This is a genomic window from Paenibacillus sp. DMB5 (genome assembly GCF_001517085.1).
In the GTDB taxonomy this organism is placed as follows: domain Bacteria; phylum Bacillota; class Bacilli; order Paenibacillales; family Paenibacillaceae; genus Paenibacillus_AQ.
Genome location: NZ_LRAC01000135.1, coordinates 1 through 57,671, shown reverse-complemented (window position 1 = coordinate 57,671; position 57,671 = coordinate 1). Strand labels below are relative to the sequence as shown.

Annotated in this window: 46 protein-coding genes and 3 pseudogenes (1 of these 49 running past the window's edge); 38 read left to right on the top strand and 11 right to left on the bottom strand. The window is 51.5% G+C overall.

Going from position 1 to position 57,671, the window contains the following annotated elements; genetic code table 11:
* Positions 1-88 carry the start of a VCBS repeat-containing protein gene (locus tag AWJ19_RS21055; RefSeq protein WP_068726763.1) on the bottom strand. It extends 1,388 nt beyond the left edge of the window, so 88 of the gene's 1,476 nt are visible here — the first part of the coding sequence; it begins with the start codon at positions 86-88; the stop codon falls past the left edge of the window.
* A 161-nt stretch (positions 89-249) separates the two neighbouring features.
* On the opposite strand from AWJ19_RS21055, the gene AWJ19_RS21050 reads away from it, so the two are divergent.
* Entirely contained in the window at positions 250-951 is a 702-nt protein-coding gene (locus tag AWJ19_RS21050) for a metallophosphoesterase family protein (protein WP_068726761.1), read from the top strand.
* 14 nt (positions 952-965) lie between these two features.
* Here AWJ19_RS21050 and AWJ19_RS21045 read toward each other — a convergent pair whose 3' ends face one another.
* On the bottom strand, positions 966-2,006 hold the full coding sequence (locus tag AWJ19_RS21045; protein ID WP_068726759.1) for a LacI family DNA-binding transcriptional regulator: 1,041 nt from the start codon (positions 2,004-2,006) through the stop codon (positions 966-968).
* Between the two features lie 513 nt (positions 2,007-2,519).
* Here AWJ19_RS21045 and AWJ19_RS21040 point away from each other — a divergent pair.
* The 7 genes and pseudogenes from AWJ19_RS21040 (at position 2,520) to AWJ19_RS37655 (ending at position 12,367) form a co-directional block, all read left to right on the top strand.
* Entirely contained in the window at positions 2,520-3,377 is an 858-nt protein-coding gene (locus AWJ19_RS21040; RefSeq protein ID WP_082708028.1) for an ABC transporter permease subunit, read from the top strand.
* Positions 3,378-3,394: 17 nt separating this feature from the next.
* Positions 3,395-4,276 carry a carbohydrate ABC transporter permease gene (locus tag AWJ19_RS21035; protein ID WP_068726758.1) on the top strand — a complete coding sequence of 294 codons (882 nt, stop codon included), beginning with the start codon at positions 3,395-3,397 and terminating at the stop codon, positions 4,274-4,276.
* Between the two features lie 64 nt (positions 4,277-4,340).
* Positions 4,341-5,957, top strand: coding sequence for an ABC transporter substrate-binding protein (locus AWJ19_RS21030; protein ID WP_068726756.1), 1,617 nt, complete (start codon positions 4,341-4,343; stop codon positions 5,955-5,957).
* A gap of 111 nt (positions 5,958-6,068) precedes the next feature.
* Positions 6,069-7,552: pseudogene (locus AWJ19_RS21025) on the top strand (glycoside hydrolase family 32 protein).
* 18 nt (positions 7,553-7,570) lie between these two features.
* Complete coding sequence (locus AWJ19_RS21020) at positions 7,571-8,455, top strand: ROK family protein (protein ID WP_068726754.1); 885 nt, start codon at positions 7,571-7,573, stop codon at positions 8,453-8,455.
* A gap of 109 nt (positions 8,456-8,564) precedes the next feature.
* Positions 8,565-10,271: a family 16 glycoside hydrolase gene (locus AWJ19_RS37660; RefSeq protein WP_347231135.1), complete on the top strand. Its 1,707-nt coding sequence runs from the start codon at positions 8,565-8,567 to the stop codon at positions 10,269-10,271.
* Positions 10,199-12,367, top strand: coding sequence for a GH32 C-terminal domain-containing protein (locus tag AWJ19_RS37655; RefSeq protein WP_347231137.1), 2,169 nt, complete (start codon positions 10,199-10,201; stop codon positions 12,365-12,367). The genes AWJ19_RS37660 and AWJ19_RS37655 overlap by 73 nt, the downstream gene beginning before the upstream one ends.
* 125 nt (positions 12,368-12,492) lie before the next feature.
* On the opposite strand, the gene AWJ19_RS21010 is transcribed toward AWJ19_RS37655, so the two are convergent.
* Together AWJ19_RS21010 and AWJ19_RS21005 are read right to left on the bottom strand one after the other, a co-directional pair.
* Positions 12,493-12,861: a hypothetical protein gene (locus AWJ19_RS21010; RefSeq protein WP_068726753.1), complete on the bottom strand. Its 369-nt coding sequence runs from the start codon at positions 12,859-12,861 to the stop codon at positions 12,493-12,495.
* Positions 12,862-12,929: 68 nt separating this feature from the next.
* A complete protein-coding gene (locus tag AWJ19_RS21005) occupies positions 12,930-13,403 on the bottom strand; it encodes a DUF2798 domain-containing protein (RefSeq protein WP_068726751.1) in 474 nt (157 codons plus the stop codon).
* Between the two features lie 137 nt (positions 13,404-13,540).
* Between AWJ19_RS21005 and AWJ19_RS21000 the strand changes: the two genes are divergently transcribed.
* Together AWJ19_RS21000 and AWJ19_RS20995 are read left to right on the top strand one after the other, a co-directional pair.
* Positions 13,541-13,957, top strand: a complete 417-nt coding sequence (locus AWJ19_RS21000) for a MarR family transcriptional regulator (protein WP_068726749.1) — start codon at positions 13,541-13,543, stop codon at positions 13,955-13,957.
* Positions 13,958-14,691: 734 nt separating this feature from the next.
* Positions 14,692-15,408 (top strand): sensor domain-containing protein, encoded by a 717-nt coding sequence (locus tag AWJ19_RS20995; protein WP_068726748.1) that lies wholly within the window; start codon positions 14,692-14,694, stop codon positions 15,406-15,408.
* Between the two features lie 320 nt (positions 15,409-15,728).
* On the opposite strand, the gene AWJ19_RS20990 is transcribed toward AWJ19_RS20995, so the two are convergent.
* The gene (locus tag AWJ19_RS20990) at positions 15,729-16,580 is read right to left on the bottom strand and encodes an aldo/keto reductase (RefSeq protein WP_068726746.1); all 852 of its coding nucleotides are present in this window, start codon (positions 16,578-16,580) and stop codon (positions 15,729-15,731) included.
* Positions 16,581-16,745: 165 nt separating this feature from the next.
* Between AWJ19_RS20990 and AWJ19_RS20985 the strand changes: the two genes are divergently transcribed.
* Positions 16,746-17,207 carry a MerR family transcriptional regulator gene (locus tag AWJ19_RS20985; RefSeq protein ID WP_068726744.1) on the top strand — a complete coding sequence of 154 codons (462 nt, stop codon included), beginning with the start codon at positions 16,746-16,748 and terminating at the stop codon, positions 17,205-17,207.
* 18 nt (positions 17,208-17,225) lie between these two features.
* Positions 17,226-17,693 (top strand): nucleoside deaminase, encoded by a 468-nt coding sequence (locus AWJ19_RS20980; protein ID WP_068726742.1) that lies wholly within the window; start codon positions 17,226-17,228, stop codon positions 17,691-17,693.
* A gap of 170 nt (positions 17,694-17,863) precedes the next feature.
* Here the strand turns inward: AWJ19_RS20980 and AWJ19_RS20975 are convergent, their stop codons facing one another.
* Genes AWJ19_RS20975 through AWJ19_RS20965 form a run of 3 tightly spaced genes read right to left on the bottom strand, consistent with a single transcriptional unit; the run spans position 17,864 to position 19,693 of the window.
* Positions 17,864-18,358, bottom strand: coding sequence for an arsinothricin resistance N-acetyltransferase ArsN1 family A (locus AWJ19_RS20975; protein ID WP_068726740.1), 495 nt, complete (start codon positions 18,356-18,358; stop codon positions 17,864-17,866).
* Between the two features lie 21 nt (positions 18,359-18,379).
* The gene (locus AWJ19_RS20970) at positions 18,380-19,186 is read right to left on the bottom strand and encodes an arsenite methyltransferase (RefSeq protein WP_068726738.1); all 807 of its coding nucleotides are present in this window, start codon (positions 19,184-19,186) and stop codon (positions 18,380-18,382) included.
* Between the two features lie 57 nt (positions 19,187-19,243).
* Positions 19,244-19,693, bottom strand: a complete 450-nt coding sequence (locus AWJ19_RS20965; protein WP_068726737.1) for a MarR family winged helix-turn-helix transcriptional regulator — start codon at positions 19,691-19,693, stop codon at positions 19,244-19,246.
* 134 nt (positions 19,694-19,827) lie between these two features.
* On the opposite strand from AWJ19_RS20965, the gene AWJ19_RS20960 reads away from it, so the two are divergent.
* The 6 genes from AWJ19_RS20960 to AWJ19_RS20935 all read left to right on the top strand — a co-directional run bounded on the left by AWJ19_RS20960 (position 19,828) and on the right by AWJ19_RS20935 (position 25,333).
* On the top strand, positions 19,828-20,154 hold the full coding sequence (locus tag AWJ19_RS20960) for a metalloregulator ArsR/SmtB family transcription factor (protein WP_068726735.1): 327 nt from the start codon (positions 19,828-19,830) through the stop codon (positions 20,152-20,154).
* Positions 20,155-20,271: 117 nt separating this feature from the next.
* Positions 20,272-21,561: an arsenic transporter gene (locus AWJ19_RS20955; protein WP_068726733.1), complete on the top strand. Its 1,290-nt coding sequence runs from the start codon at positions 20,272-20,274 to the stop codon at positions 21,559-21,561.
* Positions 21,562-21,582: 21 nt separating this feature from the next.
* Complete coding sequence (gene arsC, locus AWJ19_RS20950) at positions 21,583-22,002, top strand: arsenate reductase (thioredoxin) (RefSeq protein WP_068726731.1); 420 nt, start codon at positions 21,583-21,585, stop codon at positions 22,000-22,002.
* A gap of 27 nt (positions 22,003-22,029) precedes the next feature.
* Positions 22,030-22,461, top strand: a complete 432-nt coding sequence (locus tag AWJ19_RS20945) for a dual specificity protein phosphatase family protein (protein WP_068726730.1) — start codon at positions 22,030-22,032, stop codon at positions 22,459-22,461.
* A 176-nt stretch (positions 22,462-22,637) separates the two neighbouring features.
* A complete protein-coding gene (locus AWJ19_RS20940; protein ID WP_068726728.1) occupies positions 22,638-24,464 on the top strand; it encodes an APC family permease in 1,827 nt (608 codons plus the stop codon).
* Between the two features lie 116 nt (positions 24,465-24,580).
* Positions 24,581-25,333 (top strand): hypothetical protein, encoded by a 753-nt coding sequence (locus tag AWJ19_RS20935; RefSeq protein ID WP_068726726.1) that lies wholly within the window; start codon positions 24,581-24,583, stop codon positions 25,331-25,333.
* A gap of 80 nt (positions 25,334-25,413) precedes the next feature.
* Here the strand turns inward: AWJ19_RS20935 and AWJ19_RS20930 are convergent, their stop codons facing one another.
* Positions 25,414-27,753 (bottom strand): helix-turn-helix domain-containing protein, encoded by a 2,340-nt coding sequence (locus tag AWJ19_RS20930; RefSeq protein WP_068726725.1) that lies wholly within the window; start codon positions 27,751-27,753, stop codon positions 25,414-25,416.
* A 312-nt stretch (positions 27,754-28,065) separates the two neighbouring features.
* Here AWJ19_RS20930 and AWJ19_RS20925 point away from each other — a divergent pair, with 312 nt between their 5' ends.
* The 9 genes and pseudogenes from AWJ19_RS20925 to AWJ19_RS20885 all read left to right on the top strand — a co-directional run bounded on the left by AWJ19_RS20925 (position 28,066) and on the right by AWJ19_RS20885 (position 39,057).
* The gene (locus AWJ19_RS20925) at positions 28,066-29,592 is read left to right on the top strand and encodes an extracellular solute-binding protein (RefSeq protein WP_068726723.1); all 1,527 of its coding nucleotides are present in this window, start codon (positions 28,066-28,068) and stop codon (positions 29,590-29,592) included.
* Between the two features lie 103 nt (positions 29,593-29,695).
* The gene (locus AWJ19_RS20920; RefSeq protein ID WP_068726721.1) at positions 29,696-30,247 is read left to right on the top strand and encodes a CueP family metal-binding protein; all 552 of its coding nucleotides are present in this window, start codon (positions 29,696-29,698) and stop codon (positions 30,245-30,247) included.
* 370 nt (positions 30,248-30,617) lie between these two features.
* Positions 30,618-31,073, top strand: coding sequence for a DUF2975 domain-containing protein (locus tag AWJ19_RS20915; protein WP_068726720.1), 456 nt, complete (start codon positions 30,618-30,620; stop codon positions 31,071-31,073).
* 399 nt (positions 31,074-31,472) lie between these two features.
* Positions 31,473-33,041, top strand: coding sequence for an extracellular solute-binding protein (locus tag AWJ19_RS20910; protein ID WP_068726718.1), 1,569 nt, complete (start codon positions 31,473-31,475; stop codon positions 33,039-33,041).
* 119 nt (positions 33,042-33,160) lie between these two features.
* Positions 33,161-34,129 (top strand): sugar ABC transporter permease, encoded by a 969-nt coding sequence (locus AWJ19_RS20905; protein ID WP_068726717.1) that lies wholly within the window; start codon positions 33,161-33,163, stop codon positions 34,127-34,129.
* Positions 34,130-34,160: 31 nt separating this feature from the next.
* Positions 34,161-35,036, top strand: a complete 876-nt coding sequence (locus AWJ19_RS20900; RefSeq protein ID WP_068726715.1) for a carbohydrate ABC transporter permease — start codon at positions 34,161-34,163, stop codon at positions 35,034-35,036.
* Positions 35,037-35,086: 50 nt separating this feature from the next.
* A complete protein-coding gene (locus AWJ19_RS20895) occupies positions 35,087-36,217 on the top strand; it encodes a glycoside hydrolase family 88 protein (protein WP_068726714.1) in 1,131 nt (376 codons plus the stop codon).
* 46 nt (positions 36,218-36,263) lie between these two features.
* Positions 36,264-37,606, top strand: a pseudogene (locus AWJ19_RS20890) (glycoside hydrolase family 28 protein).
* 441 nt (positions 37,607-38,047) lie between these two features.
* Positions 38,048-39,057: pseudogene (locus AWJ19_RS20885) on the top strand (ketoacyl-ACP synthase III).
* A 984-nt stretch (positions 39,058-40,041) separates the two neighbouring features.
* On the opposite strand, the gene AWJ19_RS20880 reads toward AWJ19_RS20885, so the two are convergent.
* Complete coding sequence (locus AWJ19_RS20880) at positions 40,042-41,064, bottom strand: LacI family DNA-binding transcriptional regulator (protein WP_241781827.1); 1,023 nt, start codon at positions 41,062-41,064, stop codon at positions 40,042-40,044.
* Positions 41,065-41,289: 225 nt separating this feature from the next.
* Here AWJ19_RS20880 and AWJ19_RS20875 point away from each other — a divergent pair, with 225 nt between their 5' ends.
* Positions 41,290-46,260, top strand: a complete 4,971-nt coding sequence (locus tag AWJ19_RS20875; RefSeq protein ID WP_068726712.1) for a carbohydrate binding domain-containing protein — start codon at positions 41,290-41,292, stop codon at positions 46,258-46,260.
* 119 nt (positions 46,261-46,379) lie between these two features.
* Here AWJ19_RS20875 and AWJ19_RS20870 read toward each other — a convergent pair whose 3' ends face one another.
* Entirely contained in the window at positions 46,380-46,937 is a 558-nt protein-coding gene (locus AWJ19_RS20870) for a transcriptional regulator (RefSeq protein WP_068726710.1), read from the bottom strand.
* A gap of 256 nt (positions 46,938-47,193) precedes the next feature.
* Here AWJ19_RS20870 and AWJ19_RS20865 point away from each other — a divergent pair, with 256 nt between their 5' ends.
* The 10 genes from AWJ19_RS20865 to AWJ19_RS20820 form a co-directional block, all read left to right on the top strand.
* On the top strand, positions 47,194-48,393 hold the full coding sequence (locus AWJ19_RS20865; RefSeq protein WP_068726709.1) for a glycine betaine/L-proline ABC transporter ATP-binding protein: 1,200 nt from the start codon (positions 47,194-47,196) through the stop codon (positions 48,391-48,393).
* The gene (locus tag AWJ19_RS20860; protein WP_068726707.1) at positions 48,390-49,226 is read left to right on the top strand and encodes a proline/glycine betaine ABC transporter permease; all 837 of its coding nucleotides are present in this window, start codon (positions 48,390-48,392) and stop codon (positions 49,224-49,226) included. Before AWJ19_RS20865 ends, AWJ19_RS20860 begins: the two co-directional genes overlap by 4 nt.
* 26 nt (positions 49,227-49,252) lie before the next feature.
* Positions 49,253-50,131 carry a glycine betaine ABC transporter substrate-binding protein gene (locus AWJ19_RS20855; protein WP_068726705.1) on the top strand — a complete coding sequence of 293 codons (879 nt, stop codon included), beginning with the start codon at positions 49,253-49,255 and terminating at the stop codon, positions 50,129-50,131.
* A gap of 236 nt (positions 50,132-50,367) precedes the next feature.
* Positions 50,368-50,979: a VTT domain-containing protein gene (locus tag AWJ19_RS20850; RefSeq protein ID WP_068726703.1), complete on the top strand. Its 612-nt coding sequence runs from the start codon at positions 50,368-50,370 to the stop codon at positions 50,977-50,979.
* 158 nt (positions 50,980-51,137) lie between these two features.
* Positions 51,138-52,427: a sporulation protein YunB gene (gene yunB, locus AWJ19_RS20845; RefSeq protein WP_347231134.1), complete on the top strand. Its 1,290-nt coding sequence runs from the start codon at positions 51,138-51,140 to the stop codon at positions 52,425-52,427.
* A gap of 448 nt (positions 52,428-52,875) precedes the next feature.
* Complete coding sequence (locus AWJ19_RS20840) at positions 52,876-53,301, top strand: hypothetical protein (protein WP_068726701.1); 426 nt, start codon at positions 52,876-52,878, stop codon at positions 53,299-53,301.
* Positions 53,282-54,397: a hypothetical protein gene (locus AWJ19_RS20835; RefSeq protein WP_068726699.1), complete on the top strand. Its 1,116-nt coding sequence runs from the start codon at positions 53,282-53,284 to the stop codon at positions 54,395-54,397. Before AWJ19_RS20840 ends, AWJ19_RS20835 begins: the two co-directional genes overlap by 20 nt.
* Entirely contained in the window at positions 54,394-55,674 is a 1,281-nt protein-coding gene (locus AWJ19_RS20830; protein WP_068726697.1) for a hypothetical protein, read from the top strand. Before AWJ19_RS20835 ends, AWJ19_RS20830 begins: the two co-directional genes overlap by 4 nt.
* Positions 55,661-56,398: a glycosyltransferase gene (locus tag AWJ19_RS20825; RefSeq protein ID WP_128083660.1), complete on the top strand. Its 738-nt coding sequence runs from the start codon at positions 55,661-55,663 to the stop codon at positions 56,396-56,398. Before AWJ19_RS20830 ends, AWJ19_RS20825 begins: the two co-directional genes overlap by 14 nt.
* Before the next feature lie 840 nt (positions 56,399-57,238).
* A partial coding sequence (locus AWJ19_RS20820; RefSeq protein WP_198536611.1) for a hypothetical protein occupies positions 57,239-57,671 on the top strand: 433 nt, incomplete at its 3' end.

Below are 57,671 nucleotides of genomic sequence, written 5' to 3'. Positions count from 1 at the left end.
GATCACTGGGTGTCTTGGGCGCACCGCAGCCTGATGTTATGAAAGTTAATAATAAAATGGACCCAAGGCCTAAAGCTGATTTATTCATAAGGGTATAATCTCCTTTGCGGTATCTGAGGCTAGTATATCCCAACCATCAGGCAAAGTAGTTGCAAAATGGTAAAGGTTGCGCTGTCTGCCAGGCAACCGGCTTGGTATGATTAAGTAATATAGCGGGTATGCGGATTAATAAGGACGGGGGAGAATGGGATGCGAAAATTTTTTGTGACAGATATTCATGGGGACCTGGAGGGACTGAAGCTGCTTCTCAAAAAGGCGGAGGTTGCGCCAGAAAAGGATCAGCTGGTGTTCGGGGGGGATATGATTAACCGGGGAGCGGATTCCGCCGGTGTTGTTAAGCTGATTAAACATCTGATGGGGCAGTACCCGGACAATGTTCATGCCGTGATTGGCAATCACGAAGAAATGATGGGCGATTATATGGTGCGCGGGGACAAGCTGTGGCTGAGTCACGGGGGGCGTGAGACGCTCAAAGGCTTCGCTGCCGAATTCCCCGATGAAGAGGTCCGGCAGGAGCATATGATATGGGCCTGTTCTTTGCCTTTGTATTATGACGACGACGAATATGTGTATACCCATGCCGGACTGAATCCCGGTCAGCCGCTGGATCAGCAGGAACGGGATATTCTGTGGATGAATGAGCATGATTTCTATCATCAGCCGCGGGCGGAGCTGCTTGCCTTAACAGGCGGAAAGCCCGTGATACACGGGCATACTCCGGTAGAGCGGATTTATTCGGACGGAGTCAGAATGAATTGCGATCTCGGCTCGAATACATACTCCGTGCTGGATGAACGGGCGCTTGGGCTGGTAAATCTGACGGAGATGACGTATCTCGTGTATAAGCAGGCTAAGCAGATCCTTGAGGAGCGGCGAATCGGACGGTATTAGGATGATTGACGAATTTAAAAAAATTCCGGCGTCGATTCTCTAATAACCGGCCTCGTGCTGATATGGCTGACCTGATAGGGCTGCTGCGGGCTTTCGATCCGGGAGAGCAGCATTTCGGCGGCCTTGATCCCCATTTCACTGCTGTAAATATGGACGGTGGTCAGATGAGGCTCGATGATGCACGCCTCGGGACCGTCATCGAACCCGCAGACGGCGACATCGCCCGGGATGGAATAGTTCGACTGCTTCAGGGCCTTCATCATATTAACGGCGATGTAGTCATTGGCACAAATAAACGCCGAGGGGAGCTTTGGCATAGCCTGTAATTTCCCGGCTGCCCATTCAGGTGTTGCGAAGAACAGACGGTCATCATCCAGGATACACTGCTCCTCTTGAAGAGGAATTCCTGCCGCCGTAAGGGCACGGTTGAAGCCTGCCCACCGTTCATTAAAGCTCATGCAATGATTGTAGTCCCCGATAAATCCGAGGGTTGTGTAACCGCCATCAATAAGCTTTTTGGTAAGATGATAAGTGCTGTGCTCGTTCTCCATCAGCAGAATATCCGCCTGGAATACCGGGTAGCATACATGTGCGGAGCAGTCGATAAAGATCGTCGGAACGCCGAGGTCCGTGATCAGCCTGCTGTATTCCAGATTGAACAGCTCGATACAAATGATACCGTCTACATTATCCACGTCAAAATTATTAGGGAGCGTCAGAGATTTCTGCTCGATTTCCCGTATGATGTGAATGGACAAATTGTAGCCCTCCGCACTGATGTGCTTCTCAAGGCCGCTGATCAGAGTTGAACCGAAGTGGGAGGTATTAGGCAGATTCTCCGTTAACAGCGCAATGTTCCGGGAGCTTTTCGGCAGGACATTCTCCGGCTCTATCAATGAAAACTGCTTATACTTTAACTCAATCGCCTTCTTGATGACCTTGTTTCTGGTTTCCTCAGGCAGGCCTTCTGTGCCGTTCAATGCTTTGGAGGCCGTATTTCTGGAGATGCCCAGCGCATCGGCGATATCCTGGATCGTTACTTTTCCCCGTGCCATATATGTAAGTTCACCTCTATATTAATGTTTCTCTTCGTCTACTCCATTAAATGTATAATAGTTTTCGCCAAATAGCAAATTAAATTTTACAAATGCACAAATTAGTTTACAAAATGAACGGAGTGTCTTAAGCGGAATTTTAATTTAGTCTGTCTTAATACTGTTTTTCGGCTTGAGAAGCGGAGTTTTTATAAAAATAATTAGCTTTTCTTGATTTTTGTCAAAAGAAATAAGGCAATATAGAACAAAATAGTAGTCAAATGAACAAATTATTTTTACAAAATGTATTGACTGATGGGTTTTCATTTGATAAATTGTAAAGGAACCAGAGGGCATTTGCACTGAAAAATGTAAGCCTTTCAACAGTGTCCCGGAGCTTTGAACTATAAATTATGTACATGAACGGAGGTAAAGGCATTGCAAAATTCAATAGAAGCGGATTCCCGGCGCGTGACGGCGGTGAGGAAGAGCTCCTTGCCGGAATATTTGAAGAAGCATTATTTCCTGTATCTCATGCTGGCACCGGCGCTGCTCCTGACCCTGATCTTTAAATACGGTCCTATGTATGGTGCGGTTATCGCCTTTAAGGATTTCAGCCCGATCAAAGGGATTCTGGGCAGTGAATGGGTGGGACTCTACAACTTTGAGAAATTCCTGTCTTCCCCAAACTTTGAGGTCATTTTTATGAATACGCTTAAATTGAGTTTTTTCGGCCTGATTCTAAGCTTTCCTGTGCCGATTCTGCTCGCCCTGATGCTTAATCAGGTCCGCCGCGCCGGAGTCAAAAAGAACATCCAGCTTTTCCTCTATGCCCCTAACTTTATATCGGTAGTGGTGGTTGTAGGGATGCTGTTCATCTTTCTGTCTCCGACAGGGCCGGTTAACCAGCTGTTCAGCTGGATAAACGGGGAACCGGTAATGTTCATGTCGCGTCCGGAATATTTCCGCTGGGTCTACATCCTTTCCGACATCTGGACGGGGGCGGGCTGGGCTTCCATCATCTATGTAGCGGCGCTTGCCAATGTAGACCCTGAGTTACATAACGCGGCCAATCTGGACGGTGCCAATCTGCTGCAAAGAATCCGGCATATTGACCTGCCGACCATCAGGCCTATTATGGCGATTGTCTTCATTCTTGCCGCAGGCGGCATCATGTCCATAGGCTTTGAGAAGGCTTATCTGATGCAGACAGCCACGAACCTGCCGACCTCCGAGATTATTCCGACCTATGTGTACAAAATCGGCCTGCAGTCGGGCGACTATGCTTACTCAGCTGCAGTGGGGCTGTTCAACTCACTTATCAACGTCATTCTGCTGATTACAGTGAACTTCACAGTGAAGAAGCTGAATGAGGGCGAAGGCCTCTATTAGGAAAGGAGCAACCAATCATGTTCGTTAAACATTCGCGGCTGGACCGCCTCATGCTTGCGCTGAACGCCGCTTTTTTGACACTGGCTGTGCTGGTGGTGATTCTGCCGCTCGTGTATGTGGTGATCGCCTCCTTCATGGACCCGTCGGTCCTGCTGAGCCGGGGGATTTCATTTAAGATTTCGGACTGGTCTACGGAAGGCTATAAGATGATCCTTACCAATCCCGCGATGCTGCGGGGATTTGCAAACGCTGTTTTTTATGCCTCTGCCTTTGCTTTTCTGACCGTAATGGTCTCTGTCTGTGCCGGGTATGCCTTGTCGGATGACCGCTTAAAGGGGAAGGGCTTATTTATGACGCTGTTCCTGTTCACGATGTTCTTCGGCGGCGGCCTTGTCCCGACTTATCTGCTGGTTAAAAATCTGGGGCTGCTGGATACGGTCTGGGCTGTCATCATCCCCGGAGCGGTCAATGTATGGAACATTATTTTGTCCAGAACCTTCTTCAAAGGGGTGCCGAAAGAACTGAAGGAGGCGTCCAATGTGGACGGGGCTTCGGAGATGAGGATTTTCTTCAGCATCGTATTGCCGCTCTCTAAACCGATCATCTTTGTGCTTGCGCTGTATGCCTTTGTCGGCCAGTGGAATTCGTACTTTGATGCCATGATCTATCTCGATAATCCGAATCTTCACCCGCTGCAGCTCGTTCTGCGCTCCATCCTGATCCAGAATCAGGTAGACCCCAGCATGATCAGTGATCAGCTGGCTGCAGCAGAAATGAAACGTTTGTCTGAAATCATCAAATATGCCGCGATCGTTGTCTCCAGCCTGCCGCTGATCATTATGTATCCGTTTTTCCAGAAGTACTTTGAGAAAGGTGTCATGGTCGGCTCCATTAAATAGGAAGCAGACTGCACATAGATAAGGTTCTTTTATTCATTTCATTTTACTTTGGAGGTCATATCCGATGAAAAGATCAAAAAGATCAAAGGTTTTGTCAAAAGCAGCTTCTGCCTCAGTCCTTGCTTCCTTCATGTTCCTTGCCGCATGCGGCGGAGGGGGCGGGGGAGATAACGCTGCCAGTGAAAAACAGGATCCAAACGGGAAAGTGACCCTGAACTTCATTACCCAAAGCTCCCCGCTGGCCCCGTCCGACCCGAATGACAAGCTGATCAATAAACGCCTCGAAGAAAAAACGAATGTGCATATCAACTGGAAAAACTTCACCAGAGATGTGTTTGTGGAAAAAAGAAACCTGGCCGTTGCCAGCGGCGATCTTCCTGATGCGATTTTTAATGCCGACTACAGTGACTATGAGCTGCTGAAGCTTGCCAAGGACGGCACCATCATTCCGCTCAATGATCTGATCGAGCAGAATATGCCTAACTTTAAAAAAGTGCTGGAAGAAGCCCCTGAATACAAAAGCATGATTACAGCCCCTGACGGCAACATCTACGCGTTTCCTTGGATCGAAGAGCTGGGGAACGGCAAAGAAAGAATCCAGGCGGTGGACAGTATGCCTTGGATAAACGTGGAATGGCTGAAGAAGCTGGGCCTCAAGATGCCGACAACGACGGAAGAATTGAAGCAGGTGCTGATTGCTTTTAAGACAAAGGATCCGAACGGCAACGGTCAGGCTGATGAAATTCCTCTGTCCTTCATTAATAAGCCGGGAGCGGAGGACTTAGCCTTCCTGTTTGGTTCTTTCGGACTCGGCGAGAATCCTGACCATGCGGTGGTAAGCAATGACGGCAAGGTGATCTTTACGGCTGCGCAAGAAGACTATAAAAATGCGGTATCGTATATCCACGAGCTGTATACAGAAGGCCTCATTGATATCGAAGCGTATACCCAAGACTGGAGTACTTACCTGGCTAAGGGGAAGGATCAGAAGTACGGCCTCTATTTCTCCTGGGATAAAGCGAACATCTCCGGAGCGAACGATGCTTATGAGGTTATGCAGCCACTGGCTGGACCTGACGGTGAAATCAACGTAACCCGTACGAACGGTCTCGGTCTTGGACGCGGCAAAATGGTCGTGACCAGCGCGAATAAAAACCTGGAAACCACGGCGAAGTGGGTGGATCAGCTGTATGACCCGATCCAGTCCGTACAGAACAACTGGGGAACCTACGGGGATGATACCCAGCAGAACATCTTCGAGTTTGATGAAGCCAAGGGGATGCTGAAGCATTTGCCGCTGAATGGGGCTGCTCCGGTTGAGCTGCGCGAGAAAACAAGCATCGGCGGACCGCTGGCGATTCTGGATTCCTACTATAATAAATATACAACCATGCCGGATGATGCCAAGGGCAGAATGGATATCATCAAGAACATCATGGCTCCAAAAATGAAGGCAGAAAACGTTATGCCGAGCGTATTCCACTCCATTGACGAGCTGGACCGCCTGACGACCATTGAAACCGACCTGTTCGCCTATGTGCTCAGAATGCGCACCGAATGGTACCAGAACGGCAAAATCGATGCAGAGTGGAATGATTATCTCAAAGAGCTGGACCGCCTCGGCCTGCAGGAATGGCTGAAGATCAAGCAGGGCGGCTACGACAGAGCAACGGGGAAGTAATATAAAAATAAAAATAAAGATTGAACTGGAATCTTGAGAAAAGGGAGCTGAGCCAGACCCTTTCTCTAAATTCCCGGTTCAATCTATCCGGGAGAAAAGGAGAAATCATATATGTCAGCAATTACAGAGCAAAACTACCGGGGAGCCTATCACTTTTCACCCCGGAAGAATTGGATGAATGATCCGAACGGGCTCGTCTACTTCGAGGGAGAATACCACTTGTTCTTCCAGCATCACCCGGACGGTATGAGTATGGGCGAGATGCACTGGGGCCATGCCGTCAGCAGGGATCTCATTAACTGGGAAGAGCTGCCGGTTGCGCTGGTGCCGGATGAACTGGGCATGATTTTCTCGGGAAGCGCCGTTGTGGACTGGAAGAATACGACGGGCTTTTTCGAAGATAAGCCGGGGCTTGTAGCGATCTTTACCCATCACCTGAATATGCCGGAAGGACAGCCGCCCGTTCAGTATCAGAGCATTGCGTACAGCAAGGATAACGGGAGAACCTGGATCAAATATGCCGGAAATCCGGTGCTGACCCACGACAGCTTCATAGATTCCGTGATCCCAAGGTGTTCTGGGATCATGATGCCAGCCGCTGGGTGATGATCGTGGCCTGCGGCCAGACAGTATGCCTGTACCACTCGCCTGACCTGATTCACTGGACCTTTGCCAGCGAATTCGGTGCCGGGATCGGCTCGCATGACGGAGTATGGGAGTGCCCGGATCTTTTCCCGCTGCCGGTTGATGGGGACAAGGATAACGTTAAATGGGTGATGCTTGTGAGCATTGGTGCTGATCCGGCCTTTGAGGAAGGCTCCAGAACACAGTATTTCACAGGCAGCTTCGACGGGACTGTATTCACGCCTGACGAAGCCTCGCAGCGCATCCGCTGGATGGATTACGGCAGGGATAATTATGCCGGAGTGAGCTGGTCCGATCTTCCCGAGGAAGATGGAAGACGCCTGTTTATCGGCTGGATGAGCAACTGGATGTATGCTCCGCAGACACCGACAGAAGGCTTCCGCGGAGCGATGACGATTCCCCGTGAGCTTTCACTGGAAACGAGAAACGGGGAGGCGATGCTCATCCAGAAGCCTGCTAAAGAGCTGGAAGCAGCGCGTATCCCTGTCCTGTCCCTTAAGAATGCTTCGGTGCAAGAAATTAATGCGGCCTGCGCCGGGCTTGAACTGGACGCCTACCTTATAGAGGCGAAGCTTCCGCGCGGTACGTCTGCCGGATTCCGCATAAAAGCAGGTGCCCAGGAGCAAACCGTTGCCGGGATTAATGCGCAGACGGAAGAATTGTACGTGGACCGCAGTGCTTCCGGGAAGGCTGATTTCCACAGTCTGTTCGCGGGGGTTCATTCTGCGAAGCTTGCGGCACCGGCTGAAGTCTATGATCTGAGTATTTATGTAGACCGTTCCTCGGTGGAGGTGTTCGCGGGCGGCGGTCAGGCGGTTATTACGGATCTTATTTACCCTGGGCCGTCCTCCGCCGGACTGGCTGCCTTTACAGAGCAGGAAGAGCAGGTGTTCCTGTCGCTGGAGCTTTATGAGCTGGCCTCATCTGCCGCAGCCGGCGGCAGGAAGTAAACGGGAGGTGCAGCTAACATGCGTATAGGAGCTATTGAAGCAGGCGGAACGAAATTTATCTGCGGCATCGGGGATGAGCACGGACGGATTGAGGATCAGATCAGCTTCCCGACCAGCCATCCGGATCAGACGATGCCCCAAGTAATCGAGTATTTCCGGGACAAAGGGGCAGAAGCCATCGGGATCGGGTCCTTTGGTCCGATTGATATCCGCCCGGATAGCCCGACCTATGGTTACGTTACGACCACGCCCAAGCCGGGATGGGCAAATTATGATCTGCTCGGGACCTTGAAGCAAGCCTTTCCGGTTCCGCTGGGCTGGGATACCGATGTTAATGCTGCGGCCTATGGTGAGGTGAAGTGGGGGGCGGCACAGGGACTGTCCAGCTGCCTGTACATTACCGTGGGTACAGGGATAGGTGTCGGTGTCTATGCCGGGGGGCAGCTGGTTCATGGTCTTGTGCATCCTGAAGGCGGGCATGTTCCGACGAGACGGCATCCGGAGGATCATTATCCCGGAAGATGCCCCTATCATGGAGACTGCCTCGAAGGAATGGCGGCAGGGCCAGCTATTGAAGCCAGATGGGGAGCAAAGGGTCCTGAGCTTCCTGCCGGGCACAAGGCATGGGAGATTGAAGCCTTCTACATTGCCGAGTCCGTAACCCAGGCTGTCCTGCTTCTCTCCCCGGAGAAAATCATACTCGGCGGAGGCGTTATGCAGCAGTCCCAGCTGTTCCCGCTGGTCCGGGAGGCCGTGAGCCGGAATCTTAACGGATATGTCAGTGCGGATGCTATTCTCACGCAAATGGAGGAGTATATTGTGGCTCCGGGTCTTGGCCAGCAGGCCGGATTATGCGGTGCGCTGGCCCTGGGTCTTGCAGCAATGGACAAAAACCTGAAGTAGTTCAATCTATTATTGATATAACAGCAGACAAGGCCGGAGTGATGCAGATGCAGCAAGCCGGCCTTGTGTTTCAATATGAGCTATCATTCACAGGAAAAGAGGTAGAAGGATGAACCGTAAAGCGAAATTAGGTCTGAATATTGTGCTGGCTGCGGGACTCATGTTCACTTCAGCAGGGATAATACCATTCCATTCTGAGACAGGCAGGGCTGAAGCGGCAGAGCCGACAGCAGGCCAAGGACCCGAGGGGGAGACGATGATTTTTGAAACCGCTACCAAACTAAATACTAATTTGACGGGATGGTACACAGCCGGAAAAGGCAGACAGGAGAACACAGCGGACGGACTTTTGCTGACATCGGACCAGCGGGAAAATGTGGCGGCTCTATCGCAGGCTTCCGCAGATGATTTTATTTATGAAGCGGATGTGATGATCAAGGAGGGGCAGCCCGATGCCTCGCTGCTGTTCCGCGCAAGCGGTGACGGGAAACAGGCCTATATGCTGCAGATTGTGCCGCAAGCCGGTGTGATCCGTTTAAGGGATGCGGCAAATGGAGCCGGCAGCCTGCAGGAGGAACGCCAGGTTCCTCTGGTCCAGGGTGAAATCTATCATCTGAAGGTGAAGGCCCAGGGCTCCTCTCTGAAAGTGTATTGGGGGAACCAATATATGCCGGTAATCGATATTGAGGACAATACCTATTCCTCCGGCCAGCTCGGGCTCCACGTCTGGGATGGTGCTGCATTGTTCCAGAACATCCTGGTGAGTGATCTGCAGGGGAATCTCGGGTCTGTGCTGACCAGCAAAGGCCATTGGCAGCCGGATCTGAAAGGTAAAAAAGGATCTTCCGGCAATCAGGGCAAAGCGCTGCTGCTCTATGACAGGTCTGCCGCCGATTTCGTGTATGAAGGACAGATATCCCTTCCTTCGGATGGCACTGCGGGCCTAGCTTTCCGCTCCTCCGCGGACGGCTCGGACGGATACGAGGCGGCTCTGGTTAAGACAGGCAATCAACTTCGTGTCCGTTTAACCAAACCGGACGGGACGATCATAGCAACCTCAAGCCGTACTTATCCTGGTCAAGCGGGTGCGAAGCATGCGCTGGAGGTGCAGGCAAAGGGGAGTCGGATTCAGATTTTTGTGGATGGCTATACTCCGGCGGCAATAGATGTCACTGACAGCTCATATGTATCCGGGAACTCGGGGCTGGTCGTAAACAGCGGAACTGCCTATTTTCAGCATACTTATGTTACTGATTTCGCCAGCTATAATAATGAAAAATACCGGCCGCAGTACCATTACACCCCGATGCGCGGTTCCGTCAGTGATCCGAACGGGCTGGTCTATTTTGCCGGGGAATATCATCTGTTCCATCAGGACGGGGGAACCTGGGCGCATGCAGTCAGTACAGATATGCTAAATTGGAAGCGCCTCCCGATTGCCCTCCCGTGGAATGATTACGGGCATGTCTGGTCCGGGTCTGCCGTAGCCGATCTGGATAACTCCTCGGGTTTGTTTGGGGATTCGGGCGGCCAGGGGCTGCTCGCCTACTATACCTCCTACAATCCGGATGCCCCCAACGGCAACCAGCGGATTGGTCTGGCCTACAGCAAGGATAAGGGACGTACCTGGGAGTATTCCAAAGAACGTCCAATAGTGATAGAGAATCCAGGGAAGAACGGGGGGGACCCCGGGGGCTGGGATTTCCGTGATCCCAAGGTAGTGCGCGATGAGGCCAATAACCGCTGGGTGATGGTCGTCTCGGGGGGCGATCATATCCGCTTTTTTACCTCAACAATCTGCTCGACTGGACGTTAACCGATAATTGGGGGTACGGGAGCTATATCCGCGGAGGGGTATGGGAATGCCCGGATCTATTCCCGCTTACGGTGCAGGGGACCTCAGAAAAGAAGTGGGTGCTGATGATCAGCACAGGAGCGAATCCGGCAACGGGCGGATCGGATGCGGAATATTTTGTGGGGAGTCTGACCGCAGAAGGGAAATTCGTGAATGATAATCCGGCCGGAACTGTGCTGAGAACCGATTTTGGCAAGGAGTTCTATGCGTCCATGTCCTTTTCGGATATGCAGGATGGACGGAGAGTGATGCTGGCGTGGATGTCGAACTGGGATTATCCGTTTGCCTTTCCGACAACGGGCTGGAAGGGGGAGCTGACGGTTCCGAGAGAAGTTACACTGATCCGGACAGGTGAAGGGCTCCGGCTGGTGCAGAGTCCGGTTAAAGAGCTGGAATCGCTGCGCAGCCCGCTTTATTCGGCCTCCGGAAAGATCGTATCCCCTTCTTCCCAGAATCTGCTGAAGGGCGTTACTGCCGGAGCGTACGAACTGGAAGCCGAAGTGGAGATACCCGCCGGCAGCAGTGTGTCGGAATTCGGATTTAATGTGCGTGAGGGGAATGGCGGGAAAACGGTTGTTGGTTATAAGCCTGCTGCGGGCACGGTGTTTGTCGATCGCTCCCTTTCCGGGGCGACGGATTTCTCCAGCCTGTTCAGCACCAGACATGAGACGCAGGCGGCAGCGGAGAACGGACGGATCAAGCTGCGTATCCTGGTAGATGAATCCTCGGTCGAGGTGTTTGTGAACGGCGGGAAGTCTGTATTCTCGGATGTCATTTTCCCGGACCCGGCCAGCCGGGGAATGAGCTTTTATACCAAGGGCGGCAATGTAAAGGTGGTTTCATTAAAGGCTTACAAGCTGGCTTCGGTATGGAATAGCGGGGCGGATCTCTCCACCCGGATCATGATGGATACCAGCGAACGTGAACTGAGTACCGGTCAAAGTGTGACTCTGCAGGCCGCGGTAGAAAACGGACCCGGCAACGGTGCAAATCCGCTGAAATGGGCATCAAGCAATTCCGGGGTTATAGCGATACAGCAGAACGGTCATTCCGGGGCGGTGATTAAGGCGGTAAAAGCAGGCACAGCTGTTATTACGGCAGCCACCCCGAATGGAAAAGCAACTGCAAGTGTCCGTGTGCAGGTCTTTGGAGGGGAATTCCGGACCAGCCTCAGCGGCTGGACGAAGGATCTGTCCATGGCCTCGTGGCTGGCAGGTGAAGACGGCATCCGCGGAAGCTACTCCGGCGATGCCCAGTATATTGCCGCAGAACAGGCGGGAAATTTCACCTATGAAGCTGACATGAAGCTTGGCACTGCCGGGGGAGCAGGCTCTCTTCTGTTTAGGGCAAGCGCGGACGGTCGCAGCGGTTATTATCTGAATCTGGACCCCAATATGAAGTCGTTTCGCTTATTTTACAAGATCGGCGGGCGCTTTGAAGAACGGCAAGTGCTGGCCAGGGTGCCGGCCTTCATTCAGCCGGACCGGGTATACCGGTTAAAGATACAAGCGGACGGCCCTCATATTACAGTATACCTGGACGGGCAGAAGCTAATGGATGTGCAGGACGGTACCTTTGCCGAGGGGCATTTCGGCCTGCATGTATTCGGGGGAACTGCTTCGTATCAGAATGTAAATGTGAGCGAGGCTGTACCAGCGAAGCTGCAGGCTTCAAGCCTGGTAAACGAGGCCTCACGGAAATCGCTGTATACGGATAGTCTGACGAACGGTGAACCCGTAACGGTTAAAGCGGCGGATGAAGCGTCAGACCAGAAATGGATATTTGTGCCGACCGGCGATGAAGCAGGCTCTTATTCCATCCGTACAGCCTCCGGCCAGGCTCTTGATTTGAACACGGGACAGAATGTGATCCAGCTCTATTCCTATCTGGGTTATAATAATCAGCGATGGATTCTGCAAAGGAATGAGGACGGCTCGGTTGCCATCCTGTCGGTCCACAATCATCTGGCGCTGACGGTTTCGGCAGACGGATCAGTTGTGAGCCTTGCAGCTCCGCAGGCTGGTGCAGCAGACCAGAAATGGCAACTGGGCTTCTGAACCGCTAATAGGAGGTCTTTGGGCCAAACCCTTTTATAGAAATAAAGCAGTCCCGGTGCAGATTCATTGCACCGGGACTGCTTGTATGTTGAGGCTATCTGACAATAACAAAGTCGGTAGTTCCTTTAGATCTGCCGTCCGTCCTCTCCTTTAAGCTCCTTGCGCAGCAGGTAAGCTTCGGCATAGGTAATCATAGCCTGGATAAAAATAAACAGCAGCTGATTCATCAGGGTCGTCTCGGCTGTGATAATAAGGACAACGGTGATAAACCCGGTCAGCAGCGCCAGTAAAATTAGTCCCATGGAGGGTTTACGGCTGGTACTTGGTCTAAACACATTCAACAGCGTAATAAATACACCCTGAGCCAAAAAACAGTTTGCAATCAAAGTGAAATTATCCCACATTCTGGATTCAAGCTCTGTGCCGAAAATATTAATAAGGATAAGGGCTACGATTAGCGCGAAGAGTGAGATACCATCCTTTTTAGCAAGCATGGCACAACATCCTTTCATAGCAGTTTGTTATCCATTATTACCCAAGGCTCTGCTGAATCAAGCAAGGACTAAGCACTCTGCACCGCTGCCTTCACCGGATAGATTTTTGTAAATAAGAAGCGGGCAAGCGGACCGACAATCAGCAACTGCAGCGGCAGGGCGCAGATGAAATTAAGACCAAGGATGGTCAGATAGTGACGCAGAAAGTTGTCTCCGAAACCGTAGTGTGCTAGTGTGCCATATAGGGACATGCAGATAACCATGCCGCAGACCATAAAGGATGAAATGGTTAATACTTTTTTGATCACGGGGTCGGACGGCTTAAGCAGCTTGAACGCCAGCCCCTTGGCGATTTTGCTGACGACGAAAATGTCCAGCACGAGTGCGACTGCCAGCGCCGGCAGCAAGCCTGCTGCAACCTGAATAAACACTTCGCTTGTTGCGCCGACCGATATGATTACATTATAAAAGCTCATTCCCACAACCATCAGGAAGCACGTCATGCTGGTGAAGACCAGTGCTTCTTTTTTGTTTCTGCCCATTGTTCAAACTCCCTTAGCTTTAGGTTTTTATGCTCCACTCATATTAGCAGTGGGTCGATTATTGTCAACTTGGTTGACAATAATCCCGAAGAATGTTCAAACTGAAATAGTATTCTGATAACTGGAGGCCTTTTGTGATGAAGGAATATATCCGTGGATTAAATCTGATTGATCTGGTCAGTGAAAAACATAAAGTATTGCGTGAAAAAGTGAGTGCAGGCAGCGGTGATCCGCTTAACCATACAGAGACGCATATTCTGGCTAAGCTTGAGCTGCACGGAAGGCTGTCCATCTCAGACATTAGCCGCAGGATCAGCATATCCCGCCAGGGGGCGCAGAAAGTGGTTAATTCCCTGCTGGAGCAGGGCTATGTCGAAACCGTCCAGGTGGAGGGAAACAGCCGTGACAAATACATCTCCCTGACCGCCGGCGGGCTGGAGGTGTGCCGCAGAATGCTGGAGATCAAGCAAAAGATCGAGCAGGAGATTGCCGCCAAAATCGGCGCGGAACAGGTGAAGCTGCTGAAGCAGCTGCTGGCGGAGGACTGGCTGTAGTGAGACCTGAAAGGTACAGGTGTCAAAAGAAAAGAAAAGTATGAGACTGACAAGGTTTTACTAATTGTGTTAAAATATAACCCAAATAATACCAGGTGTGATGATATGAACTTCTATGTGAATTATCAACGGACAGGCGCATTAAATGATCAGAGGCGAATGAACGGAGATGATAAAATCTGAAGTTATTTATTGAATGGCTAAACCGCAATCGGATCATTCGATGCAAAGCCTGTAACACTGAGGTTAATATTTATGCATATTGCTCCAATAAATCGCAGATTTTGTACTGCTGTGCATGTAATGAATATTATATTAGAGCCGACGATAGCTCACTCATATTTAAGTATGAAGTTCCCAATGGGCTTTTAAAGATATGGGAGATGGAACCTTATAATAGTTATTATAAAGGTGTTCCTATTAGTGAAGCATATGAGCCTAAATGGATTAAATTTCTCCGTAGATTATTTTAACGGACAGGATACATAAGTGATGTTATAGAACCAGATTGTGAATTTCTCGTTATACTTTTTAATGAGTATCAGAACTTTTCTGGTTCTGTAAAAACCGGATTTGCTACAATTGAGATTCACCAACAAGTTGAAAAAGCATCTGGACATACTTCATCCTAGCCTTAGGTCTGGTACAACTCCATTCCATAGACTGTTTTGAGCCTTCTCTTCATCACGTATAATGATGATAATTGAAAAAACGTGAGAGGAAGGACAGGGAAAATGAATGATAAAGTGTATACTAGGCCGATTGGAGTGCTTGAGTCCATACAAGTTCCTGTAGAATCACAATCTAAACCACGCAAACGTGGGGGAAGTCCCAAGACGTATCGGAGTATTTTGTATTTCTTAATATCATTGCCGATCACGATTGTCTATTTCGTGTTTATGGTGACAGGGCTAGCGTTATCCATTGGATTAACACCAATTTTCATCGGCATTCCCTTGTTTTTTGCAGTAGCTAAGGGATTAGATTACATCGTAAAATTTGAACAAGAGCTAGTGAGATCATTGCTCGATATTCCTAGATCGACCGAGGAACACAGATCAGATAGGCAGATGGAGGTAGCAGGCTTCCTTCAACGAATAAAGTTGGGCTTTCATGGTGCGGATTTTGCACGTAACATTATGTTGATTATGGGGCGGTTTGTTTCCAGTATTGTCTTCTTTTCACTTACGGTAGCGATGGTAGCGACTGCATTGAGTCTGATTACACTACCAGTGCTACATCAGATTTTTCTGCAAACGATGGATTTGAACATTCTTGAGAATAGTGTGTTTGCTTTGTTTAATATCCAGTGGACATTACCTCAACAGTACATTTCTTATCTTGTAGTTGGATTGGTCGTTGCCGTGATCGCATCTTGGGCGATTCGGTTGCTTATGGATGTGCAGCGTAGAATGCTGCTTGTACCCTACGAGGAAGTACAACAGTATTAATAGTAATGAAGAGGGTTGTCCCTGAAGCCATGAAATGGTTATCTGGGACAGCTCACTTTTTTAGTGCGCACATTATGTGCTATCTCTTGCATTAAAGTCCCGAATGGGAAGGCAGTTTCACAGTTTGCGTCAAGAGTCCAGTACTCTCACCTGTGCATCAAACCCTATAAAAATCGATGAGAGCTTGTTAAAGCTAACAGAAAACGATGCTTAATACAGAAAAAAGCAGCCGGTCATTAGGACAGGCTGCTTTTCGTTGCGTTAACGGGCAGATCATTTATGGAAATCCCGGTCGTTACTTGTTACGGTCTGATCAAGATTTACAGATCGACTTTCCAGTTACCCATCATTTTGGCGACGTTCGGATCCAGGTAAGAACCGAAGAGACTAGAACCCGTATCCAGCGCAGCGATTTGTTCCATATCCTCTGAGCGGAGCTCAAAATCAAAAATGTTAATGTTCTCGGCAATACGCTCTTTTTTAACGGATTTTGGAATGACAACGATCCCGCGCTGAACAAGCCAGCGCAATACGACTTGGGCAACAGACTTGTTGTGTTTTTCTGCCAGCGAGGCCAAAACGTCGTTACCGAATAAGTTGTTGAGACCTTCAGCAAACGGGGCCCACGATTGGTGCTGTACTCCCTGATCTTTCATAAAAGCTGCACTCTCTGCCTGCTGGTAGAACGGATGCGTTTCGATCTGGTTAACGGCGGGTGCTATTTCGTTATGGACAATCAGGTCCATTAGACGGTCAGGCAGGAAATTGCTGACCCCGATTGCCTTGCTTTTGCCTTCGCGGTACAGTTCTTCCATCGCCCGCCAAGCGCCATAGTAATCGCCGAATGGCTGGTGAATCAGGTACAGATCAAGATAGTCAAGCTTAAGCTTCTTAAGGGATTTATCAAACGCCAGCTTAGCACTCTCGTAGCCGGTATCCTGAACCCAGAGCTTGGTCGTGATGAACAGCTCCTCACGCGGTATACCACTGCGCTTGATCGCGCGGCCTACCGCTTCCTCATTTAGATAACCGGCGGCGGTATCGATTAAGCGGTAACCAGCCATCAGCGCTTCATACACGGCGTTCTCACATTCCTGAGCATCAGGAATCTGGTAAACTCCGCAGCCGATGATCGGCATGTTCACACCATTGTTTAATGTAACGCTTTGCATTGTAATTCCTCCTCAATAAAATGTTCAACAGCAAAGGCGCGTACTCCCTGGAATCGGGCATTGCAGCAGAGTTATCACATACGGCTCATTTGCGTTACACTAACCTTAGGTCCTTCGTGTTACACGAAGTCAAGCTGATCTCAAAAAATAAAAGGAGGAGTTCATGTGCATACAGTCAAAGAGGCCGCCCTAATCACGGGACTCACTGAGCACGCAATACGCTTTTACACAGACAAAGGTCTGGTGCCAAGCATACAGCGCAATCAGAACAATATTCGGATATTTGACGAAGAATCGATTAACTGGCTGCATGGCATCAAATGCCTCAAACAATCCGGGATGCCGATCGAAGCCATCAAAATGTATGTGGATCTCTGTCTTGAAGGAGATTCCACCCTCTCGCAGCGTTACGCACTCATGATGGAGCATAAAGAGGATGCAATCGCCAAGCTTGAGGAAGCCAAACAGCACATTGCCCATTTGGAACAAAAAACCGCCCTTTATCAGGCTATTTTGGAGCAACGCTCTCCTGATACGATGAATCCGGGCAACTGGGACAAAATCAAACATATGCATAGTGACGTATTTTACTCGCCTGCATTTCATGAAGCGAATCATGGAGGATAGAAGAAAGGGGACATAATAATGAGTCAGGATGAATTTTTCATGAAAGAAGCCATTAGACTTTCTCAACTTGCTGTTGAGCATGGTAACGAACCTTTTGGGGCAGTATTGGTTAAAGATGGTGAAATTGTATACAGTAACGAGAACCAGATTTATTCAGCGAGTGATCCAACGTTCCATGCAGAAGCGGGATTGCTGCGGAAATTCTGTGCAGAAACACACATTACCGATTTACAGGAGTACACGTTATATTCAAGCTGTGAACCATGTTTTATGTGCTCAGGTGCGATGGTTTGGACCAAGCTTGGGCGACTCGTGTATGCTGCCAGTGATATCGATCTTTGTGATCTTTTAGACGAGCAGGGAAGTAATGCTTCTCATATTGTATTTGAACACTCTTATCATAAACCTGAAGTTACAGGCGGCATATTGCGGGAAGAAAGCCTTAAGATATTGTCCAGCTATTTTCCGCACAACCAAAAAGGCTAAAAAGCTCCAGCATAAAGGGACACATTGGCTCAATAAAGACATGAGCGCAGCCGATCAGCGTAATTGGCTGCCTTTGTTCAATTAACCGGCAAAACGAAATTTACTATGCTTGGGCTAACGAGTATATTTTAAGCGAAGGATTATATGTTAATGGTAACTGTCAGGTTCATTCAAAGCAGTTTCTCCATAATCATCACATCAATAAATTCTCCATCCATTACACCCTGCTTCTCAAATACACCAACCTGCCGGTAGCCCATCTTCCGGTACAGCCCTTGACCGCTCTCATTGAACGGAAAGGTAAAGAGGACGATTTTATAAAAGCTGTTGTCCTTTGCGGCCTTGTGTAAGGACTCCAGCAGAGAACTGCCTACACCCTGTCCACGAAAGCTTCGGTCAATGTAGACAGAGAGGTCAGCCACCCCGTTATAGGCGCAGCGGTGCGAGTAGGGGTTCAGGGAGGCCCAGCCAACGACTTCACCTTCCCGTTCAGCGGCCAAAACGCTAAAACGGCCTTGGTGATCGTTGAACCATGCTTCCATATAGGAGAAGTCTTTCGTCTCTGTTTCAAGTGTAGCGATCCGGTCCTCGATTCCCTGGTTGTAGATACGCAGGATCCCTCCAATATCTGCTGGTGTGGCCTGACGAACAGTTAATGTACTCATCATATGAACCTCCCCTTAAGATTACTTTCTTGCCTTAATTACAGCAGACACGATGTACTCGTCAACGTTCGCGCCGGGAACCCAATCTTTAATAAATGTTCTGGATTCGTCTTTTGGCTCAATACTGATCTCAGTAAAGCCACTTTCGTGAAGCATCTGCTCTACATCAGCAATGGAAGAGGCTCCGGAGATACAACCCGAATATAATTCGTCAAAGTCATTTTTGATCTCAGGGGGAAGCTCAGCTGTAGTTACGATATCAGAGATGGCCAGACGCCCTCCTGGCTGAAGAACACGATAGGCCTCACGGAATACCTGCTGTTTGTCCGGTGAGAGGTTGATCACGCAGTTGGAGATAATTACGTTTATTGAATGGTCAGCGACAGGAAGATGCTCAATTTCACCTAGTCTGAATTCAGTATTACTGAACTTACCTTTAATGGCGTTTTCCCTTGCCCGGCTGATCATTTCAGGCGTCATATCTACACCTATAACATGGCCTTTGTCACCTACCTGCCGGGAAGCGAGGAAGCAATCGAATCCGCCGCCACTCCCGAGATCCAGAACATGCTCACCAGCCTGCAGTTCAGCAATAGCCTGGGGATTACCACAACCAAGGCCTAAATTTGCACCCTCAGGAACTGCAGCGAGATCACTGCCGGAATAACCAAGCTTGGCGGATATGGCATCGAAATCAGCCGGGGAGTCACAGCAGCTGCTGTCGGCGGGTGTGCAGCAGGAAGAGGAAGCTTCGCTCTTTTTTACAGCAACTTTTTGGTAACGCCCCCGTACATTTTGACGGATCTGATCATTAGTAAGTTTGGTCATACTTATACACTCCTTAGTTATAATTATTTGCAAAATGCAAGTATAAAGAAAGAGAAATCACCCTTTTACAGGTGCGCAGCAATTGCTGGATTTCCCCATTGCTTCGTTAAATAGCTTTATGGACCGCAGTAATGTTTCTACTTCAAACTCACTCATGTGCGAGAAGGCTTCATTCAGGTATTCATTCATTTGTTGATCAATCGTTGTGGCCACCATTTTCCCTTCAGGAGTAAGGGACAGGTTATAAATTCTCCGGTCGGCGGGATCGGGCGTCTTTTTAACCAGGTTCATTTTGACCAAAGACTGGACTTGTCTGCTGAAGGTTGTAATATCAGTGCCAAGGGTTTCGGCGACTTGCTGCATGGAAGGATTATGGCTCCGGTCTATCTCATATAGCAGGTGGCTTTGGGTTGCGGAAAGATTACACCCCCCTACACTGCAGCAGTCCTTATTGAGTAGTCCTAAACGCCGGCTCATGATTTGGAATAGTTCCCGTGGGGTTTCCATTGTTTTCACCTCTTGCACTAGTTATATCGTAATTAATTGCAAAATGCAAGTATTTAATTTGCTTGGTTGATAATTGATCATCAAGGCCTTAGAATATAAGTGTCGTCTTATATACGGAGAAAGGAGATTTATAATTGGACATATTAAATGATCTTGCAGAAGATTTAAAGCTCCTTGGAGATAAGACACGTCTTACGATTCTTACACTTCTAAAAGAGCGGGAGTGTTGTGTATGTGAATTCGTGGATCTCTTTGAAATTTCTCAGCCGGCCGTTAGTCAGCATCTGCGCAAATTAAAAAGCAGTGGAATGGTAAAGGAACAGAAGAGGGGTCAGTGGGTGTATTATTCTTTAAATATCGCAGATAAGCCCCATGTTAAGGCGATTTTAAATCTTACCCCTGATGCTAATACCGTGTTATCGCAATTGAATAAGCCGTCAAAGGCTGTTTGCTGTGAATAGCATTTTTTCGTTGAATATATAAGCATATAATTATATAATGATGCCTGAGATTAAACTTAACTCTATGGAGGGAATGCTCTATGGTGTAGGAGTTAGACATAAACTGGGGGAATTCATTTGGTGGTTATGGCAAGTCTAATCTTTATAGTCACTTTGGTTTTTGTTATCTGGCAGCCTAAAAATCTGTCCATTGGATGGTCTGCCTGCGGCGGAGCAGTACTCGCCTTACTTGCCGGTGTAGTCAGCTTGAATGATGTTCTGGATGTTACGCTGATTGTATGGAATGCCACACTGGCCTTTGTTGCAATTATCCTGATCTCGCTGATCCTCGATAAAATTGGCTTCTTTGAATGGGCTGCCTTACATATGGCCAGGGCTGCCGGCGGGAATGGAACCCGGATGTTTATCTATGTCATTATTCTTGGTGCCCTAGTAGCGGCGTTTTTTGCTAACGACGGGGCAGCGCTCATCCTAACCCCGATTGTGCTGGCTATGGTCCGTGCGCTTAATTTTGATGAGAAAAAGGTATTTCCATTCATCATTGCCAGCGGGTTTATAGCAGATACTACGTCTTTGCCGCTGGTTGTAAGCAATCTGGTCAATATCGTATCGGCTGATTTTTTCGGGCTGACCTTTATGGAATATGCCGGACGTATGTTAATCCCCACCTTATTTTCCTTAGGGGCAAGTATTCTGGTGCTCTATCTCTTCTTCCGAAAAAGGATTCCAGGAAGCTTTGATAGCTCCCAGTTGAAAAGACCTGCAGAGGCTATTAAAGACAAGCAGATGTTCAAGCTATCATGGATTGTACTTGCGGTTCTGCTGGCAGGATACTTTGTCAGTGAGTTCCTGAACATTCCGGTATCTGTAGTGGCCGGTATCATCGCGGTCTTTTTCCTGCTTATGGCAAGAAAAAGTCCTTCTGTACCGACGATGGAAGTCGTGAAGGGGGCACCTTGGGCCATTGTTTTCTTTTCTATCGGCATGTATGTTGTCGTGTATGGTCTGAGAAATGCCGGTCTTACGAATGTATTAGCTGATGCCATCCAGGGTGTTGCGGATCAAGGGCTGTTCGCAGCAACGATGGGGATGGGCTTTATTGCCGCAGTGATCTCGTCCATAATGAATAACATGCCTACCGTAATGATTGATGCACTGGCCATTGATGCTACACACACCTCGGGAGCTATCAAGGAAGCCTTGATTTATGCGAATGTCATTGGTTCGGACTTAGGACCGAAGATAACACCGATTGGTTCACTGGCTACCTTACTGTGGCTTCATGTGCTTTCCACCAAAGGAGTAAAGATATCCTGGGGAACGTATTTCAAAACAGGCATTATCCTGACAATCCCTACGTTGTTCATAACACTGCTTGGCCTATATATAACGTTAATCCTATTTTAAACTCAAAGGAGATTGCAACTCATGAATAAGAAAACCATTTACTTTTTGTGTACAGGAAACTCCTGCCGGAGCCAGATGGCTGAAGGCTGGGCCAAGAAATACTTGGGTGATGAATGGAATGTATACAGTGCCGGAATAGAAGCTCACGGTTTGAATCCGAAAGCTGTTAAGGCAATGAGCGAAGCGGGAATCGATATCTCAAATCAAACATCAGATATTATTGATCCGCAGCTGCTGAATAGCTCCGATCTTGTCATTACCTTGTGTGGGGATGCGGCAGATAAATGTCCGGTTACCCCTCCTCAGGTGAAACGTGAGCATTGGGGATTCGATGATCCGGCGAAGGCGCAAGGCACAGAAGAAGAGAAGTGGGCGGTCTTCCAGCGGGTCCGTGATCAGGTGGGCGAACGCATCAAGCAATTCGCTGAAACAGGGAAATAATGAGGAATAACAACAAGGAGAACTATAATGGCAAATTATGATGAACTGATCGAGGGTAAAGTATATATCGGCGGAGAGAATGCGCTGCTTGATGCCCTTAAGGAGCAAGAGATTTCAGATGTGTTTGATCTAAGAGACACCGGTACAAGAGCAGAAGGGTTCCCCGAGAATGTGACCCGTCATCATTTTCCGATTGTTGAGGATGAGAGCGGCCAGGAGGATTCTGTTCAATCGGCGATCCAGGCGGTTACAGCAGCAGTGAACAACGGGAAGACGGTCTATTTCCATTGCGCTGGCGGACGGAACCGGACAGGAACGGTTGCCACTGGCTTATTGCTTGAATTAGGTCTTGCTGCAACTGTAGAAGAGGCTGAAGCCTTGGCCAAACAAAAACGTCCGGATATCAACATCAAGCAGGATATGCGTGAGATGCTGAAAGGCTTTTATCCATCCAAATAAATGAATACACACAAATAACAGGCTATTTCCTAATGGAGATAGTCTTTTTTTTTGTACCACGTTACCCCGAATGAAATCTGTTGCGAAGGCAGTTGGGCGGATGTATATTATGGATTGAATTTAATGACGGCTTCCATGGGTAATATAACTTTAAAAAAAGTCGGGTGAGGCAGACGATGATATCTGTAAAAAGATTACTGATCGGACGGCCGCTGAAGTCAGAGCAGCTGGGCGAACAGAAATTGAACAAGAAGAAAGCGCTGGCCATTCTCTCATCAGATGCTTTATCTTCGGTTGCTTATGGACCTGAGCAGATTCTGCTTGTGCTGGTAACGATCAGTGCTGCAGCCTTCTGGTATTCCATACCCATTGCCATCGGGGTGCTTGTACTGTTAACTGCACTGATCTTATCCTACAGGCAGATTATTTATGCTTATCCCCAGGGCGGCGGAGCTTATGTGGTCTCCAAGGAGAATCTGGGCAAATATCCGGGACTGATTGCGGGGGGCTCGCTGCTGGTCGATTATATTCTGACGGTGGCGGTGAGTGTATCGGCGGGCACGGATGCGATTACTTCTGCTTTTCCCAGTCTGCATCCTTATAATGTGCCCATAGCCATTCTGTTTGTACTGCTGATTACAACCCTGAATTTGCGCGGGGTTACCGAATCGGCATCGTTTCTGGCTTATCCGGTGTATCTGTTCGTGCTGGCCATCTTTATTATGCTCGGCGTGGGCCTGTTCCGGGTTATGGCCGGTGACGTTCCGGCAGAGCTTCATACCCCGATTGGTACGCCGGTCGCGGGCATCAGCCTGTTTCTGCTGCTGCGGGCCTTCGCCTCAGGGAGTTCGGCGCTGACCGGGGTCGAAGCCATATCCAACGCCATTCCCAACTTTAAGGCGCCTGCCCCGAACAATGCGGCGAAGACTCTGGCTGCCATGGGTATCCTGCTGGCGGTACTGTTCTCAGGTATCGTGCTTCTGGCTTATTACTATGGTGTGACACCGAATGAGCAGGTTACCGTGGTTTCGGAAATTGCCGAGCAGGTCTTTGGCCGGAACTTCATGTACTTTTTTATCCAGGGTACGACTGCGCTTATTCTGATCCTGGCGGCAAATACGGGCTACTCGGCCTTTCCGCTGCTGGCGGTCAATCTGGCCAAGGATAAGTTTATTCCGAGAATGTTCACCGTCCGCGGTGACCGGCTCGGATATTCCAACGGTATTCTCAGCCTCGGAGTACTGTCTATTCTGCTGATTATTGCCTTTGAGGGCCGCACGGAGCATCTGATTCCGCTGTATGCGGTCGGGGTATTTATTCCCTTTACCCTGTCCCAGACCGGGATGATGGTCAAGTGGATCCGGGAGAAGCCTGCAGGCTGGGCCGGCAAGCTGGCCATTAACACAACGGGAGCGGTGATCAGCTTCGTCGTGACTATCATGTTCTTCCTGACCAAGTTCCCGCAGGTATGGCCGGTGCTGGTCTTCCTGCCGCTGATTATTCTGCTCTTTTACCGGATCCGCAAGCATTATGAGGCAGTGGCCGACCAGCTGCGTCTCTCCACCTGTGAGGAGGAGCCGCTGGCGATTGAAGGGAATGTGATTATCCTGCCGGTGGCCGGGATTACGCATGTCGTGGAGAATTCGCTGCGCTATGCACAGTCGCTGTCCGCCAGCCAAATTATTGCCGTCCATGTGCCTTTTGAGCGGGAAGAAGAGCATATTTTCGAGGAAAAGTGGAAAAGGTTCCATCCCGAAATCAGGCTGGTGTCGCTGTACTCGCCGTACCGCAGCATCATCCATCCCTTGATCAAATTTATTGATACGGTCCAGCGCAAGGCAAGCGAGTCGCATTATCAGGTGACGGTGATTGTACCGCAGTTCATTCCCAAAAAAGGCTGGCACAACATTCTGCATAACCAGTCCAGTCTGCTGATCCGAACGCATCTGCTGTACCGCAGAAATGTAATTATTACTACAGTGCCCTATCATTTGAAAAAATAATCAGACAGAGGGGCAGAGCGGGAACCTTTCCCGGTTCTGCCTTTTTGTGCGGCGGGGGAGAAGGGGCCATAAATCAGGTATAATGGACAGTAGACGGGGAGACAGGAGGGATCGGATTGAATAAGACGGATCGTCATGGCGCCGGTTCTTTCCGGCTGAAGCTGCGCATTTCCGGCTTGATTATACTGCTGCTGTCTGCACTACTACTCGGCGGCTGCGCCAGCGGAACAGCGCATGTAACAGTGAAGAAGGACGGAAGCCTGGAGCTGGCGTTCAGCATGCTGCTCAGTGCCCGGGTGGAGTCGCTGGCAGGCGGCAAGCTGGAGGAAGTGCTGTCAGACAGGCTAGGGGCCGCAGGTATAGAGCTGAACAAGAGTCAAAGCGGCAGCTCAACGGAGTACAAGTTCCTGAAGACCTACGGGTCGTTTGAAGAGCTGCGGCAAAATGCCGGCAGCCTGGATATTATAGATACTGAGGTTGTCCAGGCAGACAAATGGCTGTACACGCGTTATGAGGTTACAGCCCAGCCGAAGCTGAATGCCTACACGGATGAAATTATTGACAGCATCGGCAGCCTGAATGTGCCGGAATCGCTGGTCCGCCTGATGCTGCAGAATCTGGCGGTCAATTTCAAATTGACGCTGCCGTATAACCTATACGGGCCTAACAATGCGGATACCCAGGATGGCAACACCCTGACCTGGCGGATCAGTATGGCGGATACTGAGCCTGTCCGGCTTGTGGTCTACGTGCCGCAGGTTCAGAACCTTGCCATAGCAGGCGGAGGACTGGTGCTGTTGCTGGGCGCAGCGGCAGTCTGGCTAGTCCGGTTAATCCGGGCAAGAAAAAGCAGACAGTTAAAGCAGTAACATTACCGGCCCAGCCGGGTTGCAGCTCAAGCCGCCGGCAACAGCATCTCTTGCTGAACTGCCGGCGGCTTTTGGTCTGCTTAATATTCATCCGGCACTGCGCGCGGCCGGGAGACGGCATTATCGCGGTATTGGCCCGGGGTCATGCCCTCCTGCTTGCGGAAGGAACGGATGAAGTTCTGCGAGTTGTTGTACCGCAGACGGGCGGCAATGTCCTTGATTGGCATATCGGTTTCCTCGAGCCATTTCTTGGCCATCTTGAACCGGTACATCGCCAGATATTCGCTGAAATAATACTGTGTCTCCTTGCGGAAGACACTGCTGATATAGTTGGCATTGTAATGCAGGCGTGATGCACATTCCTCAAGGGTCAGATCTTTATCATAATCATGCTGCACAATATCAATGATTTTCTCGGAAATGTTATGATACTGCGCATTCTGCCGGCTGTGGAAAATCCGGATCATCGGCAGAATCACAATACTCCAGAACCAGTCCTCGATTTCGGCAACGATATGCAGATCCGTCAGCTCCTCGAACAGTGAGCCGTTCACATGGTAGATCTGATTCAGGCTGATCCCCGACTCCTGCATCATAATCAGGATATTGCCGAGCAGGCGGTTAAGCGGTATCTGGTACTCCTGCGGCGACAGCCCCGGCTTAAATATACAGCCGAACAGCTTATGCAGCAGCTCCTTCGCCTTGTCGGTATCCGCCAGCTTGATGGCATCCATCAGGTCATTTTCGGTATGAACCGGATAGTTCAGATTCAGATAATGATTGCCGGAGTTGATATTATCGTATTGAATGATGATACCCTTGCCGAGCGTAATCCGGTATTTCAGCGCTTCAAGACTCTCCTTATACGCAGTAGGCAGTTTATCAATGTTGTGGAACGGCAGACTCATGCCTATGCTCACCTGAAGCTTAAGGTAATTGTTAATCTCCTGCTGCAGATTCTCCGTCAAGGCGTACAGTGTCCGGTGAAAAGCCTCGCTATCGCTCTCCATGCTCCCGATCAGCGTAACGATGGTATGATCTATGATCACCGGAGCCAGCCGGTCTCCCGGCGGCACCAGCTCTTCGATCATGTTATGGGCCGCGAACAGCAGCAGATGGAGATCCTTTTTGTCATAGCTGCTCTCGGCTGAGTAGTCGATACTCAGCGTAATGACAGCCATGGTCCCCCAGTTCTCCACTAAAGGCCGGTAGCCGTATTGCTCCAGCTCCTCCAGCAGCTCGCGTTTTTTGAGACTGCCCTGAAAAGCTTTGGTCAGAAAAAAGGTACGGACCTGCCGGGTATGCTGGTTCAGCTCCTTCTCAAGCTGCGACTTGGACTGGAACAGATGGTGCATCTGCTCGCCGATCGACTGGAATTCGTCAGTGAACCGGGCCTTGATCCCGGGCCGGCGCAGCCCCATCTGATTGAGCAGCCGCTGGATCGGCGAATACATACGCCGTGAGCCGAGCCATGCGGTCAGGACGGACAGCAGCAGCATGAAAGCGCAGATCAGCAGCGTATAGGTTCCGATTTTGGAGGACTCCTTGGTAAGGCCTTTGATGGAGGTGACCGACAGATAGGTCCACCCGTTCAGCTGCGATCGCAGATAGGTTACGGAATAATCCTGTTTGCCGATGGCCGTTTTGAACTGCCCGTTTGTTTTGCTCATGCCGGATACAAGCGCAAAATCAGTAAAGCCGCCTGCCTCAGCCGGACTGCCGATCAGTGTCTTGTCGGGATGCAGCAGAATGCGTCCGGATTCATCCAGTATGATGATGCTGTCCAGCGGGTCAATCTCTGAGTTGATGAAGTCCTGCAGGCTGCAGGCCGGAATGTTGGCAATCGCCAGCCCGTATTTTTGCAGCTTATTGGTCGGCAGCTTCTTGATCAGACTAATACTGTAATCACAGCCGGTAACATTGACGCTCTCCTCGCTGTAGAACAGGGATGAAGGATTCAGCACCCAGGAGGCCGAGTCAGACACGTTCATCAGATTGGCCAGCTGCTCATAATTCCGGTATTCGTTCAGGCGGTAGAGCCCGGAATTTTTGATCATCCAGTTCTCCCGCTGATTCAGCAGAATAACATCCTCCAGCTTGGTATCGAAGGACTGCATGTTGCGGATTTCGGTTCTCAATTCATTATATAAAATGAAATCGGTTACATTTAACGGGTTATTCAATGCTTTTTTGAGCACTGAGGAGTTGACGACCTGGTTTAAAGTCTGATTGACAGTAGTCAGCTTATGCTCTACATTTGAGTTAATTTGTAAAATGAGTTCCATTTTGCTTTTGTTAACATTTTTTTGAATTTCGCTGGAGGATGTGAGATAAGAGAATGAACCGATAAACAGTACCGGAATCGTGCTGATCACAAACGTAAACAGCGTTAATTTACTCAGAAAGCTTAAGTGTTTCATAGCAGCATTCAACACCTTTTCTTTAATAGAAGCAGTCTGCTTTAAGTGTATGCATCACGGAGGATAATAACAATAATCATCTGGTGCCGCAATAATCATTTTCTCTAATAATGACTGCTGTTTGAAGATTTTTCAATAATTAGCAGTTATATTAAACCATACATAACTTATGATTAGTATGCTTTTATCTTAAAATAACCGGGCCAGAGATTGTCCGGGCTATAATCAAGAAAGCGATTACAAAATCCTTGATTTTAATCAATAGAGAAGATAGCTGGCCATACTATAAAGTCTGTTAAGGAGGATGCGGGAATGTTCGGAAGACTCGTACGGGGAAAAGTAATCCGGTATTGCTGTCTGCTTGTCTTGCTCCCGGCAATATGGTTAAGTGCATGCAGTGATGCCAATCCGGCCCGGCCGGAAACGGGGGAGGCTCTGCCGCTAATCTCCATTCTGGCCCCGCTGCATTTTCCGTCACAGCCGTCCAAAGAAATTGTGAATGAGATTGAGCAGCTGACGGGTGTGAAGCTTGCAATTACCTGGGTACCTGAGGGTGTCTACACCGATAAAATGAACACGGCTCTGACAACCAATTCGCTCGGCAAGGTTACCTTTGTCAAATTTACCGACTATAATCTGGTCAAAAATGCGGTACGCTCCGACGCCTTCTGGGAGATCGGCCCTTATCTTGCGGAGTTCCCGAATCTGAAGCAGCTGGACCCGGCCATTCTCGGCCAGACTGCGGTAGACGGCAAAATTTACGGCCTGTATACAGAGCGCCCTTCGTCAAGACAAGGGATCATTATCCGCCAGGATTGGCTGGACCGGCTGCAGCTGGACAAACCGCAGACACTAGATGAGCTGTATGAAGTGATGAAGCAGTTCACCTACAATGACCCGGACGGCAACGGCAAGCAGGACACCATCGGGCTGGTTGACCGCAATGACCTCGTCTATGGCGTCTTCAAAACATTAAGCTCCTACTTCGGCACACCAAACAACTGGAAGCTGGAGAACGGACAGTTCATTCCGGAGTTTGCCACACCCGAATATATGGACACGATGAACTTCATGCATAAGTTATATGTAGAAAAAATCATTAACCAGGATTTCGCCCTGACCAGCAAGGAAGTACAGCGGGATAAATTTATCCGCGGCACCGCCGGGATCTTCATCGGCAGCATGACGGATGTGCAGCGGCTCTCGATTGAAGCGCAGGCGATCAATCCGGAGGCTGAGCTTACGCTTATTAACCGGATAAAAGGCCCTGACGGGTACAGGGTATGGTCCATTCCCAACTACAACGGGCTGTATCTGTTCTCCAAAAAGGCGATAGCGACCGAGGACGAGCTGAAGGAGGTGCTGCGCTTTTTTGACCGGAGTATGGATAAGGATGTGGCCAATCTGATGATGTACGGAATTGAAGGCCGCCATTACAAGCTGGAGAACGGCAAAGTCATTCTGCCTGAGGAAACCTCGCAGCTGCGGGTCAATGAGGTCAATCCGCTCTATTCCCTGATGATCGCCGATATCAGTAACAAGAACGTTCTCGAGGTCGCGCAAAAAGAGCAGCTGACTGCCCTGGCCGAGCAACTGAGCCGGGACAATGAGCAATTTGTAGTGGATGATCCGACATTGACGCTCAGTTCCCCGGCCTATGACGAGAAAAACGTCGAGCTGTCTACGATTATTACCGATGCCACCTACAACTATATTATCGGCAATATGAATGCGGCGGAGTTTAATGCAGAAGTGGAGAAATGGAAATCAAGCGGCGGCAGCCTGATTATGGAGGAATATGCGGAGGCTCAGGCCAGGGCAGCGGCGAGCAGCAAATAAGGTTGCCCGAAATGGGCAGCATAGGCTAATTTGTCATGGATTCGTCTAGTTTGCAGGTACCCTGGCTGGACTATAATAGTAGAGACAGGAGGATGATGAATCCATGAAAAAAACAGTCTTGCTGACTGCCGGATTAGCAGTAGTCATCGCGGCAGGGGCGTACATCTTCGCGGAAAATAGCAGCCGCGAAGGTGCAAACCCGGACGCATCAATCGATACAGCAGCTCTTAAACAAATGGTGCAGGATTACAGCAGCCGCAGCCTGACAGCTGAATCAGCGTCTATATCATCGACGCAGCTGATCGTCAAAGAAACAGACGGCAAGTCCGCCAGCTACAGCCTGCCGGAGGATGAATTTTTTGTCTCCATTGCACCTTATGTAACCAAGACACATCCGTGTGCCACTCATAGCCTGACTGGCTGCCAGGGAGAAATGCCGGAACAGGATTTCAGCGTATCGGTCCAGGATGCCGAGGGGAATCAGGTGATGGACAAGCAGACCATACAATCCCAGCCTAACGGCTTCATTGATTTATGGCTTCCGCGGGACAAGACTTATAATGTAACGATCGAACAGGACGGCAAAAAGGCAGTGTCGGAAATTTCAACCTTTGAGCAGAATGATACGTGTGTGACTACTATGCAGCTGGGCTAAGGATTGGATATGCAGGTTGGTGGCTATATATAACACATATTGATTTCAAAAACTGGCCGGTTACCAGCTGTTTTGGTGAGGTGCATAGAAGTACGAGGCCGGTAAAGTAACATTAAAGATCAGCAGAGCGAGAGTGCTCCCTTTATGGGGGATTCCCGTTCTGCTTTTTAGTTTTGGGGTAATCTTATGTTTGATTTCATCACTGTATAAGCATGAAACAGGAGGACCTCATGGACTTCTCAAGGATTTTTCGAAAAATAATTATCAACAAAAAATAATATAGTATAATAAATGTTTATTGTAATACGATAAATAATATATTACAATCAAATTAAAAATGAATAAACAAATACCAAACGAGGTGCTTTTTATGAAACGAAGTTCAACAACTTTTTTAAAGGTAGTTATTTTTATTGGGAGTCCGATTCTTACTTTGTTTATATTTTTGCTGCCTATGGTAATAACAGGACTATCACATGTGATTGAAGCACCAGCCTATGTGCAATTTATCGGTTTTATCGGCTTGTATGGATCGGTGACGCCATTCTTATTTGCTCTGTACCAGACTATAAAATTCTTAAGCTATATTAACAAGAACGATGTCATGTCGAAACAATCTTTAAATGCCTTAAAGAACATAAGATATTGTGGAATTACAATCAGTGTTTTATATGTAATAGCTATGCCACTCTTATTTCTTATGGCGGATGGAGATGATGCCCCGGGAATCATACTGTTTGCATTATTGGTTATTTTATCTACTAGTGTAAGTGCAGTCTTTGCTAAGGTTTTTGAAAAAAGATGCAATAGTAATAAAATCAGTTAAATGTTAAGTAGAGTAATTTGAAACGGATAAGGTGAAGGAAGCCCCCGGGAAGGCGGGAGCAGCGGCCGGAAGTCGAAGCATTCCCCGCGCAGCAGCGAATACCGCCAAATTAGCAGAGGTGTTTACTATGTCATTATTTGGTACAAAAGAATCAAGCCGAGATTAGTAACGGCTTGATTTCTTTTTTTGTTTGTTTTGATTAATGAAAGTTTGAAGTCAGTAATCTTATCCTCATCACCCCGCCCGCAGCATTTCCCCCGCCCCCATCACCCGATAATCATTTCCCCAGACTCCCGTCCCAAAACCCCCATAATGAGTAAATGATTGTTTTCGTAACCTGGCCTGAGCTGTAGTGTGAGGCATGTAACCAATTACAAGCCAAACGGAGGTCAAAAAGGTATGACGAAAAAATCCTTCACCCTGCTTCTCAGCTCACTGCTGACATTCAGTATGCTGACGGCAGCGTGCGGCAACAACAACAGCGGAAATGAAGCGGCGGCTACTAAAGATCCAGGCACGAGCGGCGGGAACACAACCACGACCGCAACTACAGAACCGGCACCAGAGCCGGAGAAGCCGACAGAAATCAAAATTATGCTGCCGCTGAATACAGCGGAAACCCCGCCGGATACGATCAAGACAGAGCTGGAGAAGCTGACCAATACCAAGCTGACCTATCAGTTCTTCCCGGCGGATACGTATGAAGAGAAGCTGAACTCCTCCTTTGCCACCGGTTCGCTGCCGCAGGTAACGTACCTGAAGAATCAGACCACGTTCGTACAGATGAGAGAAGCAATCAAGGACGGGCAGTTCTGGGAGATCGGGCCGCTGTTAAGCGAATTCCCGAACCTCAACAAGCTGAAGCCGGAAATTCTGAACAATACGAAGGTAGACGGCAAGCTCTACTCCCTGTATATCGGACGTCCGCTGGCCCGCCAGGGTATCATCTACCGCAAGGACTGGGCGGATAAGCTGGGGCTGCAGGCTCCGGCTAACCTGGATGAACTGTTCGCGATGGCTCAGGCTTTTACCGAGAAGGATCCTGACGGCAACGGCAAAAAAGACACCATCGGTCTTGTTGACCGCAACGAGCTGGTGTACGGGGCATTCAAAACCGTCTCCGCCTGGTTCGGCACACCGAACACCTGGGGTGAGAAGGACGGCCAGCTGGCACCGGATTTCACCTTCCCGCAATACATTGACACGATGGACTTCTTCAAAAAGCTGCGTGACGGCGGCTACATGAACAAAGACTTTGCAGCTACAAGTAAAACGGATGCCGTAAACATGTTCGTCAGCGGCAAAGCCGGGCTGTACATCGGCGGCTCGATGCAGGACATCGACACCCTGAACAAGGATTTGATCAAAAACTTCCCGGATGCCGTGCTTGATACACATAGTATGGTTGCCGGACCGGACGGAAAGTTCGCCCAGTGGATGATTCCAGGCTACAACAACGTTGTGCTGTTCCCGAAATCTGCGGTTAAGGACGAAGCTGAGCTGAAGAGCATTCTCGCCTTCTTCGACAAGATGATGACTCCTGAAGTATCGAACCTCATGTACTGGGGCATTGAAGGCACACACTATACCGTTGTAGACGGCAAAGCTAAACCGACTGACGACAAGGAGCTGATCGAACGCGAAGTTAAAGGCTACAAGGACAGTGTAATCGGTGAGTCCGAAACCAACGGCATGTACCAGAGCTATAACGTGCTGCCTGGCCGTATTCATGCGGAAGAGCTGATTCTTGAAAATGTGAAGGTGGGCGTCGCTGATCCGACTGCTGCCCTGGATTCTGCAACCTACACGTCGAAGGGCGTAGAGCTGCAGCAGATTATTACGGATGCCACTTACAACTACATTTATGGCCAGCTGGACAAAGCCGGTTTTGAAAAAGAAGTAGAAGCATGGAAGAGCCGCGGCGGTTCGGCCATTATCGAAGAATACAACGCAGTCTATAAAAAATAAGCGGAGCTCCTGAATAACGCCCTGCGAGGTAACACCGGATATAGAAGGCTGGCGAAGCCGAGCCGCTTCGGCAGCCTTCTTTTAAAAGATAAGATATTGAAACAGAAAGGGAGAGAACTATGCAGGATGTCACCGCTCAGCCCGGTACAGTCTCCAAGCTGAAGCCCAAAAGTTACAAGAGCAGCAGTGAGCTCAAGAAGCGGCTGTGGAGAAACAAATATCTGTACGTCATGCTGCTACCGGGTGTTTTGTTTTTTGTTCTTTTTAAATATTTGCCGATGTACGGCCTGATTATTTCCTTTCAGGATTACAAGCCTTACCAGGGAATTACGGGCAGTGAATGGGTAGGCATGGAGCATTTCCAGCGTCTGTTCACCGAGCCCGATTTCCTGAAGATTCTCGGTAACACGCTCATATTGTTCGGAATGAATATTCTGTTTTATTTTCCGGTGCCGATTATATTGGCCCTGATGCTGAATGAGCTTAGAGGCAGCTTTTTCAAAAGATTGTTTCAGACGCTGGTCTATCTGCCCCACTTCATGTCATGGGTTATTATTGTCTCGATTACTTACGTTATGGTTACGATGGACGGCGGGATTATTAACGAGCTGCTCAGTTATTTCGGCTTCGAGCAGGTGAATTTCCTGCTGAATCCGGGCTGGTTCCGGCCGATGTACATCATCCAGATTATCTGGAGAGAAGCGGGCTGGGGCACGATTATCTATCTGGCTTCGATCGCTGCTATTGACCCCGGTCTGTATGAAGCTGCGCGCATGGATGGAGCGGGACGGATGCGGCAGATCTGGCATATTACACTTCCGGCGATCCGGAGTGTCATCATTACCCTGCTTATTCTGAAAATTGGTTCCGTGCTGGATCTGGGCTTCGAGCATGTCTATCTGATGCTGAACTCCATGAACCGGAATGTTGCGGAAATTATCGATACGTATGTCTATACTGCGGGACTCAGACAAGGCCAGTTCAGTTACAGTACGGCTATCGGATTCTTTAAGTCCATTATCGGGCTTATCATGGTTATGTCTGTTAACAAATTGTCCAAGAAAATGGGCGAAGAAGGCGTTTATTAAGTGAATTGAGAGACTGCGGGAGGAATAGAAGATGGTAGAGGACAGATCGCTGGGCGGCAGGGTGTTTGCCGCTGTTAACTTTACGCTGCTGGCGCTGATTGCGCTCATTACCGTGCTGCCGTTTGTGCATGTGGTCGCGGGATCTTTTACGACAAGTGCAGAGATTGCGGCCAGCAAGTTTGTACTGATTCCGAAGGTGTGGAGTCTGGAGGCTTATAAATTTATTTTTTCCACGGATACGATCTTCAAAGCAATGGGTGTCTCGATCGGCGTTACGCTGATTGGTACTTTGTTCAGTATGTTCATCACTGCGCTGATGGCCTACGGGTTATCCAGACGGGATCTTGACGGACGTAATGTAGTTAACTTCCTGGTTGTGTTCACGATGCTGTTCCATGGCGGGATGATTCCGACGTTCCTGGTGGTAAAAGAGCTGGGGCTGATCGATTCCTATGCGGCGCTTATTTTGCCGTCGGCGATCAGTGCGTTCAATATGATTATTCTCAAAAACTTTTTCCAGAACATCCCTGAAGGACTTGAGGAATCCGCCAAAATCGACGGCTGTAACGACTTCGGCATCCTGTTCCGGATCGTGCTCCCGCTGTCGATGCCGGCGATTGCTACGATCTCCCTGTTCTACGCGGTGACATACTGGAACACTTACATGAGTGCGATCCTGTATCTGGATGACAGTGCCAAATGGCCGATTCAGGTTCTGCTGCGGCAGATTGTTGTCCTGGCCAGCGGGATGGACCACAGCTCCACACTTGATGCGGCTGTTCCTCCGCCGGACCAGTCCATTAAAATGGCGGTTATCGTAGTAGCGACACTGCCGATTCTGATGGTGTATCCGTTCCTGCAGAAGCATTTTGCCAAAGGTGCTATGCTCGGTTCCATGAAAGGATAAGGCTTCTCAGACATTCGGAAGGGATACTAACGTTGGAAGGGGTATGAAGGATGATAGGCAGTCTGCCGGCAACACCGATAGAATGGGCCCGCAAGGCCTGCGATTCGTTAATGGACACTTACCAGGCGGGAGAGCTTCCTCCCGCCCACCGCTGGCATTACCATCAGGGCGTATTCCTGTGCGGAATGGAGCTGCTGTGGTCTGCTTCAGGCGACGGGCGTTACCTGACCTATATTCAGGAGTATGTAGATGATCTGGTGGATGAGCACGGCAATCTTTATTTTGCCCGTGATGAGCTGGATGCGGTTCAGGCGGGGCTGCTGTTGTTCACGCTGCATGAGCGGACCGGTCTTGCGAAGTATAAGACTGCCGCAGACAAACTGCGTAATCTGCTGCGGACCGTCAACCGGACGGCCGAGGGCGGATATTGGCATAAGGACAAGTATCCTTATCAGATGTGGCTTGACGGCCTGTATATGGCCGGGGTGTTCTCGCTGAAATATGCGGATGCCTATGGCGAGCCGGAGCTGCGTCAGGTGGTGCTGCACCAGGAGCGGCTGATGCGCAAATATATGAAGGATGAAGCAACGGGCCTGCTCTATCACGCCTGGGATGAGAGCGGACGCATGCCCTGGGCCAATCCGCAAACAGGCTGCTCCCCGGAGTTCTGGAGCCGCTCACTCGGCTGGTATGGGCTGGCACTGTCACAGTTTCTGGAGCTGCTGCCTGAGCAGGAGCCGGGGCGGGCGGAGCTCGCTGATGCACTTGGCGAATTCGTACAGGCGCTGATCCGTTATCAGGACAAGGAGAGCGGACTGTGGTATCAGGTTGTTGATAAAGGTGATGAGCCCGACAACTGGCTGGAGACCTCGGGTTCATGCCTGTTCGTGTATACCATTGCCAAGACGGTAAAGCTCGGGCTGGCTCTTGATGAGGCGGAGGCTGTTGCTGCTGCCCAAAAAGGGTACGAAGGCCTGATTGAGGTACTGCAGGAGGATGAGCAGGGACGGCTGATTCTGCCGGACATCTGTATCGGTACCTCTGCAGGGGATTACGAGAATTACGTGACCCGTCCAAAAGTAAGCAATGACCTTCACGGCGTTGGGGCGCTGGTGATGGCCTGTGTGGAGATGGAGTCTTTGTACGAGATGCAGGAAGTGACGGCTGGCGGTACGGAGTAAGCTGCTGTTGGCAGGTATTAAGATTAGGGAAGGAGGAAGAAAATCCTTGTATAATATTGAGGATTTCGGCGCGCTAAGGGACTGCGGGGTGTCTGCAACCAGTGCAATTGCTGCTGCGGTTGCAGCCGCAAGCCGGGAGGGGGGCGGTACTGTCTATGTTCCCGCCGGCACCTTCCATACCGGATCGGTGCGGCTTGGCAGCAACATTGAGCTGCACCTGAGTCCCGGATCGTGCTGAGCTTCAGCACCGATCCGGCAGACTACCCGGCGGTGGAAGCCCGCTGGGAAGGTGTGGGACGCCAGGTGCATTCCCCCTGCATTTATGCAGAGGATGCAGTGAATGTGTCCATTACCGGAAGCGGAACGCTGCAGGGGAATGGGGCTCCCTGGTGGAGGAAGCACCGGGAGCAGCCGGAGGAGCTGGAGTATCCGCGTCCGACACTCATCGGCCTGAACCGCTGCCGCCGGGTTACGGTGAAGGATGTGACCCTGCTCAATTCACCGAGCTGGACGGTTAATCCGATTGTCTGCAGCAATGTGACGATCGATAATGTCTACATTTTGAATCCGGCGGATTCGCCGAACACGGACGGGATTAACCCGGAGTCCTGCTCCGGGGTGCGGATCAGCAACTGCCATATTGATGTTGGCGATGATTGCATCGCCATTAAGGCAGGAACCGAGGATACAGCCGAGCGCATCCCCTGTGAGAATATCTCCATCACGAACTGCACCATGGTGCACGGGCATGGGGCGGTCGTGCTGGGCAGTGAGATGAGCGGAGATATCCGCAATGTGACGATCAGCAACTGTGTGTTCAAAGAGACTGACCGCGGAATCCGCATGAAGTCACGGCGCGGGCGCGGCGGAACGATTGAGGATATCCGGATCAGCAATATCGTGATGGAGGGCGTTATCTGCCCGTTTACGATGAATCTGTACTATTTCTGCGGGCCGAGGGGCAAGGAGAAGTATGTCTGGGACAAACAGCCTTATCCGGTGACAGCGGAGACGCCGTGCTTCCGGCGGATCCATTTTGCCAATATCACCGCCCGTAACGTTCATGCCGCCGCAGGCTTCCTGTATGGGCTGGCCGAGCAGTATGTTTCAGAGATCAGCTTTACCGACGTCGATATCTCCATGGCAAAGGAGGCTGTACCGGGGCAGCCGGATATGATGGCAGGGCTTGCGGATATGAAAAAGCGCGGTTTTTTCCTTGGCAACGTGCGGGATGTAAGGTTTCAGCAGGTGACGGTTGCAAATCACGAAGGACCTGCTTTTTATATTGAAAATGGCAGAGATGTAGAAATACTGAATTGCCGTTCCCGGAACACAGCCAAGCCAGAAAAGCTGGTCGAGCAGGTTGAAGTGGTACCGGCGCAGCTATGAATGGCTAAACGGGTTTAAACGGGTATTTTTTCAGCAGCATCAAAGAGGTTAACAGGGACTGTGACCGCGAAGGCGGTCATGGTTCTTTTTGCTGGAGAAGGGGGGAGGGAAGACGCATGGCGGGGATGGCAGTCAGGACAGATACAGACGGTATAAACGAAGGGAATGCAAGCTGCGTGAAGAATGGGTGAAGAATAAGCGTAAGTATGAGTGTAAGAATGGGTAATATAAGCTATAGCGGGCGGATCTCCGCATGTTTTCCGGAACTATGGCTCATCTAATCTTAAAAGCCCGACATTTCCTCTTATGGAGGAATACTATTCCTTTGCATTATCGAATTCATTCGCATATAATTAGTACCAAGTACTAATACCAGATACTATATTGGGATATTTATTTGCAAATGGCGTTGCACAAAAAGAAATATGAGGTGATCAGAGAATGAAGGGTGCTAAAATTACAGCCATTGGTTCTTATGTCCCGGTCCGCAGAATGACTAACAGCGATCTGGAGCAATTGGTCGATACAAATGATGAGTGGATCGTGCAGCGGACGGGGATCCGTGAGCGCAGAATCAGCCGTGAGGATGAGTACACCAGCGATCTGTGCATAGCTGCTGCCCGGAATCTGCTGACCCGTTACGGAAAATCTGCAGCCGATATTGATATGGTGCTTGTGGCAACCAGCACGGCGGATTTTTCTTTTCCCTCAGTAGCTTCGATTATCCAGCACAGGCTGGGTATTCCGCTGACGGCCGGAGCGGTGGATCTGAGCGCAGCCTGCGCGGGGTTTGTATATGCGCTTCATACTGCCCACGCCTATGTAGCGTCGGGCCTGCACCGTAAAGTGCTGGTTGTCGGAGCGGATGCACTCTCCAAAATTACCGATTACACGGACCGCAGCACCTGCATCCTGTTCGGTGACGGAGCCGGAGCGGTGCTGGTGGAGACAGATGAGCAGCAGGACCGTTTCCTCGGCTATCATCTCGGCAGTGACGGCGGAGGGGCGCATCATGTCTACCGTACCGGATTGTCACATACGGTTAACGGTGTGGAGCTTGGAGATTCAGGCAAGCTGGTGCAAACGGGAGGGAAGTATTCAAATGGGCAGTCCGGACGGTACCGCAGGGGGTGCAGCGGGTACTGGACAATGCCGGTGCAACGCTTGAACAGGTGGACTGGTTCATTCCGCACAGTGCCAATCTGCGGATGATTGAGCCGGTCTGTGAGCGGCTCAACTACCCGTTGTCCCAGGCTCTATACAGCCTGGATTATTTCGGCAATACCTCTGCCGCCAGCATTCCGCTGGCACTCGACCTCGGTATCCGTGAGGGGAAGGTACACAGCGGACAGCGGGTTCTGCTCTACGGCTTCGGTGCCGGACTGGCGCATGCCGGTGTTCTGACCGAGCTTCAGCTGGACGAACAGGTGGCTCCGCCTGATATTTTATAAGATCAACAGATTGTTATTCACGTAATATAAGGCCGGCTGCCCTCTTGCATGGGACTGCTGGCCTTTTAAGTTTGCTCTTGGGTTGTTTAGAAGCCGCGGGTTGTGTTTCGCGCTGCGGGCACCGAGCACTAAGCACCAAGCTAAAAGCTCCAAGTTAAAAGCTAAAAGCTAAAAGCTCCAAGCTCCAAGCTCCAAGCTCCAAGCACCTTTACCTCTGCTAAGCCATTATGCTTATGCGGCTCCTCCCTCTTTTTCAGCGGCATAACCGAAAAATCGTACCCGAAACCAGAAAATCCACGCCTTGTATGCCTCCATAAAATGAGAGATTATATTATCGAAAACGTTTTCCGTTTTACAGGTGATCCTGTTGTAGAACGCAGCCATTTTCGGTATTTGTGCTGGCTCAAAACTCGAAAAGGTTCGGAGTTTGCCGGCTGCGGCAGGAATAAGGGGGGAGTCAAGGCCTGCGTAATGATCTTGGTGATAACCTGAGTAAAAGTAAATGTAAACGTAATCGTAAGAGCTATAACTCAGACTCTAACGGGACTGGGGAGTAGTGGTCAGCGGTGGATTTTTGAGCAATAGTCTTTGAGCGGGGTGTGTAATTTCATTCAAGGATTAATTGGATTTTCGCCACCTAAATTTGCCGCTTTTCACCTTGTAAGATCATTAGTTGGAAAAAGCACACCTATTTCGGCTCATTCTGCCCGCAATCGGTGAATTTGGAACAATTAAGTGGAGTTTTTCCAACTAGATTACTGTTTCAAGCTCATTCATTAGAATTAAGTGTACTTTTTCCACTTAGTTCGATCAGTACATGCGGAGAAGAGGCAGTAAGAGCGAATGGTCCCGCTAAGCGTGGGAATGCCGGTGCTGGCAGTGATGCTGCCCACCTTGCTGCCTGAGGCTTTCGGAATCAGCCCCCATCTTGCTGCCTGAGGCTTTCGGAATCAGCCCCGCAGCTTGCTGCCCGAGGCCCCCGGCCTAGCTCCGCAAACCGCTGCCGCAGGATTCGCGCACGATCAGCGCGGGCTCGACGACGAACGAGCCGCCCTCGGACTGGTTGTTGATCAGGTCGAACAGCATGTGGGCAGCAAGCACGCCCAGTCGCTCCTTGTTCTGACGGATCGTGGTGAGCGTAGGAGTGGTGTATTTGCAGGCCTCGATATCATCGCAGCCTACAACGGCAATATCCTCGGGCACTCGCAGCCCGTGCTCCTTCAGGGCGCGGATGGCTCCGAGAGCAAGCAGGTCCGAAGCGGCGAACACCGCCTTTGGCAGGCTGCCCCGCTCAATCAGCCGCTGCATCGCCGCATAGCCGCTAGGCTCGAAAAAGTCATCGCCATGAATGAACCAGTCCATATTCAGGGATAAGCCAAAGCTTTCAATCGCCTTGATGTATCCGGCTTCCCGCCGGCTAGAAATGTCAGAATCGCCGGTACTGCCGATGAAGCCCAGCTCTCTGTGCCCAAGCAGATACAGATGCTCCACTACCTTGGAAGCGATCTGATAATTGTCGGACATCACGTACCCCGACTTCTTGCCTTTAAGCTCCAGATCTACGCCGATGCAGGGGATGGTGCTCATGTCCAGGTCGCGGATGGCCGGCTCCATTTTCTCCCCGGAGATGATGACACAGCCGTCCACATGAAAATGCACACAACGGGAGAAGTAATCACCGCCGCTGACAAACTTTTCGTTGGAAAAGAAAATCAGATCGTAGCCCAGCACACCCATCTGTTTCTTGAAGGAGTTCAGCACCTCCACGAAGAACGGATGTGTAATTTCCGCGTTAAGCTCACCGGCAAAAATAACACCGATCAGATTGGATTTCTTGGTAGCCAGTGTTTTGGCGGAATTCGAGGGCGAGTATCCGGTTTGTTCGATGATTTCCAGGACTCTCTGTTTCGTTTTTTCGGAAACATCATTGTAATTATTCATTATTTTCGAAACAGTGGATACAGAAACGCCAGCCATTTCGGCAATCTTTTTGATATTCACCTGCATGCTTATCGACCCTCCGCTTGATATGGCCCAGACCAGGAAAACGGCCAAGCTGACGTTATTCATTGAATTACAAGCCTTGTCCGGTACTCCAAATAGTTACAGTTAAGTCTATTCAACTTCCCCCCGCAAGTCAACGCTTTATGCAGGCCCTTTTTAGGATTGGATCGAAACCGATTTCGAATATTCTTGATCAGCAATTCCGATACCCGAGGAGGAAAACAGAGGATGAAAAAGAACGTGTCGGCAGCACTCGCTGCCGTAGTACTTGCGACAGGCCTGCTGGCGCCAATGGGAGGCGGAGCCCTGTCAGCAGCTGCCGCATCCGCCCCGCCGGAAGACAATATACAGCAGTCTGCCCCAGCCAGTAATTTGAAAGCGTTTACCGATTTAAAGGCGGATCACTGGGCAGCCCGGTCGCTGCAGCGCTGGAGTGAGGCTGGTGTTATGAGCGGATACGGAGATGGAACGATCCGGCCGAATAAGCAGATTACAAAGGCGGAATTCGCAGTAATGATAAACCGCCTGTTTAATTACAAGACTGAGGCAGCCACGCTTCCTTCCGATGCAGCCGGCAATCTCTGGTTCACCAGTGATATTGCCAAGGCGGTTGCCGCCGGATATTTGAGTGCTGATGCAGACAACCGGATCCATCCGTCCGCGAATTTGTCCCGCGGTGAGGCGGCAGTGGCGCTGCAGAAGCTTTTTAAGCTGGAAGCAGGCAAGCAGCCGGCAGCGTATACAGATCTGCCGGCAGCCGGCAGCGAATTGACCGAAGCGGTTGCAGCGCTTACTGCAGCGGGCTATCTGAAGGGCTATCCGGGGGGCTTGTTCAAGCCGGAGGGGGCCATCACCCGCGCTGAGCTGGCCCGGGTTGCTGACGTGATGATCGCAGGACTGGTAACCTCTCAGGGAGAGGTGAATCTGGGAACTGTACAAGGGAACGTACTATTAAGCAGTGCGGATATTCTTTTGCAGAATACAGTTATTGAAGGAAATCTTTATCTCTCTGAAGGTATCGGTGAGGGGAATGCTTCACTGGACGGGATTGAGGTGAAGGGAACCACTTACATCCGCGGAGGCGGAGCACATACCGTAAGCCTGCAGAACAGTAAGCTGGGTAAGGTGGACGTGATCAAGCCGGGAGGCAATATCCGGCTGTATGCCGGCGGCAGTACGGCAGTTGGGACAGTACAGCTGGGTTCCGGGGCAACACTTATGGAGGGCAGCCTGACCGGGGCAGGCTTCACGGATATTGAACTCCGCTCTGGAGCCAAGACGGTAGCCCTGAAAGGGGAATTCAATGCTGTCAGCACGGTGGATGACAAGACAGGCGGCCTGGTGCTTAGCCTTTCCGGAAAGCTGGCTAAGCTTAACTTAAGTACTCCAAGCCGGGTTACACTGGCAGACAATGCGCGGGTGGCGGAGCTGCTGCTCTCCGCTAATGCCTCGGGAACAGCGATTCAGGGAAGCGGCAGCTTCGGCAAGGTAACGAATAATGCCGATGGCGTTACCAGCGGCGGCATTGCCGTTGCCAAAGGCAGCAGCAGCGAGCTGAAGGCTGCGGCGGCCACACCTGCGCCGGCAAGCAGCGGCTCCTCCGGTTCCGGTGTCACACCGGCACCGACGGCTACGCCGGCGGCCACCCCAACAGCCACGCCGGCAACTACGCCGACAGCCACTCCTACACCAGCTGCAGACCTGTGGACGATGGTGTGGAGTGATGAATTCAATGACGGCGCCATTGATCCGGAGAAGTGGACCTATGATCTGGGCGACGGCACTGCAGTCGGCAATCCCGGCTGGGGCAATAATGAGCTGGAATGGTACACAGACGATGAGAAGAATGTAAAAGAAACAGACGGCAACCTGGTCATTACCGCCCACAAGGAGTCTGTAGGCGGCAAGGATTATACCTCCTCGCGGATCAAGACCAAGGGGCTGTTCAGCAAGAAATACGGTAAATTCGAGATCCGGGCGAAGGCGCCGACCGGCAAAGGCATGTGGCCGGCAATCTGGATGCTTCCGGAGAATTACGAGTACGGCAACTGGGCTGCTTCCGGTGAGATTGATATTATGGAGGGCTGGGGCAGCCGGCCAAATACCGTCGCCGGAACGATTCATTACGGCGGCTTCTGGCCGGATAATGTATATTCCGGCAAAGAATATGTTTTCCCGGATAACGGAACCATCGCCGATTACCATACTTATTCCCTTGAATGGGAGCCGGGAGAGCTCCGCTGGTACGTGGACGGCGTGTTGTTCCAGACCAAAAATGACTGGTACAGCATCAGCGTCGGACAGCCGGCGAACAATGCCTATCCGGCACCGTTCAACCAGGAGTTCCATCTCCTGATGAATCTGGCCGTAGGCGGCAACTTTGACGGTAATCCCACTCCGGAGACGAAATTCCCGCAGTCGATGTCCGTCGATTATGTCCGTGTGTATGAGCTGACCGGCCGGGAGTACCGTGAGCCGGTGCCGGTTACAATTGCGAAGGAGCCGTATCTGGAAGGCTCGCTTGCTCCGACAGAAGACGGCAACTTCATTCATAACAACGGGTTCACCGAGCAGAAGGATGGGGATGCCGGCATGGGCATTCCGAACACGGCCCACTGGGTGCTTTATAAGGAAGCCGGGGCTGCCGCAAATTTATCCCTCGAACCTGTCGGCGGTCAAAACTTCTTGAAGGTGGATATCAGCAGCGCCGGCGGGAATGCCTATTCGATCCAGCCACAGGCTATTGTATCGCTGGCTAAAGGCAGATTCTACAAGCTCAGCTTCGATGCCAAAACCGATACGGAGCGGAGCATCAATGTAAGGCTGACGGGCGGAGAATCGCGCGGCTATCAGGCGTATTCGCCGGGACTCAAAGCCGAGCTGACCGGAACGATGACTCACTATGAAACGATGTTCCAGATGAAGGAGAATTCGGATACTGCGGCCCGGGTTGAATTCAACCTCGGTACGAATGCAGCCCCGGTATGGCTGGGCAACGCCCGGCTTATAGAGATCGACAGCATTCCGTTTGAGCATGACAATGCCAAGACGCCGCTGGGCAGCGGCAACCATCTGTACAACGGCACCTTTGACCTTGGCGGAGTCGACCGTCTGGGCTTCTGGCACACCACCGCATCCGGAGGGGCTGAGGTCAGCCGAACAGTGGACGGCGATGGACATCTGCAGATGCAGATTACAGGCAGCGGTGCAGCAGGAGCCGATGTGCAGCTGCTGCAGAAAGGGATATTCCTGGTGAACGGCCAGGATTATAAACTGACCTTTGACGCGGAGGTCTCTGCCGCACGGACAGCCGTAATTGAGCTGCTAGGCAAAGACGGTACGCTGTATGCATCCAAGGAAGTGCAGCTGGCAGCAGGGGTACAGAGCATCACTGCCGAGTTCAAGGGGCTGGCCGGAGCTACCGACCATGAAGGCCAGTTTGTTCTCCGGCTCGGCGGCGCAACAGGCACCGTGCAGCTCGATAATTTCGTGCTGCTGCGGACCAGCACGTATTACGATCCGTCGCTTGTGTATTACCCGCTGGTGAACGGGGATTTCGGCTTCGGCTTCAGCAGCTGGGAACGCCTGCTGACCGAGCAGGGCGGACAGAGCACGGCTGCGGTTGCAGACGGGGCAGCCAAATTCAGCATTACCAATACCGGCAGCCAGAACTACTCCGTGATGCTGTTCCAGAACGGGCTAAAGGCATCAGCCGGTGCGGAATACGTCATTGAGTTCGATGCCAAATCTACTGTTGCCCGCAAGATCGGCGTTAACGTAGAGAATGCGTCATATTCAGCTTCCTTCACGAAGCTTGTTGAGGTGACGCCGGAAGGCGCCCATTACAGATACGAGTTCCGTCAGGGTATAAAGGATACGCTGTCGCTGAAATTCCTGCTCGGGAAGGTGGACGGTGTAAGCATTCCGGGTGCACATGATGTCATCATTGATAATGTGAAATTTGAGATCAAAGGGGCTCCGGCCAAGCCGCAGGAGCTGCTGGCGGACAGCAGCAATAACCGCGCAGGACAGCCAATCCAGCTCCAATATAATGACAATGCGGCCTGGCGCAGCAAGATTCAGGCGGTTAAAGTAAACGGAACAGCATTAACCCCGGAGCTGTACAGCACCCAGCCCGGCGTGATTACGATTAACGCCGCTGCCTTCCCGGCAGAAGGCAGCTACGCCATTACGGTGGAAGCGGAAGGTTATGTCCCTGCGGCGGTAACGCAGGTGATTCTGGCAGGCGGCAGCAATCTGGTGGTGAACGGCTCGTTCGCCAGCGGAACAGCCGGCTGGAATACTTGGTCCGGTGAAGGCGGAGCGGCCGTGTTAAGTGCAGCGGACGGTATTGCGAATATTGAAATTAATGCAGCCGGCAGCCAGACCTGGGCTAACCAGTTATTCCAGGAAGGCATCCAGCTGCAGGCCGGCAAAACCTATGAGCTGAGCTTTAGGGCCAAATCGACAGTTCCGCGGCAGATTATCGTAGAATACAGCGGCACCTCTGCCGCCTCCCAGCAGGCTAAATTCGATGTTACAGCCACCTGGGCGACCTACAGCGCGCAGTTTACGGTGGCAGACGGCAGCCCGCTGAAGCTTAACTATCTGATCGGTGCCACTGCAGGCACGGATAAAACAGCCAACAGCACAGCGCATACTCTGTCACTGGACGATATCTCGATTACCGAGGTGACTGGCGGCACACCGGGTGAGCCGGCAAGCGGCACTTTGGATAACGGAACCTTTGATGCCGCGAAGGGGCTGGCCGGCTGGACACAGTATTTTGACGGAACCGGCTCTGCCCAGGCTGTAAGCGGAGAACTGGCTGTCAGTCTGACCGGAACAGGCAACGCGAGCTACAGTGCACAGGTGGATTATGCGAACCTGAAGCTGGAACAGGGCAAAACCTACAAGCTGACCTTTCATGCCCGCTCCGATATTAACCGCCTGATTGAAGTTGCGGTAGAGCATAAAGGCGGGGATTACACCAAATATCTGCCTGCCGTCAGTGTCGCCTTGACCAGTGAGATGAAGGAATACAGCTACACCTTCACCATGAGCGCCGGAACGGACACCCTGGCACATGTAGTGTTCCTGATGGGGCTGGTTTCCGGCAACAGCCAGGAGACTAACAGTGCCGTCAGCGCAGGCAATCAGATTGTGATTGATAACGTAACGTTGACCCAGCAGCCCTGAAATTTAAGCGCCTAAGCCAGCTGGGCGCGGGCAAACCATAGACAGCACAAAAAGGCCGTGACCCCTTTGTTAAAAGGGGCCGCGGCTTTTTAACATTTTGCAGCAGCGCAAATAAGCGTCTAGGTTTCCTTGGGAATCAGTTCAAATATCTTGCCGGTTTCCAGCGCCTCAATCAGCTTCAGCAGCCAGCGGTAGTATTTGATCGCTTCCATAATCTTTGCTTCATCATTGGTCAAAAGGTGCAGCACTTCGTCATTCTCCGCATACTCTGCCTGCATGTCCTTAATTTCGGCAAGCGATTTCGACAAGGCGCTCATGTTGCCTTCGACCGCTTTTCTCCACTTGATTGAGAAATAATCGCTGAAGTTCTGGTGCCAGTCGGGGACGACCTCGAACAGGTCCTTGCGGGTTCCTTTTCCCCATACCTTGTCAATCATCTTCAAATCCAGCAGTGTGCGCACGCCGGTACTCATGGACGTCTTGCTCATCCCCATGGTGCGGCTCAAATCATCCAGCGTTACAGGTCCTTCATTAAAATACATATAACCATATAAATGTCCGATAGACAGCGTAATTCCGTATAAGTCCATATTTTTGCCGATAGAATCAATCACCCGCTCGCGGGCCTTGCTGATTCTCTTTATCTGCTCGGGCTCAAGCCCCTCTAAATCGTTCATGGTGTCCCTCCTGAGGAATAGGCTGATAGACTGCAAACCTCTCAAGTGTATTGTAAACAAATCCCCTTCTATAAGTAAAGAATGCACCTGAAATGGAATATGGCGAAAAACAGAGTATTCTTTATGTAAAGTACGTAAAGTTAAAACTGTACACTAAATTTTTAGCGTATACGGGCTTTGCGTCCCTTTTCACAACTCCGCTACACTTATTGAGGAGCAACTGCCTGAATAACGATAAGGGGAAAAGGAGGTCACCATGGCGATTATAGAGGTGAAACAACTAACCAAAGTATTCGGTAACGATGCAGGACGCGCCCTTCCATTACTGGAGCAGGGGTGGTCCAAAGAGAAGATTGCCCGTGAGGCCAAGCTGACCGTAGGGGTTAATAAGGCTGAATTCAGCATCGGTGAAGGGGAAATTTTTGTCATTATGGGCTTGTCGGGGAGCGGCAAATCGACGCTTGTCCGGCTATTGAACCGTTTGATTGAGCCTACCGGAGGCCAGGTTTTATTTAAAGGCAAGGATGTTGTCCAGATGAGCTCGGAGGAGCTGCGGACATTCCGGCGTAAAAATATCGGGATGGTATTCCAGAAGTTCGGCTTGTTTCCGCACCGTACAGTGCTGGCGAATGCCGAATACGGACTTGAAGTACAGGGTGTAGATAAAAAAGAGCGCACCCGCCGTGCCATGGAGGCACTGGAGCTTGTTGGACTGAAGGGCTGGGAAAACCACCGCCCCGATCAGCTCAGCGGCGGGATGCAGCAGCGTGTGGGCCTGGCCAGAGGGCTGGCCAATGACCCGGATATTCTGCTGATGGATGAGGCGTTCAGTGCGCTTGACCCGCTGATCCGCAAGGATATGCAGCAGGAGCTGCTGGAGCTGCAGGCCAGAGTGAAGAAGACCATTGTGTTTATCACCCATGATCTGGACGAGGCGCTGCGGATCGGTGACCGGATTGCCCTGATGAAGGACGGTGTGATTGTACAGATCGGTACACCGGAAGAAATCCTGATTCAGCCGGCCAACAAGTATGTGGAGCGCTTCGTCGAGGACGTGGATTTGTCCAAGGTACTGACCGCGGCACATGTGATGCGCCAGCCGGAAATGATCCGGCCGGAGCGCGGACCGCGCGTAGCCCTGCAGCTGATGCGGGACAGCGGCGTGTCCAGCCTGTATGTAGCGAACAATGAAATGAAGCTGCAGGGGGTTGTGACGGCTGACGATGCGTCCAGAGCGCTGAAAGAGAATCTGAGCATTCTGGAGGTTATGCAGCGGGAAATTCCCCGTGTACGTCCGGAAACACTGCTGAATGATCTGTTTGAGCTGATGTCGGCGACCCATCTGCCGGTAGCCGTGGTCGATGAGAATGACCGGCTCAAGGGGATTGTCATTAAAGGGGCCGTGCTGTCCGCGCTGGCCGGCAATGCGGTTCCGGAAGGAGGTACAAACTCATGAATATTCCCAAAATTCCTATAGGTAAAGGCGTAGAGTGGATAGAGGACTGGCTAATGACTTACTTCGGTCCGCTGTTCGACCTGATTCACGCTATTATCGGTGGTATGGTCACCGGGATTGAAACGGCCTTGACCTTTCTTCCGGCGATTGTGCTGACTATTATTATAGCCGCGCTTGCTTACTGGATCGGCAAATGGCGGATGGCGCTGTTTGCTGTAGTCGGGCTGCTGCTGATAGATAATCTCGGCCTGTGGGCACCGTCCATGCAGTCGCTGGCGCTGGTGCTGACCGCCTCGGTGCTTGCCGTATTGATCGGCGTGCCTGTCGGCGTACTCTGCGCCCAGAGCAAGACTGTACAGAATATTGTGACTCCGGTGCTTGACTTTATGCAGACGATGCCGGCGTTTGTCTATCTGCTTCCGGCGGTATCCTTTTTCTCGCTGGGGGTCGTTCCCGGAGTCATTGCTTCCATTATATTTGCGATTCCGCCGACTATCCGGTTAACCAATCTCGGTATCCGCCAGGTGTCGGAGGAGCTGGTCGAGGCTGCAGATGCCTTCGGCTCCACGCCGGGACAGAAGCTGTTCAAGCTGCAGCTGCCGATTGCCATGCCGACCATTATGGCCGGGATTAACCAGACGATTATGCTGTCGCTGTCCATGGTGGTCATTTCCTCCATGATCGGTGCCCAGGGTGTCGGCGCTTATGTCTACCGGGCCGTATCCCAGGCCAAGACGGGTGCGGGCTTTGAAGCGGGGATTGCGATTGTTATTATCGCCATTCTGCTCGACCGTCTGACCCAGAAGCTGTTCAAAACCAAACAACCAAACTAATCAAACCATAGGAGCGTGAGTGATTGATGAAGAAGAAGAGCATAGGAATACTGCTGACTGTTCTGCTGGTGGTGGCTGTCTTAGCCGGATGTTCGTCCGGAGCAGGCGGAAGCAAGACGGTGAAGCTGGCTTATGTCGCCTGGGATTCAGAGATCGCAAGCACATATGTTGTAAAAGAAGTGCTGGAATCCAAGCTCGGCATGTCCGCAGAAATGCTGCAGGTGGATGCCGGCCCGATGTGGGCAGGTGTTGCTGACGGAAGCGCCGATGCGATGGTTGCCGCCTGGCTGCCTAGCACGCATGCCTCATACCTGGAACAATACGGCAGTAAAGTAGAAGACCTGGGTGCCAACCTTGAAGGTACCAAAACAGGCCTTGCAGTTCCGACCTACATGGATATTAACTCCATTGAGGATTTAAAGGATGCTGAGCTGGCGGGAACGCTGCAGAACCGGATCGTCGGCATTGAGCCGGGAGCGGGCATTATGATGACGACTGAAAAAGCGCTTGAGGCGTATGGTCTGAGCGATTACACGCTGCTTGAGAGCTCATCGGCGGCAATGGTGCAGGAGCTTGAAAAAGCCTACCAGAGCAATGAGCCGATTGTAGTAACCGGATGGACTCCGCACTGGATGTTTGCCAATATGGACCTGAAATATCTGGAAGACCCGCAGGCTGTATACGGCGGGGCGGAACAGATTCATACTATGGTGCGTACGGGCCTGAAGGATGATATGCCTGAGGTGTACAGCTTCCTGGACCAGTTCAGCTGGACTCCTGAAGACATGGAGCAGGTGATGGTTGATATTGCGAACGGCCAGTCTCCGGAGGAAGCAGCTAAAAAATGGGTCGGCGAGCATGAGGATCAGGTCAACGCCTGGGTTGCCGGCGCAGTACAGGAATAACGGACTGTAAAATAATGTGATTTTTGCAGCGGCAAATAATGTGTGCTATGATGAAAAGAACATAAGGCTACAGAATTGTCATTTTTCAGCCGGCAAGTGTTCTTTACATATATATTCATACGTAAGCCACAATCCGTAACAAACACCCCGTAAGGGGTGTTTTTCTTGACAAATAAACCATATATAAATACTCAGCAGAGCTGACACTGCAAAGAGCCGGGAAAGGAGACAGCTCCATGACAGAGGTAATTAACGGCTGGATCGATTGGCTGCTGCAGAGTCTGGGTTTGAGCGGACCCTATATTTTGCTGGCGACAGTCCCGCTTACGCTGCTGCAAAGCTTGTTCGGTTTTTTTCCGCTGGCCGTCTTAATTGTGCTGCATGTGTCCGAGTTTGATATCATCGGCGGTATGGCGGTCAGCTGGATGGCCTGCAATCTGGGTTCAATCCTCATCTATTTCCTGTTCCGCAGATATCTGTATGGCTGGTTTGACCGCAAATGGAGAGCCAAGCTGAAGCGCTACGACAAGTGGCAGCGGTACCTGGACCGGTACGGCATCTGGACGCTGGTGCTGCTGCGTACGGTTCCCATTATGCCCAGCAATATTATTAATTTTATGGCAGCTGTCTCCCCGATCAAGGTATCCTCCTATATCTGGGGTACCGTGCTTGGCAATCTGTCCTATATCTGGCTGTTCGGGACGATCGGCTCATCGCTGATTGTGCCGCGTGAGGAGTGGCGCGGATTTCTGGGCTGGTACGCGGTGTTCATCGCAATTCTGCTGGCAGTCTTCGTGCGCCGCCACTGGGGGCATCTGCAGGAGGATAAGCGCAGCAGGATGCAGTAGGAAGATTGATTAGTGGAGATGAATTATAAAAAAGGGAAGAACGCTTTTCGCAGTGACAGCACTGTGAGGGCGTTCTTCTTTTTTGTCCCATGCCTGAATACCCTATAGTAATGAACGGGCGGCTTGGCCGCGGTGATACCGGGAGGGGACTTACGAGCATGGGCAGAATTCGAAAATGGGGGAGCCGGCGGGTGGCGCTGGCGGGCTCGCGGCGCTTGGGCCGGCTGCGGCTGCCGAAGATCAGCTGGGATGGCTTACCGCGGCCTGCCTGGAGGAGTCCGGCCTTTAAAGCCAAGCCGTCACGGGTTGGCAGCCTGCGGCCGGCAGCGCGGAGCGCTGGGTTCAAGGCCCGGCCGTCCAAGCCGGGGCTTGGATGGCCGGCTGGGCAGAAAACGCGCAGTAAGCAGGGGGGCATGTATGAGGGAGGGACTACGCCGGGATCGTGGACGCAAGGCAGTGTCCGGAGCGCGGGAGGATTGTCCGTAACGCAGGGAAGCGGTGGCACCAGGGCCAGAGGGAAGCTGTTTGTCCATAGCGGCGGTAACGGAGGCAGTCCGGCACGTCCGCGCAGACGGGGCCGCTTTTGGCTCATTTTAAGCCTGGTGCTGGTTATCGGTATACTGCAGGGACTGCGGTATGTGGAGCAGCATCTGCGCCCGCCGATTATTCATCTGGCACAGATTCGGGTGAAGCAGATCGCTACCGAATCCATTAACAAAGCGATTACCTCACAGGTTGCGGACGGCGGAGATGCCGAGGCCCTTATTGACTGGAAAACTGACAAAAACGGTAAAATCTCCGGCTTTATGCTCAATTACAGGGAACATATGCGGATCACCTCGCAGGCTGCGGAGGTCATCCAGACTACCCTGCAGGATCTGCACAACCGGACGGAGCATATCCCGCTCGGCCAGGCGCTGGAAAGCCCGCTGATCGCCTCCTTCGGGCCTGATGTCCCGATCAAGATTGAACCGCAGGGAGCGGTTAAGGTAGAGCTCAACACCCGCCAGAAAAATGCCGGGATCAATATGATTCTTGTCGAGGTGTATATCCATATTGTCACCGAGGTGGCTGTTGTCGTTCCGTTCGACATGGAGCCGCAAGTGGTCGATACAGAAATTCCGGTTTCCTACCTGATGGTGGTCGGAGATGTGCCGATGTACTATTACGACAACCAGGGCAACCCTGTCGGCGAGAACGGCAGCAGCGCACCTGGCATCGCCATACCGGCCCCAAGCCAGAGCGGGGACAAGAGCAGTGCAGCGGACAGCAGCACTGGTGCGGGAGCGGGCAACGGCTCCGGTGCAGACGAAGGTGACGGAAACAGCGGAAAAGATGCTCCAGCCGGCAGCGGCAACGCCGCCGACCCGTCCTCGGGCGCGGACAATGCCGGAAACAGCGGAAACGCGGAGAACAGCGGCAACGCTGGCGGAGGTCCCGGGGAGTAAAGAATTGGAGACGGATGGCACCGGCGCTCCTATTAGTGAGCGCCGAGCTAACGGACCGTACAGCCCTTATTTATTCGATATTGCCCGTTTACCTAGTCTAACGGACTCAGATGCACTTATTCGTCGGCTGAAGGAGCTTTTGGGCGGGAAAACGGGCAGATAAGGACGCTGGTGTCCGTTAGCTTTTGATGGCAGGGTGCCGAAGCCAAATAAGGTCATCTCTGTCCGTTAGAATGTTACAGTAGCGTATTATGATAGCGCAGATTACAGCGGCCGCAAGTGCAAATATCCTCTAAAAAAGCGGGCAGTCCATAAACAGTACTATCGTAACGTCAATGTAGATAGTAGGGCTGCATATTGCTCCACTGGAAGAAAACTGGGATATCCCCATAACTGATTCATACACTATAGGTAGCAAAGTTTTTATGTGATGGAGTGTGAATCAGGGATGCCTTATGATGCTGAAGCTGATGCGGTCAGCCCCGAGCGGCTGGCCGGAAGATACAGTTACCTTGAGCGGGAGGGGCTGCTGCCGCTGCCGGCCAAGGACGGTGTGACGATTGTGGTGGAGCTTGCGCACAAGGAGTGGGCGGAAGAATGTCTGAACCGGCTGCTGCTGCATTCAGGTCCTGCTGTCCGCTTGATAGGTGTGGCAATGAGGGAGGATTTTCCGCTGCAGCCGCTTCTGGAACGGTTCTCTGCAGAGCCAGGGCTGTCTTTTCTTCCTTATGAGCGCGGAAATTACCGGATTAATGAGGCCTTGGCAGATGCCCGGACCTCCTTTGTTGTGCTGCTGGAGGATCGTGTGCTGGTCACAGCCGGCTGGCTGGATGAGCTGCTGTGGCCGGCCATTGATGCTCGGCAACCGGAGTGACAGCCCCGCGTCCGCGGCGGAGGAGCAGGAAGGCAGGGAGGTGCTGCGGTTTGGCAATGATCTGGAACTGTCCGCTTACGTCAATCACCAGCTGAGCCGCCGCCGGGGGGAATGGCGGGAGGCCGAGGTACTGAGCGGCCCTTGCCTGGTTGTTACCCGGGAAACGCTGCAGCGGACCGGAGGGCTGGATTTCTCGCTCCGTGAGCGGCGCTTCATTATTGCCGACTGGTGCCTGCGTGCCCGCCAGCTGGGTATCAGGCTTGCACTCAGTGCGGCGTCATATGTACATGTCCTGCAGCCGCTGGCAGCCAGAGCCGCACACCCGGATAGCGAAGCACTGGCTGCGCGCGCTGAAGCGGGGCGGGAATACTGCGCAAAATGGCGGATACCGGACGAACGCCTGTATGAACCCGGGCTTCCCGTACCGGAGAATCTATCAGCATTGGAGCGTCAGCCGGCCATTCCGCTGGGCAAAACGCCCGCAGCGCTGCCGCTTGTGACGGCGGTGGTATATTTTGAAGAAAAATGGCCGGCCGAGGCTTCCATTCAGCGCCAGCTTTTACTGCAGGGATTGCAGAGCTACGGAAATATCCGATGGATCAGTGTCCGGGACAGCTGGACCGACACCACACCGGATTTTCCCGTCCATGAACGGGATACCGTTATTACGGTCCAGGGGGAGAAGCCGTGGCTGCATGCACTGGAGAACATTTCGGCCATGTACCAAAGCGAAGTGACCGTCTACATGTCCGCATCCGTCAGCTACGACAGTGAATATGTGGCCCGGATTGTGAAGGCCCTGCTGCACAGCCCTGCCGCTCTGATCGTCAGCGCTGCGCCGGGGCTTGCAGAATCGGAGCTGCCGGGCAATCCGGAGCGGGGCACAGCGGTGGTTCTGCCGCTGGAGCGTACGGCGCATAGGGGAGACATCCTGCCGGGCCGGATTGTAAAACGGGAGTCCTCCCGCCGCAGCCTGCTGCTCTGTCCGGGGCCGGAACTGGCGGTAGGTTACATAGCAGGGGCGTCTGTTTCGGGAGCCGGAGTCCCCGGCGGTAATGACCGGCCTTCTGAGCGAAAAGGAGGGACGCAGCCGTGAACTACATTATTTTCAGCGGAGTCCCCTGGGAGGAATACGGCTACAAAAGGCTGCTGGAGGTGCTGCCGGAGCGGGAGGATATTGTTTTTACCGGAACCATGACCCGTCAACAGCAGGAAGACAGCGGCATTCGTGCCCTGTCTCTGGCTGAAGTCTGCACGCTGCCGGCAAAAGAATATACAGCCCTGGTCTCCTCGCCGTACTGGCTGCAGGATGTGCTGGCCTTTGGGCCTGCCTTTATAATCGCCCTGCTGGAGCGCTGCCCGGAAGGGGAGGATGTGAACCTGTGGGATAAGTATAGCGGCCTGCTTGCCGCCAAAGCGGATCTGGTGGGAACGGCCTCGGAGCGTCTGTATCTGGAGCAGCTTTTATCCCGGAGCGGTGTTGTCTATCTGAGCGGGGATGACCCTTTGTCATACGGGATGATCCGCAGGGGGGAGCGGCTGTATTTTCTTGCGGATTTTGAGGCGGTATGGAAAAAAGCGCTCGAAGAGCTGTGGCTGCCGCCGGATACGGATTGCCCGGATGAGCCGTGGGCGGAGATCCAGCTCCGGCACCGGGCAGATTATTATCTGTCGATGTGCGGGAAGCTGCCGCAGCAGCCAACCGTTCATTATCTGGCCGCCTCGTACTTATATCTGCTTGGTGACGCGCGTGCGGCGGAGCTTTTGACGAAATCCTTTGAGCTGATGCTGCTGCATGATTATACGGATTGTCTGCATTCCCATTACCGTTTCTTCTCGGCCATCGAGGCTAAGCGCGGCAACCTGGAGCTGGCGGTCCGCCAGTACGAAATAACCGCATTTACGGCTGAGGAAAAAGCGTTGTCAGCACAGCTGCAGCGTTGGCTCGGCAGCGGAGCGCGTGAGCTGGTGCAGGCGGAGCTTTACCGGGTGAATGAGGACAGGGCTGCGGCGATACGGCTGCTGGCAGAGATGGACAGTCTTGAGGCCAAGTCTCTGCTGCTGCTCAATTATATGGATACCTTCCAATGGGAAAAAGCACTCCGGCTGCAGCAGGAGCTGGACAGCATGACCGCTGAGCCCGCTTCTTTAATGCTGTTTCAGGGGGGCGGTGCAATAGCATCTGTCCTTCTGCAGACCCCCGTAGTGGAAGGAACGCTGCATCTGCTGTGCGGTAAAAGGCATGCGGCAATCCGCAGTTTTTTACGGGCGGCGGGAGCGGATCAGGGAGCGCGGGCGCTTTTTGCCGAAATGGCCGATCTGGAGGAAGCTGTCGGACGATTAAGGGGGAGAACAGCCGATGAGGATGTCTGAACCGCTGCGCAAAACCTCCGGGAACCGCCTGACCGCGATGATGCAGGTGCGGAATGAAGCCGGGCGTTATCTGGAGCAGGTGCTGGAGGAGCTGAGCGATTTCGTCGATGAAATCGTGATTGTGGATGACGGAAGTACGGATGGTACGGCGCGATTATGCCGTTCTTTTGCCAAAGTGACGAAGCTGGTGACGCTGGAGAGCCCGCTGTTCAGCCGGGAATGGGAGCTGCGGCAGACGCTGTGGGAGCTCGCGGTATCGACGGAGCCCGACTGGCTGCTCTCGGTGGATGCCGATGAATTCTATGAAGAAGCGGCGAAGCGGGAGATGCGCCGGCTGATTGATCAGGATGTCTATGACTGGGTAGCTTTCCGGCTGTACGACTTCTGGGGCACCACCACCCATTACCGCGATGACGAACACTGGAATATCCATACGAAGCATACCCGTACGCTGGTCCGCTATCTGCCGGATTATCATTATTTTACGCCTCGGCTGAATCACCATGTGCCCCGGCTTCCGCTGTCCTATGCGGCTCTGCCCGGCTTTCTTGCCGAGCTGCGGGTGAAGCATTACGGCTGGGTGCTGTCCCCGGAAGAACTGCGGCGTAAATACGAACGGTATATGGATAACGATCCCGAGGGCCGTTGGGGCAGCCTGGAGCAGTACCGCTCTATCCTCGATGAGCATCCGCGTCTGATGGAGTGGCAGGAGAGGCATGGGTGAGGGTGGCATGTTTAATAGGGATTTGATGATGATTGAATAAGTACAATTTATATGGGATTGAATGGAGATAAATAGTGGCTGGTAGATAAATGGGGACCGAATGGAAATACAATTGTAGCTCGTAGATAAATGGGGACCGAATGTAAATACAATAGTGGCTGGTAAATAAATGGGGATTGAATGTAAATACAATAGTGGCTGGTAAATAAATGGGGATTGAATGTAAATTCAATAGTGGCAGGTAAAAGCAATGCCCATGGTCCGTTGCGGAGCCGGGGCATTGCTGTGTTGGGGGTTGGGAGCAGATGCAATCCAGCTCTACTCAGGCCAATAATCCATTACCCATAGCGCAGACCGCAGACGGCACACCGTAGACCGTAGACCGCAGGGTGTAGACCGTAGACACCGAAGACCGAAGAACGTAGAGCGCACACCGCACACCGCACACCTTACTCCACTCTGGTTTCTACGGTAGTGGAATTTTTTGCATGGAGATGCATGAAAGCTGAAACGCAAATCAATTCAAGAAAATTAGTTGGATTTTCAACACCTAATTTGATCCAAATCCAAGATTTACAACATTTAGTTGGAAAAACGCCATCTATTTTGAGCTATTTACCGCTCCGGAGGCACTTTAGACGAAATTAAGTAGCGTTTTTCCACTTAGTTTTCTGAAACTAGCGTTTTACAGAGAATTAGGTGGCGAAAATCCACTTAGTTTGTTTATTTCACTGCGAGCGGTGCGCCCTGATGCACAGTCGCAGGGGGTGACGTTATGCACACAGCCGCTGAGAGGCGAGCACGCGATTCAAAGCTGTGAATCGGTGAGCATAATGAAGCATGGCTGTTGAGAAGCGGCATAAGGATTCAAAAACTTTGAGCGGCGGGATGCTTCCGCCGCTCAAAGCGGGCCGGCGGAGGAAGGCGCGGACTGCGTCCTCTGCCAGTCTCCGCCGAGGGCCGCCCGCACCAGCAGCAGCCGGGGAATGCTGCCGGCGGGGACGGGCCCTGCTGCAGCGCCGGCTGCAGCTGCAGCTTCTGATAGGCAAGGCCGATGAGCACGGCCTTGCTCCCGAGGCCCGCAGCACCTGTTCAGCTGCGGGCGCAAGCCGCGGCAGCCTGCCGCAGGAGCCGGCAATGGCTGCATACAGCAGCACTCCGCCGCGCCGGCAGGCGTGCCGTAATGGTGCTCCTGCTCCTCGTAGATGGAGCACCATTGCTCTTGTGCCCGCGGCCGCGCCTGCAGCAGGCCGCAGAGCACCGGCTGCGGGAG

What these genes read in the sequence shown, in the direction of transcription:
- AWJ19_RS20825 (WP_128083660.1), top strand. Translation starts at nt 55,661, where the DNA reads ATGAGGATGTCTGAACCGCTGCGCAAAACCTCCGGGAACCGCCTGACC.
- AWJ19_RS20850 (WP_068726703.1), top strand. Translation starts at nt 50,368, where the DNA reads ATGACAGAGGTAATTAACGGCTGGATCGATTGGCTGCTGCAGAGTCTG.
- AWJ19_RS20880 (WP_241781827.1), bottom strand. Translation starts at nt 41,064, where the DNA reads ATGCAGGTGAATATCAAAAAGATTGCCGAAATGGCTGGCGTTTCTGTA.
- AWJ19_RS20995 (WP_068726748.1), top strand. Translation starts at nt 14,692, where the DNA reads ATGAATGATAAAGTGTATACTAGGCCGATTGGAGTGCTTGAGTCCATA.
- AWJ19_RS21030 (WP_068726756.1), top strand. Translation starts at nt 4,341, where the DNA reads ATGAAAAGATCAAAAAGATCAAAGGTTTTGTCAAAAGCAGCTTCTGCC.
- AWJ19_RS20870 (WP_068726710.1), bottom strand. Translation starts at nt 46,937, where the DNA reads ATGAACGATTTAGAGGGGCTTGAGCCCGAGCAGATAAAGAGAATCAGC.
- AWJ19_RS21035 (WP_068726758.1), top strand. Translation starts at nt 3,395, where the DNA reads ATGTTCGTTAAACATTCGCGGCTGGACCGCCTCATGCTTGCGCTGAAC.
- AWJ19_RS20875 (WP_068726712.1), top strand. Translation starts at nt 41,290, where the DNA reads ATGAAAAAGAACGTGTCGGCAGCACTCGCTGCCGTAGTACTTGCGACA.
- AWJ19_RS20920 (WP_068726721.1), top strand. Translation starts at nt 29,696, where the DNA reads ATGAAAAAAACAGTCTTGCTGACTGCCGGATTAGCAGTAGTCATCGCG.
- AWJ19_RS20900 (WP_068726715.1), top strand. Translation starts at nt 34,161, where the DNA reads ATGGTAGAGGACAGATCGCTGGGCGGCAGGGTGTTTGCCGCTGTTAAC.
- AWJ19_RS21010 (WP_068726753.1), bottom strand. Translation starts at nt 12,861, where the DNA reads ATGCTTGCTAAAAAGGATGGTATCTCACTCTTCGCGCTAATCGTAGCC.
- AWJ19_RS20965 (WP_068726737.1), bottom strand. Translation starts at nt 19,693, where the DNA reads ATGGAAACCCCACGGGAACTATTCCAAATCATGAGCCGGCGTTTAGGA.
- AWJ19_RS20910 (WP_068726718.1), top strand. Translation starts at nt 31,473, where the DNA reads ATGACGAAAAAATCCTTCACCCTGCTTCTCAGCTCACTGCTGACATTC.
- AWJ19_RS21050 (WP_068726761.1), top strand. Translation starts at nt 250, where the DNA reads ATGCGAAAATTTTTTGTGACAGATATTCATGGGGACCTGGAGGGACTG.
- AWJ19_RS20855 (WP_068726705.1), top strand. Translation starts at nt 49,253, where the DNA reads ATGAAGAAGAAGAGCATAGGAATACTGCTGACTGTTCTGCTGGTGGTG.
- AWJ19_RS20905 (WP_068726717.1), top strand. Translation starts at nt 33,161, where the DNA reads ATGCAGGATGTCACCGCTCAGCCCGGTACAGTCTCCAAGCTGAAGCCC.
- AWJ19_RS20980 (WP_068726742.1), top strand. Translation starts at nt 17,226, where the DNA reads ATGAGTCAGGATGAATTTTTCATGAAAGAAGCCATTAGACTTTCTCAA.
- AWJ19_RS20940 (WP_068726728.1), top strand. Translation starts at nt 22,638, where the DNA reads ATGATATCTGTAAAAAGATTACTGATCGGACGGCCGCTGAAGTCAGAG.
- AWJ19_RS20945 (WP_068726730.1), top strand. Translation starts at nt 22,030, where the DNA reads ATGGCAAATTATGATGAACTGATCGAGGGTAAAGTATATATCGGCGGA.
- AWJ19_RS20840 (WP_068726701.1), top strand. Translation starts at nt 52,876, where the DNA reads ATGCCTTATGATGCTGAAGCTGATGCGGTCAGCCCCGAGCGGCTGGCC.
- AWJ19_RS20925 (WP_068726723.1), top strand. Translation starts at nt 28,066, where the DNA reads ATGTTCGGAAGACTCGTACGGGGAAAAGTAATCCGGTATTGCTGTCTG.
- AWJ19_RS20990 (WP_068726746.1), bottom strand. Translation starts at nt 16,580, where the DNA reads ATGCAAAGCGTTACATTAAACAATGGTGTGAACATGCCGATCATCGGC.
- AWJ19_RS20865 (WP_068726709.1), top strand. Translation starts at nt 47,194, where the DNA reads ATGGCGATTATAGAGGTGAAACAACTAACCAAAGTATTCGGTAACGAT.
- AWJ19_RS21005 (WP_068726751.1), bottom strand. Translation starts at nt 13,403, where the DNA reads ATGGGCAGAAACAAAAAAGAAGCACTGGTCTTCACCAGCATGACGTGC.
- AWJ19_RS21040 (WP_082708028.1), top strand. Translation starts at nt 2,520, where the DNA reads ATGCTGGCACCGGCGCTGCTCCTGACCCTGATCTTTAAATACGGTCCT.
- AWJ19_RS20895 (WP_068726714.1), top strand. Translation starts at nt 35,087, where the DNA reads ATGATAGGCAGTCTGCCGGCAACACCGATAGAATGGGCCCGCAAGGCC.
- AWJ19_RS20835 (WP_068726699.1), top strand. Translation starts at nt 53,282, where the DNA reads ATGCTCGGCAACCGGAGTGACAGCCCCGCGTCCGCGGCGGAGGAGCAG.
- yunB (WP_347231134.1), top strand. Translation starts at nt 51,138, where the DNA reads ATGGGCAGAATTCGAAAATGGGGGAGCCGGCGGGTGGCGCTGGCGGGC.
- AWJ19_RS37660 (WP_347231135.1), top strand. Translation starts at nt 8,565, where the DNA reads ATGAACCGTAAAGCGAAATTAGGTCTGAATATTGTGCTGGCTGCGGGA.
- arsC (WP_068726731.1), top strand. Translation starts at nt 21,583, where the DNA reads ATGAATAAGAAAACCATTTACTTTTTGTGTACAGGAAACTCCTGCCGG.
- AWJ19_RS21045 (WP_068726759.1), bottom strand. Translation starts at nt 2,006, where the DNA reads ATGGCACGGGGAAAAGTAACGATCCAGGATATCGCCGATGCGCTGGGC.
- AWJ19_RS20930 (WP_068726725.1), bottom strand. Translation starts at nt 27,753, where the DNA reads ATGAAACACTTAAGCTTTCTGAGTAAATTAACGCTGTTTACGTTTGTG.
- AWJ19_RS20915 (WP_068726720.1), top strand. Translation starts at nt 30,618, where the DNA reads ATGAAACGAAGTTCAACAACTTTTTTAAAGGTAGTTATTTTTATTGGG.
- AWJ19_RS21020 (WP_068726754.1), top strand. Translation starts at nt 7,571, where the DNA reads ATGCGTATAGGAGCTATTGAAGCAGGCGGAACGAAATTTATCTGCGGC.
- AWJ19_RS21000 (WP_068726749.1), top strand. Translation starts at nt 13,541, where the DNA reads ATGAAGGAATATATCCGTGGATTAAATCTGATTGATCTGGTCAGTGAA.
- AWJ19_RS20970 (WP_068726738.1), bottom strand. Translation starts at nt 19,186, where the DNA reads ATGACCAAACTTACTAATGATCAGATCCGTCAAAATGTACGGGGGCGT.
- AWJ19_RS20860 (WP_068726707.1), top strand. Translation starts at nt 48,390, where the DNA reads ATGAATATTCCCAAAATTCCTATAGGTAAAGGCGTAGAGTGGATAGAG.
- AWJ19_RS20975 (WP_068726740.1), bottom strand. Translation starts at nt 18,358, where the DNA reads ATGAGTACATTAACTGTTCGTCAGGCCACACCAGCAGATATTGGAGGG.